This window comes from Flavobacterium branchiophilum FL-15, from assembly GCF_000253275.1.
GTDB lineage: Bacteria > Bacteroidota > Bacteroidia > Flavobacteriales > Flavobacteriaceae > Flavobacterium > Flavobacterium branchiophilum.
Window position 1 is genome coordinate 692,056 of record NC_016001.1, and the last position, 57,671, is coordinate 749,726.

Annotated in this window: 50 protein-coding genes and 1 pseudogene (1 of these 51 running past the window's edge); 10 read left to right on the top strand and 41 right to left on the bottom strand. The window is 33.4% G+C overall.

Annotated elements, in window-relative coordinates:
* Positions 1–95 precede the first annotated feature (95 nt).
* Positions 96–707 carry a hypothetical protein gene (locus tag FBFL15_RS02975; RefSeq protein ID WP_014083181.1) on the top strand — a complete coding sequence of 204 codons (612 nt, stop codon included), beginning with the start codon at positions 96–98 and terminating at the stop codon, positions 705–707.
* An 18-nt stretch (positions 708–725) separates the two neighbouring features.
* Here FBFL15_RS02975 and FBFL15_RS02980 read toward each other — a convergent pair whose 3' ends face one another.
* The 4 genes from FBFL15_RS02980 to FBFL15_RS02995 form a co-directional block, all read right to left on the bottom strand.
* Complete coding sequence (locus FBFL15_RS02980) at positions 726–1,223, bottom strand: nuclear transport factor 2 family protein (protein ID WP_014083182.1); 498 nt, start codon at positions 1,221–1,223, stop codon at positions 726–728.
* A 4-nt stretch (positions 1,224–1,227) separates the two neighbouring features.
* The gene (locus FBFL15_RS02985) at positions 1,228–2,217 is read right to left on the bottom strand and encodes a TlpA family protein disulfide reductase (RefSeq protein ID WP_014083183.1); all 990 of its coding nucleotides are present in this window, start codon (positions 2,215–2,217) and stop codon (positions 1,228–1,230) included.
* Between the two features lie 476 nt (positions 2,218–2,693).
* Entirely contained in the window at positions 2,694–4,274 is a 1,581-nt protein-coding gene (locus FBFL15_RS02990; RefSeq protein WP_014083184.1) for an NADP-dependent glyceraldehyde-3-phosphate dehydrogenase, read from the bottom strand.
* A gap of 36 nt (positions 4,275–4,310) precedes the next feature.
* Entirely contained in the window at positions 4,311–4,622 is a 312-nt protein-coding gene (locus FBFL15_RS02995; RefSeq protein ID WP_014083185.1) for a rhodanese-like domain-containing protein, read from the bottom strand.
* Positions 4,623–5,169: 547 nt separating this feature from the next.
* Here FBFL15_RS02995 and FBFL15_RS03000 point away from each other — a divergent pair.
* From FBFL15_RS03000 to FBFL15_RS03010, 3 genes are all read left to right on the top strand, one after another.
* Positions 5,170–5,619 carry a MarR family winged helix-turn-helix transcriptional regulator gene (locus tag FBFL15_RS03000; protein WP_014083186.1) on the top strand — a complete coding sequence of 150 codons (450 nt, stop codon included), beginning with the start codon at positions 5,170–5,172 and terminating at the stop codon, positions 5,617–5,619.
* A 276-nt stretch (positions 5,620–5,895) separates the two neighbouring features.
* Positions 5,896–6,528 carry an NAD(P)H-dependent oxidoreductase gene (locus FBFL15_RS03005; protein ID WP_014083187.1) on the top strand — a complete coding sequence of 211 codons (633 nt, stop codon included), beginning with the start codon at positions 5,896–5,898 and terminating at the stop codon, positions 6,526–6,528.
* A 34-nt stretch (positions 6,529–6,562) separates the two neighbouring features.
* A complete protein-coding gene (locus FBFL15_RS03010; protein WP_014083188.1) occupies positions 6,563–7,123 on the top strand; it encodes a YceI family protein in 561 nt (186 codons plus the stop codon).
* A 137-nt stretch (positions 7,124–7,260) separates the two neighbouring features.
* Here FBFL15_RS03010 and FBFL15_RS03015 read toward each other — a convergent pair whose 3' ends face one another.
* Positions 7,261–9,129, bottom strand: a complete 1,869-nt coding sequence (locus tag FBFL15_RS03015; RefSeq protein ID WP_014083189.1) for an alpha,alpha-trehalase — start codon at positions 9,127–9,129, stop codon at positions 7,261–7,263.
* The gene (locus FBFL15_RS03020; protein ID WP_262493573.1) at positions 9,107–10,381 is read right to left on the bottom strand and encodes an MFS transporter; all 1,275 of its coding nucleotides are present in this window, start codon (positions 10,379–10,381) and stop codon (positions 9,107–9,109) included. Before FBFL15_RS03020 ends, FBFL15_RS03015 begins: the two co-directional genes overlap by 23 nt.
* A gap of 839 nt (positions 10,382–11,220) precedes the next feature.
* Between FBFL15_RS03020 and FBFL15_RS03030 the strand changes: the two genes are divergently transcribed.
* The 4 genes and pseudogenes from FBFL15_RS03030 (at position 11,221) to FBFL15_RS03040 (ending at position 15,211) form a co-directional block, all read left to right on the top strand.
* Positions 11,221–12,198, top strand: coding sequence for a ribonucleotide-diphosphate reductase subunit beta (locus FBFL15_RS03030; protein WP_014083191.1), 978 nt, complete (start codon positions 11,221–11,223; stop codon positions 12,196–12,198).
* A 55-nt stretch (positions 12,199–12,253) separates the two neighbouring features.
* Positions 12,254–12,397: pseudogene (locus FBFL15_RS17200) on the top strand (ATP cone domain-containing protein); the annotation flags it as partial.
* On the top strand, positions 12,371–12,745 hold the full coding sequence (locus FBFL15_RS03035; protein ID WP_415711136.1) for a ribonucleotide-diphosphate reductase subunit beta: 375 nt from the start codon (positions 12,371–12,373) through the stop codon (positions 12,743–12,745). The pseudogene FBFL15_RS17200 and the gene FBFL15_RS03035, both read left to right, overlap by 27 nt.
* A gap of 75 nt (positions 12,746–12,820) precedes the next feature.
* Entirely contained in the window at positions 12,821–15,211 is a 2,391-nt protein-coding gene (locus FBFL15_RS03040; protein ID WP_014083193.1) for a ribonucleoside-diphosphate reductase subunit alpha, read from the top strand.
* Positions 15,212–15,478: 267 nt separating this feature from the next.
* Here the strand turns inward: FBFL15_RS03040 and FBFL15_RS03045 are convergent, their stop codons facing one another.
* The 16 genes from FBFL15_RS03045 to FBFL15_RS03120 all read right to left on the bottom strand — a co-directional run bounded on the left by FBFL15_RS03045 (position 15,479) and on the right by FBFL15_RS03120 (position 35,563).
* On the bottom strand, positions 15,479–17,587 hold the full coding sequence (locus tag FBFL15_RS03045; RefSeq protein WP_014083194.1) for a DUF7619 domain-containing protein: 2,109 nt from the start codon (positions 17,585–17,587) through the stop codon (positions 15,479–15,481).
* 55 nt (positions 17,588–17,642) lie between these two features.
* Positions 17,643–18,278, bottom strand: coding sequence for a hypothetical protein (locus FBFL15_RS03050; protein WP_014083195.1), 636 nt, complete (start codon positions 18,276–18,278; stop codon positions 17,643–17,645).
* A complete protein-coding gene (locus FBFL15_RS03055) occupies positions 18,265–18,894 on the bottom strand; it encodes a hypothetical protein (RefSeq protein WP_014083196.1) in 630 nt (209 codons plus the stop codon). The genes FBFL15_RS03050 and FBFL15_RS03055 overlap by 14 nt, the downstream gene beginning before the upstream one ends.
* A 3-nt stretch (positions 18,895–18,897) precedes the next feature.
* Complete coding sequence (locus FBFL15_RS03060; RefSeq protein ID WP_014083197.1) at positions 18,898–19,659, bottom strand: LytR/AlgR family response regulator transcription factor; 762 nt, start codon at positions 19,657–19,659, stop codon at positions 18,898–18,900.
* Between the two features lie 135 nt (positions 19,660–19,794).
* Positions 19,795–22,248, bottom strand: a complete 2,454-nt coding sequence (locus FBFL15_RS03065; protein WP_014083198.1) for an NHL repeat-containing protein — start codon at positions 22,246–22,248, stop codon at positions 19,795–19,797.
* A gap of 2 nt (positions 22,249–22,250) precedes the next feature.
* The gene (locus FBFL15_RS03070) at positions 22,251–23,753 is read right to left on the bottom strand and encodes a T9SS type A sorting domain-containing protein (protein WP_014083199.1); all 1,503 of its coding nucleotides are present in this window, start codon (positions 23,751–23,753) and stop codon (positions 22,251–22,253) included.
* Between the two features lie 73 nt (positions 23,754–23,826).
* The gene (locus FBFL15_RS03075) at positions 23,827–24,411 is read right to left on the bottom strand and encodes a hypothetical protein (RefSeq protein ID WP_014083200.1); all 585 of its coding nucleotides are present in this window, start codon (positions 24,409–24,411) and stop codon (positions 23,827–23,829) included.
* 74 nt (positions 24,412–24,485) lie between these two features.
* Positions 24,486–26,414 carry a tetratricopeptide repeat-containing sensor histidine kinase gene (locus FBFL15_RS03080; protein WP_014083201.1) on the bottom strand — a complete coding sequence of 643 codons (1,929 nt, stop codon included), beginning with the start codon at positions 26,412–26,414 and terminating at the stop codon, positions 24,486–24,488.
* Between the two features lie 600 nt (positions 26,415–27,014).
* Positions 27,015–27,242 (bottom strand): hypothetical protein, encoded by a 228-nt coding sequence (locus FBFL15_RS03085; RefSeq protein WP_014083202.1) that lies wholly within the window; start codon positions 27,240–27,242, stop codon positions 27,015–27,017.
* 311 nt (positions 27,243–27,553) lie between these two features.
* Positions 27,554–28,318: an ABC transporter ATP-binding protein gene (locus FBFL15_RS03090; RefSeq protein ID WP_014083203.1), complete on the bottom strand. Its 765-nt coding sequence runs from the start codon at positions 28,316–28,318 to the stop codon at positions 27,554–27,556.
* Positions 28,318–29,064: an MlaE family ABC transporter permease gene (locus tag FBFL15_RS03095; RefSeq protein ID WP_014083204.1), complete on the bottom strand. Its 747-nt coding sequence runs from the start codon at positions 29,062–29,064 to the stop codon at positions 28,318–28,320. The genes FBFL15_RS03090 and FBFL15_RS03095 overlap by 1 nt, the downstream gene beginning before the upstream one ends.
* 192 nt (positions 29,065–29,256) lie before the next feature.
* Positions 29,257–30,105 carry a glycosyltransferase family 2 protein gene (locus FBFL15_RS03100; protein ID WP_014083205.1) on the bottom strand — a complete coding sequence of 283 codons (849 nt, stop codon included), beginning with the start codon at positions 30,103–30,105 and terminating at the stop codon, positions 29,257–29,259.
* A 489-nt stretch (positions 30,106–30,594) separates the two neighbouring features.
* Positions 30,595–32,178, bottom strand: a complete 1,584-nt coding sequence (locus tag FBFL15_RS03105; protein ID WP_014083206.1) for an MDR family MFS transporter — start codon at positions 32,176–32,178, stop codon at positions 30,595–30,597.
* A gap of 360 nt (positions 32,179–32,538) precedes the next feature.
* Positions 32,539–33,618 carry an HlyD family secretion protein gene (locus FBFL15_RS03110; protein WP_014083207.1) on the bottom strand — a complete coding sequence of 360 codons (1,080 nt, stop codon included), beginning with the start codon at positions 33,616–33,618 and terminating at the stop codon, positions 32,539–32,541.
* A gap of 6 nt (positions 33,619–33,624) precedes the next feature.
* Positions 33,625–34,956: a TolC family protein gene (locus FBFL15_RS03115; RefSeq protein ID WP_014083208.1), complete on the bottom strand. Its 1,332-nt coding sequence runs from the start codon at positions 34,954–34,956 to the stop codon at positions 33,625–33,627.
* The gene (locus FBFL15_RS03120; RefSeq protein ID WP_014083209.1) at positions 34,943–35,563 is read right to left on the bottom strand and encodes a TetR/AcrR family transcriptional regulator; all 621 of its coding nucleotides are present in this window, start codon (positions 35,561–35,563) and stop codon (positions 34,943–34,945) included. The genes FBFL15_RS03115 and FBFL15_RS03120 overlap by 14 nt, the downstream gene beginning before the upstream one ends.
* Before the next feature lie 585 nt (positions 35,564–36,148).
* On the opposite strand from FBFL15_RS03120, the gene aspS reads away from it, so the two are divergent.
* Positions 36,149–37,903, top strand: a complete 1,755-nt coding sequence (gene aspS / locus FBFL15_RS03125) for an aspartate--tRNA ligase (protein WP_014083210.1) — start codon at positions 36,149–36,151, stop codon at positions 37,901–37,903.
* A 403-nt stretch (positions 37,904–38,306) separates the two neighbouring features.
* Here the strand turns inward: aspS and FBFL15_RS03130 are convergent, their stop codons facing one another.
* The 19 genes from FBFL15_RS03130 to FBFL15_RS03220 form a co-directional block, all read right to left on the bottom strand.
* On the bottom strand, positions 38,307–39,743 hold the full coding sequence (locus FBFL15_RS03130; RefSeq protein ID WP_014083211.1) for a complex I subunit 4 family protein: 1,437 nt from the start codon (positions 39,741–39,743) through the stop codon (positions 38,307–38,309).
* Positions 39,744–39,752: 9 nt separating this feature from the next.
* Complete coding sequence (gene nuoL, locus FBFL15_RS03135) at positions 39,753–41,633, bottom strand: NADH-quinone oxidoreductase subunit L (RefSeq protein ID WP_014083212.1); 1,881 nt, start codon at positions 41,631–41,633, stop codon at positions 39,753–39,755.
* 2 nt (positions 41,634–41,635) lie between these two features.
* Positions 41,636–41,956, bottom strand: coding sequence for an NADH-quinone oxidoreductase subunit NuoK (gene nuoK / locus FBFL15_RS03140; protein WP_014083213.1), 321 nt, complete (start codon positions 41,954–41,956; stop codon positions 41,636–41,638).
* Positions 41,956–42,468 (bottom strand): NADH-quinone oxidoreductase subunit J family protein, encoded by a 513-nt coding sequence (locus FBFL15_RS03145; protein WP_014083214.1) that lies wholly within the window; start codon positions 42,466–42,468, stop codon positions 41,956–41,958. The genes nuoK and FBFL15_RS03145 overlap by 1 nt, the downstream gene beginning before the upstream one ends.
* Positions 42,468–43,013, bottom strand: a complete 546-nt coding sequence (locus tag FBFL15_RS03150; protein WP_014083215.1) for a NuoI/complex I 23 kDa subunit family protein — start codon at positions 43,011–43,013, stop codon at positions 42,468–42,470. The genes FBFL15_RS03145 and FBFL15_RS03150 overlap by 1 nt, the downstream gene beginning before the upstream one ends.
* A gap of 53 nt (positions 43,014–43,066) precedes the next feature.
* Positions 43,067–44,119, bottom strand: coding sequence for an NADH-quinone oxidoreductase subunit NuoH (gene nuoH, locus FBFL15_RS03155; RefSeq protein ID WP_014083216.1), 1,053 nt, complete (start codon positions 44,117–44,119; stop codon positions 43,067–43,069).
* 3 nt (positions 44,120–44,122) lie between these two features.
* Positions 44,123–45,148: an NADH-quinone oxidoreductase subunit G gene (locus FBFL15_RS03160; RefSeq protein ID WP_014083217.1), complete on the bottom strand. Its 1,026-nt coding sequence runs from the start codon at positions 45,146–45,148 to the stop codon at positions 44,123–44,125.
* Between the two features lie 95 nt (positions 45,149–45,243).
* Complete coding sequence (gene nuoF / locus FBFL15_RS03165) at positions 45,244–46,611, bottom strand: NADH-quinone oxidoreductase subunit NuoF (protein WP_014083218.1); 1,368 nt, start codon at positions 46,609–46,611, stop codon at positions 45,244–45,246.
* Positions 46,612–46,613: 2 nt separating this feature from the next.
* Complete coding sequence (locus FBFL15_RS03170) at positions 46,614–47,249, bottom strand: DUF3226 domain-containing protein (RefSeq protein WP_014083219.1); 636 nt, start codon at positions 47,247–47,249, stop codon at positions 46,614–46,616.
* A gap of 2 nt (positions 47,250–47,251) precedes the next feature.
* Positions 47,252–48,373, bottom strand: a complete 1,122-nt coding sequence (locus FBFL15_RS03175; protein ID WP_014083220.1) for an AAA family ATPase — start codon at positions 48,371–48,373, stop codon at positions 47,252–47,254.
* Positions 48,374–48,377: 4 nt separating this feature from the next.
* Positions 48,378–48,908 (bottom strand): NADH-quinone oxidoreductase subunit NuoE family protein, encoded by a 531-nt coding sequence (locus FBFL15_RS03180; RefSeq protein ID WP_014083221.1) that lies wholly within the window; start codon positions 48,906–48,908, stop codon positions 48,378–48,380.
* A gap of 47 nt (positions 48,909–48,955) precedes the next feature.
* Complete coding sequence (locus FBFL15_RS03185) at positions 48,956–50,191, bottom strand: NADH-quinone oxidoreductase subunit D (RefSeq protein ID WP_014083222.1); 1,236 nt, start codon at positions 50,189–50,191, stop codon at positions 48,956–48,958.
* Positions 50,192–50,240: 49 nt separating this feature from the next.
* The gene (locus FBFL15_RS03190) at positions 50,241–50,762 is read right to left on the bottom strand and encodes an NADH-quinone oxidoreductase subunit C (RefSeq protein WP_014083223.1); all 522 of its coding nucleotides are present in this window, start codon (positions 50,760–50,762) and stop codon (positions 50,241–50,243) included.
* A gap of 5 nt (positions 50,763–50,767) precedes the next feature.
* Positions 50,768–51,316 carry an NADH-quinone oxidoreductase subunit B gene (locus FBFL15_RS03195; protein ID WP_014083224.1) on the bottom strand — a complete coding sequence of 183 codons (549 nt, stop codon included), beginning with the start codon at positions 51,314–51,316 and terminating at the stop codon, positions 50,768–50,770.
* 56 nt (positions 51,317–51,372) lie between these two features.
* The gene (locus FBFL15_RS03200) at positions 51,373–51,738 is read right to left on the bottom strand and encodes an NADH-quinone oxidoreductase subunit A (RefSeq protein WP_014083225.1); all 366 of its coding nucleotides are present in this window, start codon (positions 51,736–51,738) and stop codon (positions 51,373–51,375) included.
* Between the two features lie 217 nt (positions 51,739–51,955).
* On the bottom strand, positions 51,956–52,156 hold the full coding sequence (locus tag FBFL15_RS03205; protein ID WP_014083226.1) for a cold-shock protein: 201 nt from the start codon (positions 52,154–52,156) through the stop codon (positions 51,956–51,958).
* An 877-nt stretch (positions 52,157–53,033) separates the two neighbouring features.
* The gene (locus FBFL15_RS03210) at positions 53,034–55,085 is read right to left on the bottom strand and encodes a M16 family metallopeptidase (RefSeq protein ID WP_014083227.1); all 2,052 of its coding nucleotides are present in this window, start codon (positions 55,083–55,085) and stop codon (positions 53,034–53,036) included.
* A gap of 11 nt (positions 55,086–55,096) precedes the next feature.
* Positions 55,097–56,422, bottom strand: a complete 1,326-nt coding sequence (locus tag FBFL15_RS03215; RefSeq protein WP_014083228.1) for a M16 family metallopeptidase — start codon at positions 56,420–56,422, stop codon at positions 55,097–55,099.
* A gap of 112 nt (positions 56,423–56,534) precedes the next feature.
* Entirely contained in the window at positions 56,535–57,374 is an 840-nt protein-coding gene (locus FBFL15_RS03220) for a sterol desaturase family protein (RefSeq protein ID WP_014083229.1), read from the bottom strand.
* Between the two features lie 150 nt (positions 57,375–57,524).
* Between FBFL15_RS03220 and rplU the strand changes: the two genes are divergently transcribed.
* Positions 57,525–57,671 carry the 5' portion of a 50S ribosomal protein L21 gene (gene rplU / locus FBFL15_RS03225; RefSeq protein ID WP_014083230.1) on the top strand. It continues 465 nt past the right edge of the window, so the window shows 147 of its 612 coding nt (coding positions 1–147); the start codon lies at positions 57,525–57,527; its stop codon lies off the right edge, out of view.

Sequence of the window (57,671 nt, forward strand, 5' to 3'; positions counted from 1 at the left end):
GTTCAATGAATTTTGTTTGAAACAGATAGCCCGACCCAGAGTTTACGGAGGGGTACGTCCATATTGTAGGTCGTTTTATTAAAAAAAAAATATATATGAAAAAATTTATAATGTTATTTTCTTATTTTTTTCATCCTATTTTCATTCCAACATTTGGGACAATCTATTTTTTGTGGGGCAGCGATAGTGTGATTAGTATGTTGGATTTGGAGCAGTATTTGCTTTTGGTTCAAGTGGTTATCATCACGATATTGGTGCCCATTACGTTTTATTTTTTGTTAAAATCATTGGGCAAAGTGGATTCTTTTATGACGTGTAATGTTCATCAACGAAAGTGGCCAGTTTTTATGCAAATTATTTTGATTGTTTCTTTGTTGAAAAATGGTATATCTATTGATAAAACACCAGAATTGTTTTATTACTTTGCGGCGGGGCTGCTCAGTGCTTGTTTGGTTTTGATGTTGTTATTTTTTAATGTCAAGGCGAGTTTGCACCAAATTGGGGTAGTGGCCCTTTTGATTTTTGTAGGACAATTGAGTTGGCATTTTCAGACTAATAGATTGTTAATCATTGCTTTAAATGTGTTGGCTTGTGGTTTTGTAGCTTCGTCCAGATTGATTATGAAGGCACATACTCCAAAAGAGCTTTTGGTGGGGCTTATGGTTGGAGCTGTGCCTGGAGTTTTGTTGGGGTATTATTGGGTTTAAAAATTGGAGTTTTGCGGCTTAAGGTTTTGTAAGTGTGTGTATTAATTCGGATTCTAAAGCTGATTTTAACGCTACTACTTCGTTGGTTTTATCGTTTGGAATGGTCATCGAAAGTACATAGTGTTTGATTTTCCATTGTCCGTTTTCTAATAGTAGCACTCCAGAGCCTCTACAAATTTTCATTTGAGTGCTTAGTAATTCATCAAACCATGCCATTTTTTGGTTGTCGGAAAGGTAGATGTTTCGTTGTATGGCTTCAAAATGCCAGGCTTTTTTTCGGTCGAAATAGGGTTTTGAAAAATCTTTGAAAGCTTGTTTATTCCAATTTTCGGTAGCATCTGTTCCTATAAAAATAGCATCGTTTGTAAGTACATTAAAATAATCGTCAAAACGAGCTTCTGCAGCTGCTTTGTGCCATTGATTGAGGGTGTTGTTGATATTTTGTTGGGCTATGTCCTTTTGTTGGGCCCATAAATTGCTGGAGATTAGCCAAATGATTATTAGGAATCTGTTCATTTTTTTATTGCAATAAAAGGTTCAGTTTTTGAATTAAATTGTTGTCGGATGGGCGAGGAGCGTCTGCATCGATGATTTTTCCTGATGGATCAATCAAAATAAATCTTGGAATGGAATTAATTTGTAAGCTAGTTATAAAATCGGAATTCCAATTTTTATCTGCAAATAGTTGAATGCCGCCTAAGTTTTTGCTGGTAACAAATTTTTTCCATTTTTCAAAATCTTTTTCTTCATCAATTGAAATGCTTACAAAAGAAATGTTTTTTTGGTGAAATTCTTTTTCAACTTTGCTCAAAAAAGGAATTTCTGCTCGGCAAGGCCCACACCAAGTAGCCCACACATCGATATACACATATTGCCCTTTTAGGTCTTCGAGTTTGGTTTTTTTTCCATTGATATTGCGATAGTCAAAAGAAGGAGCGGGGCTGTTATTGAGTGCTTTTTTGGCAATTACTTGTTTGTAAAAGTCTGTAAAATATGCTTTGCTTTCTTCTAAACTTTTTTGTTTAATGTTTGTAAAAGTGGGGTCCAGTTGGGCTTGTTTTAACAACTCAATATCGCTTTTTATTTTATTATTGATGGCTTCTTGGAATTGATTTTCGTTTAAACTCAACAAACTTTTTAAATCGAATTTTTCGTCATTCAAGGCACTTTGGGCTAAAAAATTGTTTTCGTTGGCACCAATTCCTTCATAATGAATGCTTTCGTCAAATTGTTTGGCATCCATTTTAAGATGCAAATCATAGTTGTTTTTTAAAAACAGTTGGGTATATTCGACCCCATCATACAAATTATAAAATCCTTCTTTAACATCAAATGTGGCATCAAACACACCATTTTTGTTGAGGTTTATTTTTTGAATGGTTTTGTCATCTTCTAAAATAACAATGTAATCATGGTTTCTGTTGGTTATTGTTGCTTTAAAATGGAGTTTTTGTTGGGCAAATGCTGCAACATTCAAACAGGATAACAAGGCAATAGCTATTTTTTTCATCTTAATAAGTATTTGATTTGAAAGTGCAAATTAGCAAAAAAAGTTATACGAAAATGGGTTTTGATTCAATTTTAACATTTTGAAGTTTGCCAATACTTGTTTTATTCCCTTTATTTGAATTTCAAAATGAGATTATTTTGAATTTTTTTCTACCAATTGCAATTCGTTGTTGCAACATGTTTATACCTAATATATTTATAAAATAGTCCAAAGATGCGTAGTTATTTTTTAGAAAAAATTTTCAAAAAAAATCGTTGCATAGCTGGGCTACGGAATTATTTTTTTTGACTCATTTTAGCAAAAAAGAACCAATAGATTGGACTATTTTATATGTATATTTGGTATTATTTCATCGAATTATGAAAAACGGTCTTTTTTGTAGTATTGACTCGGGTTTTAGATGTCATTAAAAATAAAAACCTTTGCCCAAGTAGGTGACTTTGGCAAAGGTATATTTTTTTAGTATAAATATATTTTTATAAAATATAATCGGTATTGATAAAATTAGAATTTTTACTATTAAGCAGCTCTTGCAAAATGGCATTGTTGTACTCATTATCTTTAGAGGCAACAAAAGTTCGGATTGAGAAAGATCGTAAGGCATCAAAAATACTTAATGTACCTACTGCCGAATCTTTTCGCCCCGTAAATGGGTACAAATCAGGGCCTCGTTGGCACGAACTGTTAAGGTTTACTCTACAAACTTGGTTGACCAAAGCGTCGATAAGCGGTGCTATTGTAGCGATGTCTTGCCCGAATAAACTTACTTGTTGCCCGTAATTGGAGGCAGCCATATCGTTTAAGGGTTCTTGAATGCTCGAAAAAGTCATGATGGGCACAATGGGGCCAAATTGTTCTTCGTTGTAGAGTCGCATGTCTTTTGCAATTGGGAACATTACGGGAGGAAAAATAAAATTGTCATACAACGTTCCTCCCTTTGTATTGATGATTTGTGCCCCTTTGGCTTGTGCATCGGCTATTAATTCTTGTATGTAAGCTGGTTTTTCTTTTTCTGGAAGCGGTGTAAGCATCACCCCTTTTTCCCAAGGATTGCCAAAGGTGAGTTCGTCAACTTTTTGAGCAAATCGAGTATTGAAAGCCTCTGCAATAGATTCGTGTACGTACAATATTTTGAGGGCTGTACAGCGTTGTCCGTTGAAAGAAAGTGTTCCGGCAACACACTCTTGAATGGCCAAATCCAAATCGGCATCGGGCAAAATGATGGCTGGATTTTTGGCTTCGAGACCCAAAATGAGACGCAATCTGTTTTTGTTTGGATGCAAATCTTGTAATGCAATGGCCGATTTGCTGTTGCCAATAAGCGCTAACACATCTATTTTTCCTGTTTGCATAATTGGAGCTGCTACTTCACGACCTCGACCATAAATAACGTTGATAACCCCTTTTGGGAAGCTGTTTCGGAAGGCTTCTAATAAAGGGGATATAAGTAAAACACCGTGTTTGGCTGGTTTAAATACAACGGTATTACCCATAATAAGGGCAGGAATTAATAATGAAAAAGTTTCGTTGAGCGGATAATTATATGGGCCAAGACACAAAACAACGCCCAAAGGACCACGTCTTATCATGGCATTTACCCCCTGACTTTTAGTAAATCTAGCACTGTTGCGGTCGAGTTGTTTGTAGTGTTCTATGGTATCGATGATGTATTCTACGGTGCGATCAAATTCTTTTTCAGAATCGCCAAGTGTTTTGCCAATTTCCCACATCAATAGTTTGACTACTTCTGAACGGGTTGTTTTCATTTGTTGCACAAATTTTTCCATGGCTCTAATCCGATCTACTACTTTCATAGTAGGCCACAGTCCTTGTCCGTTTTGATAAGCATTTTCTGCCGATTCTAAAACTTCTAATGCTGTTTTTTCGTCCATGGCAGGAATACTGCCAAGATGGGTTGGTGCATAAACAGCTGTGCTAGAAATGGTCGAATAGACATCTGTATTTGGTCCGTTCCATTTTTTTAATGCACCATCAGACAAATAGGTGTCTTGGTGTAACAGCGTTTCGATTTGATATTCTTTTGGTATTAGATTCATTATGTTGTAGTTTAGTTTTTTAGTTTAGTTGTGCATTTACGGTACAATAATGTCGCCCTCCCAGTTCATGATGCCACCTTCAAGATTGAAAGTATTCTCAAAACCCAATTCGTTCATAATGCTACAGGCTTTGGCACTTCGAGCTCCAGATCGGCAATAGACATAGTAGTTTTTTGTTTTGTCTAATTCTTCTAATCGATACACAAAACCTTGCCCTTGATGAATGTCAATTTGGATAGCATCTGGAATGTAGCCATCTTGAAATTCATCATCTGTGCGTACATCTAGCACTACATAATTGCTGTCAGCCTCCAATTGTGCTGCCCATTCTTCTTGTGATAAATTCATAAATAATAATTTTTTATCAAAATTAACAAAATTAGTCGGTTATAAAAAATATAATTTTCTTACTATATCGTTTTAACAAAAAAATAACACAAAATTATTTTTTTTAAACAAAAATCAAACTACATTTGTACCTACAAATATTGTAATGACAAATGATGAAACGACAATATAAAAAAGTTGTTTTTTTGATGTTAGCAGGATTTTGCGTTAGGGATATAGTTGTGGAAATCTTTTAGAAGCCCTCCAGCCCCCAAAAGGGGAGTTGTATTGAACAAATATAGTTTCTGGAATGTGGTAATCAAAAAAGATTATTTCGCAATATTATATTTCTTTTGGAGTTCAATGAACGATGTTTGCAACGGATAGCTCGACCCTTGTGGAAACGCCCAAAAATGACTTCATCTAATTTGCTGTATTAATTAGTGTATAGTCGCATTAATAAACCATACGATGAGGTTACATTATTTTTAAGAAAAAGACTTATAGAAGTTTGCAAACCGATGCCACACGACGATTGGTGGATGCTAACCCATATAAAAATTAGGATATGAATATTGAAATGTTAATACAATCAAATACCTTGGATATTGCCAAAAAAACCACCCTCAATTTGATATTGACTAATGTTCAAATGGCCGAAAAATTCAATGAAATTTTGAAAGAATTTGATATTTCGGCAGAGCAGTTTAATGTTTTGAGGATATTGAGAGGACAAAAAGGTCAGCCCGCCAATATGTGTTTGATACAAGAACGAATGGTTGCCAAAACCAGTAACACCACACGATTGGTTGATAAGTTATTACTAAAAGGATTGGTAACTCGGGACATTTGCCCCGATAACCGCCGTAAAATGAACGTCATGATTACAAATAAAGGCCTCGAAATGTTGCTAGAACTCGATCCTAAAGTAATGGAACACGAGCAACAATTTGCCAATCAATTATCCTACGACGAGTTGATTGAACTCAACAGGTTAATGGAAAAACTAAGAGGTTGAACAGCTTGTTGTTGAGGTATTTTTGCATATTGGGATTTAAAAAGATTAAAAGATTAAAAGATTAAAAGATTGAAAGATTAAAAGATTGAAAGATTAAAAGATTAAAAGATTGAAAGATTTAAAAGATTGAAAGATTAAAAGATTAAAAGATTAAAAGATTAAAAGATTAAAAGATTAAAAGATTAAAAGATTAAAAGATTGAAAGATTAAAAGATTGAAAGATTAAAAGATTGAAAGATTTAAAAGATTTATAATTTAAAATTTAACTATACAAACATGAGTACATTTTTAGAAAATCAGAATTGGCGATATGCCACCAAAAAATTTGATGCCACCAAAAAAGTATCGGATCAAGATATTGAAACTTTGAAAGAAGCAATTCAAATAAGTACTTCGTCTTATGGTTTGCAACCTTATCAAGTTATTATTGTTGAAAATCCTGAATTGCGAGCCAAATTACAGCCTGCCGCTTGGGGGCAATCACAAATTGCAGAGGCTTCTCATCTATTTGTTTTTGCAAACAATACCATTGTTGATAACGATTATATTGACGCTTATTTGGAAAACGTTAGTCAAATACGTGGAATTCCTGTTACAGCACTTCAAGGGTATGCCGATTTGATGAAAGGAAATATTGGTAAACTTTCTGATGAAGAAAGACATAATTGGACTGCAAAACAAACTTACTTGGCTTTGGGCAATTTGTTGAATGCCGCTGCCGAATTGAAAATTGACGTTACTCCAATGGAAGGATTTGTTCCAGCACAATTCAACGATATTTTAGGCCTAGAGGCCCGTCATTTGAATGCTACATTAGTTGCCACAATTGGTTACAGACACGAAGAAGACGCTACGCAGCATTATAAAAAAGTAAGAAAATCAAAAGAAAATTTATTTATTACCCTTTAATAATCCATTATTTATATTTTAAAAATCAAACAACATGAAAAATTTAAAATCTATTGCATTGGCCATGATTATGGCTATCGGAACATTTACAGCTCAAGCTCAAAAGGTAAATGTTGCTAAAAGTACCATCAACTGGGTTGGAAAAAAAGTAACAGGACAACACTCGGGAACAATCAATTTTAAGGATGCTTCATTGACTTTCAAAAACAAAAAATTAACTGCGGGTAGTTTTGTGGTGGATATGAACTCATTGAATGCCACTGATGTAACAGGCGAATACCAAACAAAATTGAATGGACATTTGAAAAACGACGATTTTTTTGGAACAGATCAATTTCCAACTTCTACATTGGTGTTCAAAAAAATAGCTGCTAAAGCAAAAGGCGTTTATACCGTTACAGGTGATTTGACTATCAAAGGTGTTACAAACGCCATTACTTTTGATTTAGCCACTACTGCAAAAGGAGCCTCAACAACTTTGAAAATTGACAGAACAAAATTTGGTATTAAATATGGTTCAGGTAGCTTTTTTGACAGCTTGGGAGACAAAGCCATAGACAATGAATTTGAATTGAAAGTAAATTTACAATACTAAATAGACTAATATAAAGACTGATTTAAGGCTGTTTTTTTTACTCGAATGACTAAAAAAATACAATTTTAAACGGGCTGTTCATTAGCTTTATTATTAAAAAAAGGCTGTATCTATTGGATGTACAGCCTTTTTTTTGTTTAAAATAAATCGTCTGGATCTGTAAGTAGTGCTAATTTTGAGCGAAGTGTTTCACTCAATAAACGCAGCCCTAATTGGTAAGAACTGTTCATCCATCCAAAACCCTCTTCGGTAATATAACTAAATTCGGTGCCCACATTGCCATACTCTGCAAAAATTTTATGCGAACTTATTTCTAAATCATATTTTTCGGGTATTGTTCCGTTATAATCAACGGCATTTTGGGTAATGAGCCACAACCATCTATAAACCAACTCTTGAGCCACATCGGTATAACCATAATGCATCAGCCCTTGCCAAATCAACATTTGATGAGGTGCCCATCCATAAGGATAGTCCCATTGCCTTATGGGTGCATTGTCTGCAACTTGTGCCAGCATTTCTGGTGTGCTGCCTGCAATACCGCCTTTCATTTTGAATTTTGGCAAAACGTTTTCAACCAGTTTTTGTGCTTGTTCAGGACTACACAGTTGTGCCCAAAGCGGGTAAAAAGTTGTAGCAGCTTCAAAAAGATGCTGTTGTTTGTTTACAAAATCATAATCAAAATACATTCCTTTAGCTTCGTTCCAGCACAATTCGTTCATTTTTTGCTTGCGATTTTGAGCTTTTTCTGTCCAAAATGAGCTGCTGTATGTGGTTGATTCGTTGTATTGAAAATGGTTTTCAAAATGATGTGCTATCAAATACGCAATATCTGTTTCATATTTGTACAACAAACTGTTCAAAGCAACTGGGTTTAGGTTTGCACACACGCCAACGAGTCTATTGGTGGTATCGTGGCCACTTTCTCGCATACTTCTGTCGTGTATAAAATAGGCATCTAATGCAGCATCGGTAATGGTTCTGTCTAAATATTGCTGCTCAAATTCTCGCAAAGGCAAGTTGTATTTTTGAGCAAATTGTTCTAAAATATCGTCAAAATGACCTGGCTCCACCTCAAATGGCAAGCCAACACCCTCTGCCTTATACCTGTTCAATCCGTTAGCTGTCAGCCTTTTGTCTGTTTGCATCCATACCAAATGATATTCTGTTATTGCTGTTTGCAAATGTTTGAAAAGCCAATGGGTATCTACTTTTTCGGCATTTACTACATCCATCAACAACGAGGTATAAAATGGAGGCTGTGTGCGGGTTAAATAATAACTTCGATTGGCATTTAATATTTTACCATAATGATCAATTTGGTATTTGAAATGCTCGGCAGTACCTTTTGCCAAGGCTATTTTGCCATCAATTAATAAGCCAACGGCAATAAAATAACTGTCCCAACCATACATTTCGTTAAATCGACCTCCCGGTACTACAAAAGGAATGCCTGTAACCTTTTGATTGTCATCTACTTGAAGAGCCAAAGCTAACAAACCCGGTTTTTTATTTAGGCTTAATGAAAAATCGTCCGAGATAGCATCGGGTAGGGGCAACACCTGAAGACGGGGTATGGATTGTTCCAAATCCTTAAAATAGGCCATTGCAAATGGGTCTTTTTCTGGAACGTATAAATATTGAAAATCACTCTCTGTTTTTTCGTCTTCCAATATTTTTTCTAACCCAAAATGGTCGATGCTTCGGGTAAGTCCGTCCCAAAATAAGTTTTTGATTTTTCGAGAGATGCGGTCCACCGGATTTTCCTGAATATAGGCCAATGGTATTTCGCAAAACGTGTTGCCTGCTTTTTGTGCCAATGCCAATTCTTGCAACAAATTTGACAAATAATACGTGCCTTCGATGGCTATTTTGTGTCCTAATTCATTGGTTATTTCAAATTTTTTAGGCCCTCGATCGTCAATGGTAATTTTTTTATCGCCATCGGTGTCTTCCTGAGCCAAAAGTTGGTCTAAAGTTTGTTTAATGTGTAGTTTGAAAATCATTTTTTGAAGTAATTTTTTTAAGTAAAAATGCCATGAATAACAATAAAGTCATGGGTATCAAGGTAAAATAAAACGCCTGTTCTGGCCCTTGTTTTTCAAATAGCCATCCAATAATTCGAGACCCCAATGTACCTCCAATTGCCGAAAATACAACAATAAGTCCCGTCATGGCACTGTGCAAATTTTTGGGCAATGCACTCAAAATCACCGAGTTGAGCAACGGATATATGGGGCCAATAAACAATCCAACCAACGGAAAAGTAAATGCAATTAGTGGAATGTCTGCAAAACTATTAATAGTTGTTACTTGCAAATTGACCGTTTTGGGCAAAACAAATACCACTAGCAACATAGCCGCAACTACAGAAAAGGCCAAAACCCATATCCAATCGATTTTTTTAGTTGCCATACCAGCCAAAATACGACCAACTCCTAACGAAATAGCCAAAATACTAGCCATCATAATGCTGATGTTTTCTGGCAAGTGCAATACTTTTTTGTTAAATGTTGGTAGCCAACTCATAATTCCTTGCTCTATCATCACAAATAAAAAGGCACTAGCTAAAAAAATGATGGTTAATATTTGGATTAATAAACCAATCATGTCCATAAAATCTTTTGCAATAGGATGGGGTTGAATGTCTGGTTCTTCAAATGGAGTAAACAATAAAAATACAAATGAAATCAGCGTCATACCCGCCAAAACCCAATAAACCCGCAACCAAGCATCGGGATTGTTTGGGGTGTTAAAGGCAGGAAACAAAAAATAAGCCAACGCAATGCCAAACATAAAAACCCCCTCGATGCTGCTCATCATAGCATTATGTGATTTTTTGTCGTTGGTAACTGCACCAATAACCGAATATACAGACACTTTTATAAGTGCAAATGCCACGCCAACCATTGCAAATAATAATTTGGCACTACCAAAACTATTGCCAAAATACATCAACAAACAAGCCATTGTTACCAATGCCAAGCCCATCAACATGGCTTTTTTGTAGCCTATTCTTGGCAAAAACGAAGCCACCACAAACGATACAATAGCTATGGGCAAATCTTTGAAAGCCTCCAATATACTGGCTTCTTTTTCTGCAATATGAAAATTTTCTAACGATTTCAGTATAACGATTCCAACACTATTGAGCAAAATGGCAAATACAAAATAGTTGAGGTAGAGGGCAATTTTAATTCCGATGTTTTTCATATAAGTAAATTTTTTAAAATTAATATACGGTTGTTTTTTTGTCATATTTCGTTGTTTGAACCAATTGCTTTTGCCAATATATATAACAAGCGGTTAAAAATTAACGACAATATTATCAAATTGATTTTTTAGTTTAAAAAAAAATCAATTTTTAGGTAAACTTATGGTTTTTTTTTGAAAAACATAAAATAAAAAGCCAAAATCGATTGAAAAACACATTTACATCGATTGCGTTGATAAAATGCAAGCAAAACTTTACTTCAAAAAAACGGCAACATTCTAAATCAAACACCAAATGGGCAGTAACATTTTTTGGGCGTTCCCTCAAGGGTCGGGCTATCCGTTGCAAACAAGGTTCATTGAACTCCAAAAGAAATATCATATTGTGAAATAATCTTTTTTGATTACCACATTTAGAAACTATATTCGTGTAATACAACTCCTCCTTTGTGGGCTGGGGGGCTTCTAAAGGATTTCCACTACTATCCCTAACGCAAATTTCGGGGTATTACAATATTTTGACAGAAAAACAAACTTACCCAATATCAAAATAAAAAAGCAGCATTCTAGTAGCCATAAAAAACAAGTGCCAATCACGTAAAACACCATAAAAAAAGCGCCAAAACTTCAGCTCTCAAAAAGCAATCAAGCAACCTCAAAATCCCTTATTTTACGGGCTTTTAACAAAATGTTAAGTTTTTAAATAATTGATTATCAGCGGTTTGTATTTTACAACACTTCATTGTCAAAAAAAATGCCATTGTTAAAAACTTGTTCAAATTGTGAATAAGTTTATCTTTTTATACTCGTTTTAATTTATAACCTTTGTACTCTAAAAATAACCAAAGTACCATTTTATATAATACCTTAATAATCAAAAAACTATGTCGTTAGTAGAGCCAATTCTTCAAGAAAATAAAAATCGATTTGTCATTTTTCCAATAAAGCACCATGATATTTGGAATATGTATAAGTCCATGGAAGCAAGTTTTTGGACTGCCGAAGAAATAGATTTGTCGCAAGATTTGACAGACTGGAATTTTAAATTAAACAACGAAGAACGTTATTTTATCAAACATATTTTGGCCTTTTTTGCGGCTTCAGATGGAATTGTAAATGAAAATTTGGCCGAAAATTTTGTAAATGAAGTACAATATGCCGAAGCTAAGTTTTTTTATGGTTTTCAAATTATGATGGAAAATATCCATTCCGAAACCTATTCCCTTTTGATAGACACTTATGTTAAAGACGAAATAGAAAAAGATGAACTGTTTCATGCCTTGGATGTTTTTCCAGCAATAAAGAAAAAAGCCGATTGGGCTTTGAAATGGATAACCTCCGATTCGTTTGCCGAACGATTGATCGCTTTTGCAGCTGTAGAAGGCATCTTTTTTTCGGGAGCCTTTTGTGCTATATATTGGCTCAAAAAACGAGGATTGATGCCCGGCCTCACCTATTCTAACGAGTTGATTTCGAGAGATGAAGGAGTTCATTGTGATTTTGCGGTGCACTTGCACAATAACCATTTGGTAAACAAAGTATCTAAACAAAGAATTACAGAAATTATTACAAATGCACTTGATATAGAAAGAGAATTTATTACAGAATCATTACCTGTAAGTTTGATTGGGATGAATGCCGCTTTGATGACACAATATTTAGAATTTGTTGCCGATAGGCTGCTCGTAGAACTTGGTTGCGATAGGGTTTATCATACCACAAACCCATTTGATTTTATGGACATGATTTCGCTACAAGGAAAAACCAATTTTTTTGAAAAAAGAGTAGCCGAATACCAAAAAGCGGGTGTTATGAATACAGATGTAGAGGCCAATAAAATAAGCTTTGATGCTGATTTTTAATGCAATAGCAGTGCAGTTTAAAACAAATAAAATTAAAAAAAAACAATAAAATAATATGTTTGTAGTTAAAAGAAACGGCAAGAAAGAGCCTGTAATGTTTGATAAAATTACAGAAAGAGTAAAAAAATTATGCTATGGATTAAAGGATTTGTCATTTCCAGTATATGCGGTTATGCATGTAATTGAAAGCTATAATGATGAGAAAATTATTGTTTCGTCTCCTAAACGATTGACAGACTTTGTACCAATCCGACTGACAGACTTTATATCAATCCGACTGACAGACTTTGTAATTGTAGAAGTATTCTTTTTTTTGTTGGTTGTCTTTTTTACTGTATTTTGGCTAAAAAAACGAGGATTGATGCCAGGCCTCACTTATTCTAACGAGCTGATTTCGAGGGATGAAGGAGTTTATTGTGATTTTACGGTACAGTTGCAAGTTAGCTATTTGGTATTCAAATTATCTAAACAAAGAATTAAGCAGTGTATTGTATATATGTTTAAAATAATAAGCATTTTATTGCAAATTTATCACCTGTGTGTTTGATTGGAATGAATACCATTTAAGTACAATAGCAGTGCAGTTGAAACAAATAAAATTAAAAAAAAACAATAAAATAATATGTTTGTAGTTAAAAGAAACGGCAAGAAAGAGCCTGTAATGTTTGATAAAATTACAGAAAGAGTAAAAAAATTATGCTATGGATTAAACGATTTGGTCGATCCTGTAAAGGTGGCTATGCGTGTAATTGAAGGCTTGTATGATGGGGTTTCTACTACAGAATTGGACAATTTGGCTGCTGAAACTGCTGCCTCCATGACGATTGCTCACCCAGATTATGCCCAATTGGCAGCCCGAGTTGCGATTTCTAATTTGCATAAAAACACCAAAAAATCGTTTTCAGATACAATGACCGACATGTATCAATATGTCAATCCTCGAACCAATCAAGCGGCACCCTTACTTTCAGACGAAGTGTATCGGGTGATTATTGAAAATGCCGCTTTTTTAGATTCACATATTATTTATACCCGCGATTTTAATTATGATTATTTTGGATTTAAAACCCTCGAACGCTCTTATTTATTAAAAATAAATGGCAAAATTGTAGAAAGACCACAACACATGCTCATGCGAGTAGCCGTTGGAATTCACCTCAACGATTTGGATTCTGTAATAGAAACCTACGATTTGATGTCCAAAAAATATTTCACACACGCTACACCAACGTTGTTTAATGCAGGAACACCAAAACCACAAATGTCTTCATGTTTTTTATTGGCAATGCAAGACGACAGCATCGATGGCATATATGATACGTTAAAACAAACAGCCAAAATTTCGCAATCAGCAGGCGGCATCGGATTGTCTATCCACAATATTAGGGCTACGGGTTCTTATATCAGAGGTACAAATGGCACGTCAAACGGCATTGTTCCTATGCTAAGGGTGTTTAACGACACGGCTCGGTATGTGGATCAAGGAGGAGGCAAACGAAAAGGAAGTTTTGCTATTTATATCGAAACATGGCATGCAGATATTTTTGAATTTTTGGATTTGAAAAAAAATACAGGCAAGGAAGAGATGCGGGCAAGAGACTTATTTTTTGCCATGTGGACCTCAGATTTGTTTATGAAAAGAGTACAAGAAGATGCCCATTGGACCTTGATGTGTCCAAACGAGTGTCCAGGATTATATGAAGTATATGGGGAGCAGTTTGAAACCTTATACACCAGTTATGAAATCCAAGGAAAAGGCCGAAAAACCATCAAAGCCCGTGAACTTTGGGAGAAAATTTTGGAATCGCAAATAGAAACAGGCACCCCTTATATGCTATATAAAGATGCTGCTAACCAAAAATCCAATCAAAAAAATTTAGGTACCATTCGATCGTCAAATTTGTGTACCGAAATCATGGAGTACACCTCAAAAGACGAAATAGCGGTATGTAATTTGGCCTCATTATCGTTGCCAATGTTTGTAGAAAAAGGCAAGTTCAACCACAAGTTGCTTTATAAAGTAGCCAAAAGAGTAACACGCAACCTAAATAAAGTTATAGACAGGAATTATTATCCTGTAAAAGAAGGAGAAAACTCCAACATGCGACACAGGCCCATAGGGCTTGGTGTTCAGGGACTTGCAGATGCATTTATCATGCTTAGATTGCCATTTACTAGCGACGAAGCTAAAAAATTGAACCAAGAAATTTTTGAAACCCTTTATTTTGCAGCCGTTACAGCCTCTATGGAAATGGCCAAAGAAGACGGAGCTTATTCCACCTACGAAGGATCGCCTATTTCGCAAGGCTTGTTTCAATACAACCTTTGGGGATTACAAGATGCAGACCTTTCGGGTAGATGGGATTGGGCATCGCTCCGAAAAGAAGTGTTGCAATATGGCGTTCGAAACTCCCTTTTAGTAGCACCAATGCCAACGGCTTCTACGTCGCAAATTTTGGGCAACAACGAAGCATTTGAACCTTACACGTCCAACATTTATACCCGACGGGTGTTGTCGGGAGAGTTTATAGTAGTAAACAAACATTTGTTAAACGATTTGGTAAAACTAGGCATTTGGACAGACGATTTGAAACAAGAAATCATGCGACAAAACGGATCGGTACAAAACATAAATGCCATTCCAAAGGATTTGAAAGAGTTATACAAAACCGTTTGGGAAATGTCTATGAAAGATATCATAGACATGTCTAAACACAGAGGCTATTTTGTCGATCAGTCGCAATCCTTAAATCTGTTTATGCAAGATGCTAATTATGCCAAATTGACGTCGATGCACTTTTATGCGTGGCAATCGGGACTAAAAACAGGAATGTATTATTTAAGAACCAAATCGGCAGTAGATGCCATAAAATTTACGCTCAATAACGACAAAAAAGAAGCCCCCGCAACAGTAGATTTGCACACCACCCCAATCCACAAAGAGGACTACCGCCGCATGCTTGAATTAGCCAAAAATGCCGACCCTGAAGAGTGTGAAATGTGTGGGAGCTAGCAATTCATTCGTGTGTGTTGAGTTTTTTGTATAGATGACACATCAAATCCCAAAGAGGCCAATAACAATTTCAAAAATAAATAAAAATCAACCTTACACAAAAAAGTCGAGCTATTCGGCTTTTTTTTGTGTAAGGTTCAAGCTTTTTGTTAAATAATTATAGGAAATAATAAGTAGATCAGGATATTTTAAATTGGTGTTTGGTTTTACATCATATCAGAAGTTATTGAAAAAAAATTACAATAATAAGCTCAAATTTAAACAAATTTATTTATTTTTGATTATTTTCATTGCTTTACTTCCGTTTGCTGAATTGATTTTTAGAAAATAAATTCCATTGAATTGGTTTGTTATATCAAGAGTTGTTTCTAAGGAATCAGCTGTTTTTGCAATCAATAACCTGCCTCCCACATCGTATAATTCTATCGATTGAATCTTGTTTTTACAATGAATTGTGATTATTGAAGTAGCTGGATTTGGATAAATGGCGATACTTTCATCGATAATTGGTATCGAATTAGTTAATGATGTAAAAGTAGTGATTTCTGAATTGGTTTGTAATGGTGCGTTGTAATCAAAAAATATACTTACTTGCTTGTGTACAGTATCATCTATATGTAAATTATCATTTGGTTTAATTTTGAACAAAACAGTTCCATGTCCACCAACTGGTGGATTTCCAGATGTTGGTGCGAGATTTATTCCTTCAAAAATGAATTCAAGAGTGTTGCCTTTAAGTTTTGTGTATGAATTATGTGATGTATTGAGAATTTGTATTGAGTTGATGTCATATTGATTAGTGTTAATTATATCTTTTACAACCACATTTTCTGCTTGAATGTTTCCAAGATTTTCAAAATTGATAATATAATGCAGATAGTTGTCAATTAATGCTGGATCAATTGTTTCGCCTTCCAAACACTCCACACTATTGGGGTCGTATGCACCCACAACAGTTTGGTTATAGTCAAATACATTATCGGCGGTTGTTTCGTCGCCCGAAACAGGATTTATTGTTGCCGAAAAAGGTAGAATATCACCAATAGTTACAGCTGGGGTTTCTTCTGGCGAATTGACATTTAACGTAATGAGAATAGTTCTATTTTCAAAAGGTAGTAAGTTGGTATAATTCCAACTCAAATTTCCAGTTGTTTGATTGTCTGGTGTTGTTGAGGCTGTTACAAAATCCAAAATCGCATCGTTGTAAGTGAGATTAATAGCACCCGAAAGCGTTTGATTTCCTTTGTTTTTAAATACAATTTGGTAGGTGGCATCATAGCCTGGACGTGCAGGTATTATAGGCGCTATAACAATTTCAAGATCATTATGAACACCATTTGGGGTTATGCAAAAGTTTTGGGTTGTTATATTATTATTGTTGTTTGCAAAAGGAACAGTAGCCGTTGTTGGACTCAAAGTAAACCATGTTGGATTTTCCAAACTTGGAAGTAGGTTAAAACTACCTGTTTGGGTGTAAAAAGTATAATCCCCTGAGTTGTTGGAATAGGTTGCACCTTCATTTGTTCCGTCATTGATATTCATGCGAATATTAGGTTGTAGTACATCTAAGGCATCACAACCATTGGTATTGGCATCAAAAGTTATAGTGCCTTTGATGGTGTTGAAGTTTCCGCCGGGTGTGAAGGAGCAGTAGGAATTTGCAACACAATTGGTTAATCCAATGTTGGAAAGAAATAAATTTAAATTACCGATAGCTTCATCAAAACAAATAAAAGACAAATTAGGGTTATTGCTGATGTCAATATTTAGTAAATAGCCATCGTATGTGTTTTGTAAGTTTAAAATTTTTCCGTTCTTAAAATTTATTGAAGTTAAATTATTAGCACTACAAGATATTTGTTCTAAATTTTTACATTGACTTAGATCTAAATTCGTTAGAAAATTTGTATCACAAGAAAGGACTATCAATGAAGTGCTTAATGGTAATGTATTTAATTGATTATTAGCTATGTGTAATTCCTCTAAATTATTTGAATTCGATATGTTTAATGATGCTATTTGATTACTATCACAAATTAAAACACTCAAATTCAACAAGTTACTTACGTCTAACGAAGTTAATACATTGTCATTACATTCTATTCGATTTATATTTGTAAAACTATTTATTCCAACTAACGATGCAATAGAAGAAGCTGAAACATCCAAATAACTCACTTGAAGTGCTTCACTTTCTTGAATTTCGCCATCATCATTGGCATCAATTTTAAAATAATTGTTTGCTATATTTTTGGCAATAGTATTTGAAGAGTTAGCAGCCAATAACTTTGCTTTAAAATTTGCATCGGGGATATTTACAATTTGTGCATTTGAAATGCTTGTAAAAAGTAATAAAAGGAAGGCTATTTTTTTCATAGAGTATGTTTTTTTATGTTCTTATCCCGGACCATTTATAAACAAAGAAAATAATTTATTTTGAATTATATAATGCTACTACTTCAAGTATGTTTTTATAAGTAAAGCTTTTATCATCTATTTTTTTTGCAATTTCAGCATCATCAGAAAAATATCTTTTTGCGGAATATTTAAAAACTGCATTTTTATTCATAACTCCATTTTCAATATGAATAAGAGTTGCTGCTGCTTCATTTTCTCTTTTACAATAATATTCAGTAAAATAAACAGGCGTTCTAACTTGACCAATTTGTTCATAAACGCTTCCTTGAGAATAATATAAACTTACCTTTCCTTTAACTGCTAAGGCAAGTAGTTGTTTATTTTTTCTGATTTTAACACCATTTCTTTTAAAAAGGGGTAAATTAAAATATTCTAAATTACCAGCTGATGTTTCAATGGTTATTTTAGAAATTTCATTTTTTTTAATAGATTTTTTATTATTATCTATTTTATACTTTAGTTTACCTTCTGTACTATTAATAGGATAATCTACTTTTCCTTTTGTTGTACTTCCATTATTTAAAAATATTGTTGCTTGTTTAATTTCAAAATTAGTTGCTGTATTCATTTTAGGAGCACCACAAGAAATGAATAGCAAAGTTAGTAAAGATAAAAAGGTGGTGTTTGATATTTTATTAATTGTTTTCATTGTTATATTTAGTTACGTAATTAATTAAAAATTCTGAATTGTATGTTTGTGTATTTAATTCATTTTTAAAGCTTTCATCTGATAAAAAATAATTCAAAGCTTTTTCTTTTAATATATTTTCATTTGCTTGATTGTCAGCATAATAAACTAAAGTTACGTTTTTCTCATTCTCTCGTTTGCAAAAATATAGATCCGTTTTTTCTATATATTTGTCTTTTTTTCGATTTGTATAGACAAATCCATAATTATATCCTTTATATAAATTAATTTTACCTTTTGAAATTAGTTGTAAAAATTGTTCGTTTTTAGTTTTCATAGAAATTTCAGAACCATCAATTGTTGATTTTATAAAAGTGATATTAATTTTTGGAAAATTATAAGTAACTTCGTTTATTTCACTTGTTTTTATTTTTATTTTACCTTTCGTTACAGCGTTTATATATAAATAGTCTTCGTTAAAATGAATGGGGAAATTTACTTTGCCTTGTATCGTATTTCCGTTTTCATATTTTACAGCGACAGAGGTGATTTCTGACACGGAATATTTATAAATATTGGAATTACAGCTAAAAAAGCCAAGTGTAATCAATAATAAAAGTATTTTTTTTAAATTCATTTTCTATAAATTTTTAATCATTTCTTGCAAACGTTCTTTCTTGCTTTGAGCAATCGGAATGTGCGTATTATCTGCTATAATTACATAACCACCGTTGCTTTTTATATACGATTTCAGATAGGTTAAGTTTATTAAATGCGATTGATGAATCCGTTCAAATCCATGTTCGGTTAGCATTTCTTCATATTCTTTTAAGGTTCTAGAAATCAAAACGGGTTTGTGATTTTTAATAAAAAACTCGGTATAATTTCCTTTTGACTCGCATCGAATAATATCCGAAACTTCAAACAAATGAATGCCATCGCTGGTTGAAAGCGCAATTCGTTTGAAATTATCTACTTTTTTTCTAATGTTTTCTAACAATAAATCAATATGCTCAAACGAATTGGTTTTCTGTATGGCTTCCTTAATTTTTGTAATTGCGTTTTGCAACTCATCAGGATCAATGGGTTTCAAAATAAAATCCAAAGCACTAAACTTAAAGGCTTTGACAGCATATTGCTCATGAGCGGTAATAAAAACGATGTGTGCATTGGTTTTTCCTTTGTTTTTTGCTACTTGTTCCAAAATATCAAAACCGGTTCCGTCTGTCAAATGAATGTCTAAAAAAACCACTTGCGGTTGCGTTTTTTCTAAAAGTTGCACACCAGTTTTCACACTTTCGGCTTCTCCAATAATATGGATATCATTGGTGTAGCGTTCCAAAAGACCTTTTAGTCCTTCTCGTAAATGTTTGTCGTCGTCAATTAATACCGCTGTAATCATGTTTTATTCTTTAATAAAGTTTTAAAAATACTTTTTTTTATTCAAAGTAATGTATTCACCTTTAATCAATAATACAAAATGCTATAAATAATAAAAAAAACCGCAATCTTGCAAAACGCTTGTTAGCAGATGTTTTTATTGTATTCTTTTTATTGGAATTCCTACTCCAGAAAAAACAATTTTATCCAAACCATCAAAATACATATATTTTACTCCATAGATAACATTTTGATAATTTGCATCGGAATCGGTATAAAATCCATTAGTTGCAAAACTAGTGTCAACAACTCCAAGGTGATTTATTTTTATTATTTTTGCTTTACCTCCTCCAGGACTAGTACTGTGACCACCAATAAAATAATCAGATCCATTGGTTATCACTTTTGAAATAATTAATTCAGAAAGTATTGTATTTCCGTCAATAATTCCGTTAGTTCCAAAAGTTGCGTCTAAAGTTCCATCGTTATTAATTTGAATCATTCTTTTATCAGAATAGGCAAGAATTTTTTCATTATTTAACCTTATTAAGTTAAATTTTTCTGATGGTTGATTGAAAAAAGGGACTAGATTAACAATTCCATTTATGCCAAAATTTGAATCTATTATTCCGTTGGAATTAATTTTTGCAAGATTTATATATGGATTTGATGTGTTATAATTATAATTAAATGCAATTGTATAAATATTCCCAAGATTATCACTAATTATATCCTCTGAATTAATTAAATTTGGATATGACGATAAGGAATTGTTTACATTTAATAATACAGGAGAGTTAAAAATTTGGTCTTTTTCTCCATTATTTAGGTATTTTTCTAATCTTATTTGAGGATTTGAATTATTAACCCTGTAAGATGAAACTATATAATCATTTTCTGGAGTTACATAAATACCAAATGTATTCCATAAATTTTGCGTTCTTATTTCGCCCAATGTTCCAAAAGTGTTATCAACTTGACCGTCTGAATTAAATCTTGCTAAAAGAGTTCTTGTGCCATTGGTTTGCGAAATCCCAGTACAAATAATCTTCCCATCATTATCTATTTTAAATTCTTTTATATTGGCTATTTTTCCATTAATTCCAAAATTAGAATCTACAACAAAATTAGAATCTAATTTATAAAGATCGCCAGAACCATTATAATTAGTAGATCCATAATAGCCATCATTTGTTTTTTGAATTTTGGCAAAACTCATCTCAGTTAAATTATTATAACAACTTGCTGGCACTGTACTAGTAGGGGTATTTAAAAACGTAGATGTGCCATAAGAACAATTACTAAATTTCACAACAGTATAAAGTGGAGTGCTATTTCCTAAAATCATATCCGATGGTTTTATTGTCGAAGCTATTACTTCATGGCTATATCCAATATAACCTGGCGGATATTGAAAAGAAGAAGCATCAACATAAGTAGCATTCACAGTACTAACACCAATGTTTAACCAAGGAGTTTTTGTAATATTATCTTGAGCATAAGCATAGCCAGAAAGGTATATACGATTATTGACATAATCATAAGCCATGCAATTAACTTCTTCATTATTAGGCACTATAGTATTAGGATTACCATAGACATAAGTACTTGCACTAATAATAAAGGCACCCGTTAAAATACCATTTGTGTAAGCAGTTGCTAATGTTCCGTTTTGATTGTACTTAAAAAGCGAATAATTATATGAGAATAAACTATCAAGATAAATAGCCCCTCCTTTTGTATATGATTTACCTCCTATAAAAATATTACCATCATTTGCCAAAACCATCGCATTTCCAGTATTGTCGTGGTTATTAACATCTTTTATTACAATTCCATTTGTGCCAAAAGAGTTATCAATAGTACCATTTGTATTTAATCTTGTAATAAAAAAATCAATATCGTTGCCGTTAAAACAATTGCCCGCAACAACTATTTTACCATCTGTTTGAATTGCAAATGAAGTTGGTTTTGTATTTTGAGCAATTTGAAAAGTATGAAAGCCTTTTTGATTAAAGGTTCTATCTAAATATCCATCTGAATTATATCTTATTACTATTCCTTTTGTGCCACTATATCCTAAAATAACAATTTTATTATCCGATTGAAGTTTAATTGCAATTCCTTCTTCATCGACTTCTTTAGTATCAAATACAATTTTCCCATCGTAGTTAAAATTATTATCTAATGAAAAACCTTGACCTGTAGAGTTTGTAATATTACCATATTTTATTTTCGAAACATAAATCGCTTTATTGTTATCTTCTTTTTGAGTATATCCAGTAGAAAAAAGACCATTGTTGGTATCCATTATACCATCTTTTACAATTGTCTTTTTATTCCAAACTTTTAGGGAAACATCTTGATTAATTACTCGAATAACTGGCAAAACACCACCATTTACTAAATCATTTCCTAAATATGTACTGCTTCCAGTGCTATTAAAAATAACTTTAACGGTACCTCGAGGATGTCCTGTATCATTATAGTACATCAATTTTGAAGCTCTTTGAATTCCATTATCTCCAAAACTTGTGTCTAATATGCCTTGTTGTGCATATGATAGTTGATGTGCAAATAATAAAATGATAATATTGTATAATTTTTTCATAGTTATTTTTTTATGATTTTAAATGTTTTACTATCGTTGTCAGATTGAATTTTTAAAAAATAAATTCCTGCCGAGTATGTACTTAAATCATCAATAGATAAGATTTCATTATTGATACTGTTTTTATAAAATTTTGAGAAAATTTCTGAACCATTTGAATTGAAAATAGTAATATTGGTATTTTGTAATTCTATCTTTTTTAAATTAATATTTAATTTTTCAGTAAATGGATTTGGGTAAACAACGGGTCTATTTATGATAATTTCTGACTCATTAATCGAAAGAAATTGACTGTCAATTAAATATGAATTAATTTGATAGTCTGAAAGATTATAAGCAATATACATTTTATCATTGTGTATTCTAGAAAATGCTATGTTGTTACTAGAAGGGCTAACTGTTATTCCGCTAAAATTTGTATTAAAAGTTCCATTTGAATTAAATAAATAAGTAGAAATATTAGAACTATTGCGTTTTAAAGTGACAAAAAAATCTCCATTATTTAATAAAATTATATTTTGCATGTAATCATCTCCAAAACCATTATAAAATTGAAAATATCCATTGTTTGCAAATGTTGGATTTAAATTTCCATTCATATCAATTTTATAAATTCTAGAATCTCCAAAACCATTAATATCCATATAGCTTCCATCTACAAGCAATAAAATGGAATTATCACTAAGAACTTTTAAATCTTTTGCATAATTGTTTATATATGATGTATTTGAATTTCCTTGAGTAGTAATTCTCTTTAATCCAAAAACTGAATCAAATATACCATTAGCACTGAATTTAGCGAATACAACATTATTTGCTTGAAAATTAGGATTGGAAGAATTTCCAAAACAAATTAAAGAACCATCATTCAAAATTTCTCCACAAGTAAATTTTTCAAATGTATTATTGTCATCTAAAGTTGTTATCCCATTAGTTCCAAAAGTTAAATCATAAAAGCCATCACTATTAAGCTTTTCGATACTAAAATCATTTGTAGTTTTGCCTAAAATAATAATCTTTTGGTCTGGAGTCAATAGAATTTTACTGACTTCTTTAGATTCTAAAACTATTTTACCATTGAAACCAAAATCAGTGTCAATTTCTCCGTTTGGAAGTAGTCTCATTATTGCACCACGATAATTATTTGCAGTATTTCCTGCAACAAGAATTTTACCATCATTTTGTAAAATTGCAGAAGTTGGATTTGAATTTTGATAGGAGTCAAAGTTTAGAATAACTTTTCCTCTAATTCCAAATGAATTATCATAACTACCATCTTCATTATACTTTATTACAGCAAAACCATTGAGATTAGAATTTGTAGCTACATTACTATTTCCAAATAAAAGTAGTTTCCCATCAGGTAATGTCAATAAGTCCCCAAAAAAGTCGTAATCATTTGCATAGTCTGTTATTACAGAACCATTACTTCCAAATGTTGTATTTATTTGTTGTCCATAACATATTATTGGCAACAAAGTAAAGAGTAAAATAATTTTTCTCATAGTTTTTGTTTTTTGTTTAAGAATAAATACTCTTAAAAATTAATCTTTCAAAAGCGCAAAGATACCTTGTTTTTTAAATAGTTTGAATGAAAACATCGCTTGTAACATTAATTACAACAGGTACAGTGCCAATAACTTGAAAACTAGAATTGTATTTTCTGAAATTTCCGTTGTATTGAATGGTGTAATTTGTGGCACTGTTTTTTGTTACCGTAACAGTTCCAAGTGGGTTGTTTGCATTTACGGCAACAGAACTACCTCCTTGAAATACAGCACACATTGATGTCCAACCTAAACATAATTTCTGAGTGGTCACCAAGTCATCAAAAAAATCTGTATCATTATCGTCTAAGGTTTCTGCAATGCTGTAAGTGCCTTCAACTGGTAAACCGTCTTTATAATACAAATCAAACGAAACTGTCGCAACGTTTGTTCCGCTGATGCCATTTATTGTAATAGTAGAACGATCAAATATTTGTCCTTGTTGTGTATAAAAATTATTCAACTTTTGCTCTATTACTCCTTGACCAGGATTAACAGTATAAGACTGATTGTCAATAACAAATTCTGAAGATTCGGTGCTGTCATCTGATGAACATGAAGTAAATAGTACTAATGCAGCGCATAAAATTGTAAATGGTTTAAAAAAGTTTTTCATAATGTTTAAATTAAAGGATTTTTATTAAGTGTTTGAATGTTTAAAAAGTTATTTATTATTATTGGTTTAATCAATTACACATATTGTATGGGCAATTTCAAGGTTACTTTTGTTCCTGTTTGGCTGTTAGCTTTTAGGTCTTGTATTTCTATTTGTGCCGATTTTAATAGGGTGGCTTCCATTATTTCTAATCTTTTTTTGGTAATATCCAACGCCATGGATTTGTGTGCCGTTACCGAATTTTCTTTCCTTGTTTTAGACTCCAACAATCCAATGCCATCATCGGTTATGGTGCAAATTAATTTTCCGTCTTCTTGATCAAATTGAACGGCTATTTTTCCTTTTTCTTCTTTTGGTACAATGCCATGAAGAATTGCGTTTTCAACAAATGGCTGAATCAATAACGGCGGCAAACCTACATTAAATTCCACATTTTCAGTTGAATGTATCGAAAAATCAAACGCATTGTGAAAACGCAATTGCTCGAGTTCTAAATAATTTTGTAAACTTTCTATCTCTTTATCAATCGGAATCAATGCTTCTTTTGAATATTCCAATGTTAACCGCATAAGCTTAGAAAATTTTGACAAATATTTTAATGCAGAATCTGTACCATTTTGTACAATAAAACTCGAAATGGAACTCAAACAATTAAAAACAAAATGCGGATTCATTTGCAAATGTAAAGCTTTCTGCTCATACTCAGCAACTTCTTTTTGCAGTGTTAACCGTTTCTTTATCTGCATTCGGGTGTATAGCACAAAGAGTAATCCCGACAATAGCAACATACCAAGTATCAAAAAAACTATTAATTGCGTTTGATTTTTTTGCTTTTCTGCCAAAATAGCTTCTTTCTTTTTATACTCAAAATTCATTTCGGCAATGGCAAATTTCTTAGCACTTTCTTGATTATTGATGCTATCCCGCGCTACAATATATTTTTTGTAATGCTCCAATGAAGCTTTAGAATCTCCAAGAATACCATACAACTCACTAACCAATTGCTCCGAATGAAATGTTTGGTCCAAAACCCCAATTTCGGTGGCATAATCCAATGATTTTTGAGCAAAAACCATCGCTTGACTGTATTTTTTTTCGTTGGCAAGCAATTGTCCAATGTTGTACAAAGCCAATGATGCTCCAAATTTATTTTGTATTTCTTCACACAATTGCAAAGCTTTTTCATAGTATATTTTGCCCTCTATTCTATTATTCTCTTTCACATAATAATCGCCATAATAGTTATAAAGCAATGCCAAACCTCTTTTGTTATCGGTTTTTTTAAACAACTCATTGGCTTTGTTATAATAGTGGAAGGCTTCCTTATTTTTGTCTTGTTCAAAATAAATGGCACCAATGTTTGTAACCGTTACCGCAGCATTTTGTTCGCCAATTTCTTGCTGAATTTCAAAGGCTTTTTGAAGAAAAGTAATTGCTTTTGGATAATTCAACATCGATTTATAAACCACGCCAATATTATTATATGCCTTAGAAATACTAGGTTTATCATTTATTTCTTGGTATATTTTTAAAGCAATTTCATAGCTTTCTAAAGCTAAATAGTAGTTGTTTTGTTCCGTATAAATGATACCCATACTAGCCGATGATCGGGCCAAACCATTTTTGAAGTTCTTATTGTTTTCATCTTTAGACAATAACTTCTCAAAAATCACTTTTGATTTTAAAAAATAACTACTGGCTTTTCTATAATCGCCAAAAATTAAATGAGAAATTCCCGTATTAATATACGATTGGCCTAAACCCTGTGAATAACCAACTTTTTGTGCTAAAAATTGTGCTTTTTGTGCATAAATTTGCGTAGAATCGGGTGTAATTGTTTTATAATAATCCGCAATTTTATTATATAAATTTACTTTTAAAGTATCCGTTTTTGCTACTCGCATCAATTTTTTCAAACTGTCTATTTCAGTGGTTTGTGCTTGAATACAATGGCATAAAATTACTATTAGAAAGTAAAAACCTATTTTTAACCTATTTTTCAATATTTCTCATTTATTTCGTTACAAATGTAATAAACGGTTGTTCAATTTTACAAAGGAATTATCACATGGCTATTTTGAGTTACCAAAACCTTGTTTTGAATTATTATTAATATACAATTAGGATTTGTTATGCAACAAAAATATAAATTAATAGATATTTGCATAAATATTAAAACAAATTAAAACAAATTAAAACAAATTAAAACAAATTAAAACAAATTAAAACAAATTAAAACAAATTAAAACTTTTTTATTTAAAAAACGATAATAGAATCCAAGGTTTTTATTAATATCAATTAAATTATAAAATAGAAATCTTTTAAACAATTTGTCATTCAAATACATTCAATACTTTATATAATAAGAATCAGTGTTTTATTTTACTGGTTATTAAATAGAATAAGCTATTTTATACGTATATTTACTATGAGGCATTACTTTTTCTTTTATTGAAAAATAATGTAATAAATTTCAGAATCATCGTCAAAGGTAAATACTCCCATACTTATGTCCAAGTTATTAATTGCACCTAAATAGATGTTTCCAATTAGCTCCTCTTTATTTTTTTGTTATGCGGAAAGTAATTTCACTTTATAAAAATTATTTTCTAAAATCCTTATTTGTAGGGTTTTTTAGGAACTGTTTTCCATCTTTATCAAAATCCCATATATTAGAAACTTCTCTCATAAGGCACAAATTTGTATGTCCTTTATTAATTTGAACTTTAACTTTTCTTCTAAACTTACGGTTAGCTTTTCGTTTATTATCTTTTTCTGTTTCAGAACAAGTATTTCCAAACAGAGGTGTTTTTTTTCTTGATCGGCTCATTTTTAATTTTAATTATAAAAATATTTTATTTCAAAAATAATTAAAATAATAAATCAATTTCAATTTATTTGTCAATAGTAAGTTAAATTATTTAGAAAAAACCAAATTATATAAATGTTATAAATCAACAAATGAATTAAATAGAACAAACTTTAAAATCGATTTGAAAATCAATTCATTGTCTTTTTGTATCATCAATTCAAAAATTTAACGCTAAACAAAAAAGTCGAGCAATTCGGCTTTTTTTTGTATTTTTATACCTCCATTAGTGTTGAAACATTTTAATATAAAAAAAACATATAAGGGGCAAATTACAATCCCTTTCTAACAGCTTCTCTTACTTTTTTGAACAAATTAGACGAATACACAAACGCTACTATGGCTTCGTTGTCTGTTTTAAAAATGGCTTCTTTGTTGCCTTGCCAAGCTTTTAATCCATTTTTTAGAAACAAAATATTTTCGCCTATTTCCATCACCGAGTTCATGTCGTGGGTGTTGATAACCGTTGTGATGTCGTATTCTTCTGTAATTTCTTTAATTAAATTATCTATCAAAATAGAGGTGTTTGGGTCTAGTCCAGAATTGGGCTCGTCGCAAAACAAATATTTAGGGTTGTTTACGATGGCTCGGGCAATGGCCACCCTCTTTTGCATGCCGCCCGAAATTTCAGAAGGTAATTTTTTGTGGGCATTGATTAAATTGACTCTTTTCAATACAAAATCGACCCTGTCTTGGATTTCCGATTGCGAATTTGATGTAAACATTTTTAAGGGAAAGCCTACGTTTTCTTCTACTGTCATGCTGTCAAACAAGGCACTTCCCTGAAAAACCATGCCTATTTCGGTTCTTAACGCTCTTCGTTCGGCATCGTCTAATTCGGAATAAATCCTTCCATCAAAAGCAATTGTTCCTACTTCTGGAGTGTGTATGCCCAGCAAACTTTTAAGCAAAACGGTTTTTCCTGAACCACTTTGCCCAATGATTAAATTGGTTTTGCCTGTTTCAAACACGGTTGAAACACCTTTTAGAATTTTATATTCGCCAAAGGATTTTTCTACATTTTTTACTTCTATCATTAGGTCAATAACAATTGTGTTAAAATATAATTCATCAAAATAATGGTAACCGATGTCCAAACAAACGATACGGTACTGGCTTTACCAACCTCGAGGGCACCACCTTTCATGTAATAGCCATGAAATGAGGGTATTGTAGCTAATAGTAAGGCAAAGATGATTGTTTTGATAAAAGCATAAGCTACATGAAATGGAATGAACTCTTTTTGAAGTCCTTCGATAAAATCGGCACTACTACCAAAACCGCCATAAACGCTGGCAATAAAACCACCTGCAATGCCCAAAAACATGGCTATTCCAATGACAAATGGATAAAGTAACAAGGCTGTTAGTTTTGGAAAAACCAAATAATTCAAAGAGTTTACTCCCATAACTTCCAAGGCATCTATTTGTTCGGTAACTCGCATTGTACCAATGCTTGAGGTAATAAATGATCCCATTTTTCCGGCCATAATGATGGATATAAATGTTGGGGCAAATTCCAATATTATGGATTGTCTTGTGGCAAAACCGATGAGGTATTTGGGGATCAAAGGATTGGTTAGGTTCAAAGCGGTTTGTATGGCAACCACACCGCCAACAAAAAACGATATAAAGGCTACAATTCCTAACGATCCGATGATTAAATCGTCTATTTCTTTGAAAATCAAGGATTTCATAACCGACCATTTGGTGGGTTTTCTAAAAATTTCCGCAATCATCAAAAAGTATTTTCCTAATTGCGATAAATATCTGAATAAAAACATGAATTTTGTTTATGAATTTAGAATACAAAAATACAAAAATAACTGCCGCAAACGGACTTATTAAAAAAAACTTATAGATATATGTAAAAATGGTTTATTAAACACCTTCATTTGTCATCAAAAAGAGTATCCAAAAAGGATTAGAACTTCAAATATACAAAAGCTTTGAGGTCAATTTGGTATTTTGATGGGCTAAAACAGTTTGGCTTTTATTTTTTTCCAACGGTAATTTCTAATGAATTGGGCTTGTTCTGGAGTAACCAATAATGGTATGTGGGCCCACTTGGCCTTCCAAAATCCTCGCATGTAATCTAAAAAAAGGAAGGGTTTTTGTTTCATAAAAGCTAATTTTGCAGAGGCAATTGCCGTGATCCAAAAGCCATAACCTAGTGTATAAAAAGCTTCTCCTTGTTTGAATCGAGCTGTTTGATTGTAGTTGGCTCCTGTGGGTTTGAGGTGTTTTACCTTCAAATGGGCATCGGTAACGACTTTCCAGTTGTTGTATTTTGCGAGCAATTCATCAACAGTATCCCAACCCATAGCGGGTTTTAGGCCTCCAATGGCTTCAAAACACGCTTTTCGGTAGGCTTTAAAGGCTCCTCTGATGTGGTCTTTGTCGGTAAGATTTTCTAAAATCCATTGATTGTTTTTCTCGATATATGCAAAGCCCCCTACCATGCCCACGAATTTATCTTGTTGAAAATGAGTAATTAAGCTTTCAAAATAATGTGGAGGTAAGATTAAATCGGCATCTAGTTTTACTATAAAATCATACGTATTGTCTAGTGTAGCCAATCCTTTTTCAAAAGCCCTTATGACTTTGCTGCCTGGCAAATGTATGGCTTGTGATTGTGTGGTTGTAAGCGAAATGAAAGGATGTTTTTTTGCATATTCCAAAACGATGTTTGCCGTTTGGTCGGTTGAATGGTCGTTTACTACTACTACTTTTGTAGGTAAAATAGTTTGTTGAACAATCGACTCTAGTGTTTGACCTATAAAGCGTGCTTCGTTGTGAGCAGGAATAACGATATAATATTTCATGTCGTTTGGGGTATTATAAATGCGTTGTTTGGTTTTGATACAAAATGGAAACAAAAGTACATGATTTATTTTGAAAAAACTAGCAGAAGGCAGTTTAGGATAAATATTGTAAGGCCATTTTGTGTGTTTGGAGCAGCAGTTTTTTTTTAGGCTAAAGCTCTTGTTAGTTCAAATATATTACTATTGATTGAAAGCGTCATTTGAAAACTTTTTTTAGTTTTTTTATTTGTTATTTTAGGCTTATAGCTTGATATTGAAGTAGTTGTAGTACAGGGCTTGATTGTTGCACAGAAGCCTCTAGCCCAGATTGTAGCGAAAAGCCCGGAGCCCCAAAAGGGATTTTTTTGTTGCTACAAAAGAGCGACCAGCGGAAGCTCCTTTTGTGGCAAACAAAAAACCCTTTTTGGGGCGAGGACTTGTAGCGAAAAGCTGGATTAAGCTCCTGGTTCTAAATTTGATTTATTATAGGGTAGTTGTTGGTTTATGAAATTAGTGCATGGCATCGGCTGGATTGACTTTGGATTTTCCTGTTTTTAGTATCAGTACAACTGGTATACACAACAAAAAAAGTACCCCCAAGTACATAAAAATATCCATATAGGACAACACACTGGCTTGTTTGTAAACCTTAAATTCTAAAATTTGGTATGCTTTTGCAAGGGAAACATTGGTTGGAAACCCCTTTGCTTGAAACCCTTTTTGTAGCATTGCAATTTGGTTTTGAACCAAATAATTGGTTTTGTCTAAGTGGGCAATTAAATCGACACGATGCTGCTGGTTGAAACGGGAGATGAAAGTAGTAATGATGGCTATGCCAAAGGAGCCACCAAGTTGTCGCATCATGCCTGTAAAGGCGGCACCATCGCCAATGTTTTTGCCTTTTAGGGTTGAAAGTGAGAGGGTGGTTATGGGTACAAAAAGCAGTCCGAGACCAACACCCCGCATGATGAGCGGCCAAAAAATATGTTCGACACCCGTGTTTGGTGTTAGGGCACCACGCATGTAGAAACTGAACCCAAAAAAGATTAAAAATCCTACGGCTACCATATATTTTTGGTTGTAGCCTTTTTGAATCATTTTGCCTACAAAAGGCATCATGAGCCCAGTGGTTATAGAACTTGGGATGAGCAGCAAGCCAGCATCTGTTGCAGACCATCCCAATATAGATTGTGTGTAGATAGGAATGATAAAAGTAGAACCATATAAGCCAAATCCGAGTATAAAACACATGATGGTTCCCATTCGTAAATTAGTGTCTTTGAGTACTTTTAGGTTTACGATGGGGTATTGATAAGTGAGTTCACGTTTGATGAATAATATAAGTCCTAATACCGATAGTATGGTTAGGGCAACAATAGTTTTGTTGTTGAACCAGTCGTCTTGCTGCCCGTGTTCTAAAACAAATTGGAGCGATCCAATAAAAGAAGCCAGGTAGAGAATACCCATCCAATCGACTTGGGAAGCATGGAGTTTTTCGCCATATTTGGGACTTTTTACAAAGCCAATAGTTAAAAAAGTGGCTAAAACGCCGATGGGAATGTTGATATAAAAAATGTAAGGCCACGAAAAATGATCTACAATATAGCCACCTAAAGGAGGCCCTAATGTTGGCCCAATAATTACACCCATTCCATAAATGGCTTGAGCCATACCTCTTTTGGCAACGGGATAACTTTCGGTTATGATGGTTTGAGCAGTTACCAACAATGCCCCTCCGCCCAAACCTTGTATGAAACGAAAAGCAACTAGCTCCCAAATATTAGTAGCATTGCCACACAAAAAGGATGCTACTGTAAATATAACAATTGAGGTTGCAAAATAATTACGTCGTCCAAATTGTTGTGCCAACCAACTGGTCATGGGTATAACAATGACGTTTGCAATGGCGTAGGCCGTAATAACCCAAGCCACGTCTGTAAGTGTTGCGCCCAAACTACCACGCATGTTGTTTAAAGCCACGTTTACTATGGTAGTGTCCACAATTTCGAGCAAGGCACAAAGCACCGCCGTGATGGTAATAATTACCCTCCTAAAACCATATTCTACTAAACTATCTGGATTGTGTTGTATCATTTTTTATGTTTTTTTGTTTGGCTCAATTCTAAATAAAACAGCAAATAAAACAGCGCTTCATTTGGGCGTTACCACAAGGGTAGGGCTATCTGTTGCAAACAACTTTTATTGAACACCAAAAGAAATGTAATATTGTGAATAATCTTTTTTTGATAAACACATTCGGCAACTATTTTCGTGCAATATAACACACCTCTTTTGTGGGCTGTGGGCTTCTAAAAGGATTTCCACTTCTATCATTAACGTAAACAGCGGCATAAAAACAGCATTTAGCCCCTTGTTTTAGAACCCAGCCTTAAATTTTTGTATCCATTTAGACTATTTGCTACTTAGGATCTCTAACCTCATGCTTCTCACTTCCTACTTCAAATGCACATTAATCTCAGCATTCATTCCTGATCTTAGGAGGCGAATTTTTTCAGGGTCGTTTGTGTTTTTAAAAGTGATTTTTACGGGTAAACGTTGGATTGTTTTAACAAAATTGCCTGTGGCATTATCAGGAGGCAAAATAGAAAACTGAGAACCCGTAGCCGGAGAAAAAGATGCTACCTCGCCCTCAAAAATAACATCTTCAAAAGCATCCACTTTGATACTTACTTTTTGTCCTACTCTCATTTTATTGATTTGTGTTTCCTTAAAATTGGCCGTTACCCAAATGTCGTTGTTGTTGATAATGTAACACAAAGCTTGTCCCATTTGTATCAACTGTCCCGGCTGAAGATCAATTTTGGACAATTGTCCATTGATAGAGGCTGTTACAACGGTGTAACTCAATTGGAGCTTTGCGGTAGCTAACACCGCTTTGGCTTTTGCAATATTAGCCAATGCTACTTGCGTTTGTTTGTTGGAAACCAAACTTTTTGAGGCAATAACATTTTTTTGAGATGCGGCCGCTTTTTCCTGGCTCATTACGATTTTCAATTGGCTTTCGGCCTCTAGTTTGGCTGCCTGTGCTTGTTCAAATTGTTGTTTAGTTATCGAATGATTCTTATACAAATTTTGGTATCTTTCAAAATCATTGGAAGCTCTTGTCAGTCGGATTTTGGCCGTTTCAATCGTGCCATTAGCACTCATTACATTGGCATCAGACACGGCCACACTTGCCATAGCCCCTGCAACATCTGCTTTTGAAACTTCAAAACTACTTTCGGCTGCTGCCAAATTGGCTTCGGCTTCAGCTATTTTTACTACAAAATCCTTGTCGTCTATTGTAAATAACGTATCGCCTTTTTTTACAAAATCGTTGTCATGAACATAAATTTTGGTTACATATCCAGATACTCTTGGAATAATAGGATTCATTTTTTGTTGCACTTGTGCATCGTCTGTGGCTTCATTAGCTTGTGCATGTAGGTATTTCATAACACCATATATGGTTCCCGCAAGTAATAAAACCGCTAAAATCAATATCATTTTTTTGTTTGAAGGTTTCTTTTCCATTTTGGATTAATTTTTTGTAAGGTTAAAAGAAGATAGTAATGCCCCCGAAGCTTCTTGCATTTCATAATATTTAAGCATGATGTTGGCCTTGGCATAAGCCTGATTGATTTGTGCATTCAATTGTTCTACATCTGCGTCCAATAGTTCGGTGGTAGTTGCCAGTCCGTTGTCGTATTTGTCTTTTACAATGCGGTAATTTTCTGATGCAACTTGTATGGCAGATGCGTAAACCGTGTGTTGTTTTTGTGCCAATATAAAATTTTCATAAGCTTCATGAACTTGAACCTTTATTTTTTCAATTAAAATATTTTTAGATTCTATCGTTTCTTGGGCTTTGCTAAAAGCTATTTTTACATCTTTGTTATTTTTATAAATATTACTCAAATTATACGAAAAACCTACTCCAAACGTCATGGCATTGCTAACAGTTGCCACATTTTGAAGCCGCAAAGCCGTATAACCCCCAACAAGGGCTATGTTAGGAAAATAGTTGCTTTTGGTTATTTTGATTAGATTTTGATTGGCTTTTTCAAAATATTGAAAAGCTTTTAAATCTTTTCGGTTAGACAACGCTACGTCATCATGTTCTATAATTTGCAACGAGGTTTGGTGGTCAAATTGGTGTACGTCTATCCCAATTTGAAAATCTTGCGGCAATTGCAACATCGAAACCAATTGATAGTTGATTACAGCCACATTTTTGTGGGCTTCCTCCAACGACAAAGCTATTTTATTGGACTGAAGTTGCACTTTTAGCAAATCATTTCGAGCAACTAGACCATTTTTTTCTAAATCTTTAAAATCCGAAACCCTTTGGTTGGCACTTTTCAAATTGTCTGTAATCAGTTCAACCGCTTTTTGAGCTCTAAACAATGCCGCATAATAAGCCACAACGTGCATAGCAATGTCTTCTTTGGTTTGTGCTGTCTTCAGTTTTTCGGCTTCCCATAAATTTTGCGAAAGTCCTATACTATTCTGTATTTTGAATCCAGAAAACAATGGCAAATTAAAATTAGCCTGACCCAATAGCAGTTCGTTTACCACAGGACTTCCAGCAACATTGCCGCTAGAATTTGGTAATAATTTTAGGGCAACATCGGCATCCGTTAATCTCAAATATTGCCCCGAAAGTAACACCTCTGGATACTGTTTGTTTTGGCTTGAGGCATATTCCAAAGCTTTGGTTTTCGCTTTTGTTTCGGACAATTGGGCTTCAAAACTTTTGCTTATTGCCAACTGTACCGCTTCGCTCAAATCGAGCTTGGTACGCTCTTGTGCATAAACTTCGCTCAAACTCAAAAGAATAAATAAAATAAATCCTACTTTATTGATTTTCATATAAAATTAATGATTTGATGGTTTGTTGAATGTGTTGGGTTAAATCATGATGGATGTAATGTTCATATTGAGCCTCGTTTTCTAAATGCAATAACGACTCAAAAAAAGGCTTATTCATCTGAAAATGAAAATAAGTACCTAATATTGTGGGAGTTATCAAGGCAATAGTAATGTTTTTTTTAAAAAGTTTTAATTCCTGTCCCTCTTTAATAATTTTTTCCAAAATCCGTAGGTTATTCATCTTTACTTCCTGAAATGCTGCAATATCCATCACTCTTTTTTTGTTCGAAACTTCAAAATGCAGTATTTTATAAATACAATTGTTGCGATGGATTCTCGAAATATACAACGCAATAAGCTTTTCTATTTTCAATAAAGGTGAATGATTTTCTTTAAATAAATTCTCAATTTCTAGCTTAATATCATTGGTTCTATAAATAATAATACCCTCCAAAAGTTTTTCCTTTGATCCAAAATAATACGAAATCATGGCTATGTTAATCTGGGCTTCCTTGGCAATATCCCTAATAGACGTACCGTCAAAACCATTATCTGCAAACAGTTTTTCTGCAATTTGTAGAATCAAAATTTGTTTTTCATGAAACATAAACCCATATTTTTTTTACATTGCAAAATTAAACAAATGTTTAAATTAAACGTTTGTTTAATTTATTTTAACATTTTTTTAACCCAAATTATGCAAGAGACTTCGTTATGAAATCTATACAATACAACTACGAAGCACATCACGGAATTCGGCTAAAAAACAAAAATTTGTGAAGAAAAAAAATTAAGTACTCACGGACTTTTTAAAATTTTAGAAGATATTAAAATTTTAACATTTTAAAAATAACTAAGTGCTTAATTTTTTTGTAGAACAACTACTCTGTGTTACCATTTGGGCGTGCCCTTCCGTAAAACTTCGGGTCGGGCTATCTGTTGCAAACAACGTTCATTGAACTCCAAATGAAAAATAATATTGTAAAATAATCTTTTTTGCCCCTAAAAGAGGGGTAAAAAAGGATTTCCACTACTATCCCTCATGCAAAATATCCCAATGTCAAAAGGGCTTTCCCGAAAATAAATCACAATCTTCCAAAAAAAGAGTCACTTCAAATTCCATTTTAAACCCCAAAACTTTTTGCGATAATTCCAATTAAGTTACTATTTTTGCATTCTAATATTTTACAAAATGTACAGAAGTCATCACTGTGGCGAATTAAATGCCACACATATCAATACAGAAGTAACACTCGCAGGTTGGGTACAAAATTCAAACGACAAAGGGTTTATCAATTGGGTCAATCTACGAGACAGATATGGCATTACCCAATTGCTTTTCGACAAAAGTCGTTCCAACGAAGCCGTTTTTGAAATGGCCAAAACACTCGGACGAGAGTATGTTGTTCAAGTAAAAGGTACCGTTATCGAACGAGAATCCAAAAACAAAAACTTGCCAACAGGCGATATCGAAATATTAGTATCCGAACTTCAAATTTTGAATGCCTCCCTAACGCCCCCTTTTACTATCGAAGACAAAACCGATGGTGGCGAAGACATCCGAATGAAATACCGTTACCTCGACATCCGTCGAAATCCCGTAAAAAACAGCCTGCTTTTCCGTCACAAAGTAGCAATGGAAGTACGAAAATACCTTTCCGATTTGGATTTTTGCGAAGTCGAAACCCCATATTTAATCAAATCAACTCCCGAAGGAGCTCGTGATTTTGTGGTGCCTTCCAGAATGAACGAGGGACAATTTTATGCCTTGCCACAATCGCCACAAACCTTCAAACAACTCTTGATGGTAGGCGGCATGGACAAGTATTTTCAAATTGTAAAATGCTTTCGTGACGAAGATTTACGTGCCGACAGGCAGCCCGAGTTTACTCAAATCGATTGCGAAATGGCTTTTGTTGAACAAGAAGATATTTTGAATGTTTTTGAAGGGCTAACCCGTCATTTATTAAAAGAAATCAAAGGCGTTGAGGTGGATAAATTCCCAAGAATTACCTACGAATATGCCATGAAAACCTATGGAAACGACAAGCCAGACATCCGTTTTGATATGCAATTCTGCCCCCTAACCCCCGAAGGGGGAACCTTTGAACCCAAAGGTTTTCCTGTTTTTGATGATGCTGAAATTGTTTTGGCGATAAATGTGGCGGGTTGTGCAGATTATACCCGTAAACAACTCGATGAATTAACAGAATGGGTAAAACGTCCTCAAATTGGAGCAAAAGGATTGGTTTATGCACGATATAATACAGATGGAACCCTAAAATCATCTGTGGATAAATTTTTTGATGAAACCGTTTTACAATCTTGGGCTACAAAATGTAAGGCAAAACCTGGTGATTTGATGCTTATTTTATCTGGAGAAACCGACAAAACCAGAACACAACTTTCGGCTTTACGAATGGAATTAGCCACCCGTTTAGGATTGAGAAAACCAGACGAATTTGCTCCTTTATGGGTAGTCGATTTTCCATTATTGGAATTTGACGATGAAAGCGGTCGCTACCACGCCATGCACCACCCTTTTACCTCGCCAAAACCAGAAGACATTAGCTTATTAGAAACCAATCCAGGAAAAGTACGTGCCAATGCGTATGATATGGTCTTGAACGGCAACGAAATTGGAGGGGGGTCTATCCGTATTCACGACAAAGCCACTCAAGAATTGATGTTCAAATACTTAGGATTCACACCCGAAGAAGCCAAAGCACAATTTGGATTCCTGATGGATGCCTTCCAATTTGGAGCACCCCCACACGGCGGATTGGCCTTTGGATTAGACAGATTGGTAGCCATTTTGGGCGGACAAGAAACCATACGAGATTTTATTGCCTTCCCAAAAAACAACTCAGGACGAGATGTCATGATAGATGCTCCCGCCACCATTGACGTCAAACAACTCGAAGAATTACACATACAGTTGCGATAAATTTTATAAATTAAACTTTAGTATTTTGAAAACCTTTGTCTTTTTTTTATATATAAAATATTTGGCAAAGGTTTTTTTAAAGCATTGTTTTTGTTCATTACACCTATTTTTTACATAAATAAAGAAGGCTAATGCTAAATTTATACCAAATACTTGAATGAAATAGTCCAAAGATGCGACCCGAGTGATTGCAAACAGACAAATCAAGTTGTTTTTTTTAAATTCAAAAAAAAAGTTTGCATAGCCTGTACACTAGATTCAACTGATTCTGTCCTAAGGTTGTGTACTGAAAAAATTTGTAATTAATTTATACTCAAATAACAACTTTATAATGTATTATTACAAAAAAAACCGTTAGCTTTATATTAGACTAACGGTTTTTTTTTATTACGATTTAATAAAATTATCTGTTGATGACATTTAAAATATTTTCTAAACTTGGAGTTATCAAATCTGTAATAGGTTTTGAATACAGCCCAAAAAAGAATAATACAGCTACAATGATAACCAATACTAATGTTTCTAGCCAACATACTTCTTGAAATACATGAGCATTTGTAGGGCCTAACATTACATTCTGAAACATTTTCAACATATAATAGGCACCTAAAATAATGGTTAAACCACCAAAAATAGCATAGCCAATATTGACTTGAAAAAGGGCATACAAAACAGTAAATTCACCAACAAAGTTAAAAGTTGAAGGAAGTGCTACTGAAGCCAAAACTAAAATCAAGAATAGAGAGGTGAACTTTGGTGCATGTACTCTAACGCCTCCCATGTCTGAAATAAGTCTGGTATTGTAACGTCTGTAAATAATTTCGGCAACAAAAAATAATCCAACTACAACAAAACCATGAGCAATCATTTGAAGGACAGCACCTTTCAAACCATCTAAAGTTAAAGAATAAGCACCTGCCGCTATCAAGCCAACGTGTGCCAAAGAAGAATAGGCTAGTAATTTTTTTAAATCTTTTTGTCTAAGTGCTACTATTGAACCATAAATTGTTCCTGTAATTCCTAAAATTAGCATCAATGTTACATGAAACTTTGCTGCATAAGGCACTATGGGCAATTGCCAACGAATGACACTGTACAATCCCATTTTGAGCATGATTCCAGAGAGTAACATAGTTCCCACTGTTGGTGCTTTTTGATACACATTGGCCTGCCAAGTATGAAATGGAATAATTGGTATTTTAATGGCATAAGCCAAGAAAAAGGCAACAAAAATCCAAGCTTGTTCCTGTCCTGAAATATTGAGTTTGTACAAATCGTCTAGCATTAAACTACCTGCTTTTTGATATAAATATACAAATGCAATTAACATAAATAACGAACCAGCTAAAGTAAAAATAAAGAATTTTACTACTGCTTTTTTTCGCTCTTCAGCATCGCCATTGCCCCAAAGTAAGGCTATAAAATAGATTGGTATCAAAGATAACTCCCAAAATACATAATACAAAAGTCCGTCTTGTGCTAAAAATGTACCTACCATTGCAAAAGCCATAAACAAGATCAAACTATAAAGAGACTTGGCATTTTCAAATTGATTTCCAAAACCTGATAATATAATGATTGGAGTTAATGATGTTGTTAGTAAAACCATTGCTAATGAGAAACCATCTGCTTTTAAGGCAAACGAAATATTGGGCTGAGCAATCCATTGTTGTATAAAATCAATATTTTGACCCGCAACAAATTGGTCTAGCAACATCAATGTGGCTACAAATGAAGTAACTCCAAAAAACAAAGCTATTTTGGAAGCCAGCTTATTTCCAGCAAAAAAAGTTGCCAATGCACCTACTAAAAGTATAATTAATATAATTGTGCTATTCATGATAATAAATTATTGAGCTAAAAATAAATATGAAACAATAATGCAGAAACCTAGTACAAATGCAAATAAATAAAATCCAATGCTACCGTTGTGTAATTTTCTTCCTTGAGTACCTACTTGTTGTATTACTTTTCCGAATCCAAAAACAAAAGCTGCCAAGGCTGTTTCTATATGGTCTCTAAAAAATGTAGAAAGTACATTGATTGTTTTTACAAAAACAGCATTGTATAACTCATCTACATAATATTTATTGTAAACCGTTTTTGCAAATCCTTTTATTTGATTGTCTTCTAATGGAACAAACTGTTGTTTGATATATTTTGAATAGGCCCAACCAATACCCACTATTGCTCCTAGTAGTGCCACTCCCATCAAAATATATTCTTGATTTCCAAGAGCATGTTCATGAAGTTGTACTGCTAATATGGGTTCCATAAAATGATTCAACCAATTGCTTCCTGGCAAATTGATGGCTCCACCCACTGTTGCTAATCCTGCTAAAACAACCAACGGAATGGTTATCAAACTGGGACTTTCGTGTAAATGGTGTTTTTGTTCCTCAGTACCTCTAAATTCTTGAAAGAAAGTTAGATACATCAATCTGAACATATAAAATGCGGTCATTATTGAAGCTACAGATCCAATAATGTATAATACTTTATTGTGTTCAAAGGCTATCATTAATATTTCGTCTTTGGACCAAAAACCTGCAAATGGAAAAATTCCAGCAATGGCTAAAGTTGCAATCATCATTGTAATAAAAGTGATAGGCATGGCTTTTCTTAAGCCACCCATTTTTCGCATATCTTGCTCGCCATGAAGGGCATGAATGACTGAACCTGAACCTAAAAACAAACAAGCTTTGAAAAAAGCGTGCGTGATAACATGGAAAACAGCTACATTATAAGCTCCAAGTCCTAATGCCACAAACATAAGCCCCAATTGAGAAACAGTAGAATATGCTAAAACTTTTTTAATATCATTTTGCAACAATCCTATGGAGGCAGCAACCAAGGCGGTAATCGCTCCTACAATTGCCATTACATTTTGAACATCAGGTGTTATTTCAAACAAAAAGTTCATTCTTGTTACCATAAAAATACCTGCTGTAACCATGGTGGCAGCATGAATTAAAGCCGAAACAGGCGTTGGGCCTGCCATTGCGTCTGGCAACCAAGTATAAAGGGGTAATTGAGCAGATTTTCCAGTTGCCCCAATAAATAAACACAATGAAGCAACAGATAATAAACTGATATTCAGATTTGTACCCCCCATGATGGCACTTTTCAAAGCTACAAAATCCAAAGTATTAAAAGTATAACCTAAAATAAAAATACCTATCAACAATCCTAAATCGCCAATTCTGTTCATGATAAATGCTTTTTTGGCAGCATCGTTATAGTCTTGATTTTGATGCCAAAAACCTATTAATAAATAAGAACACAATCCTACACCTTCCCAACCTATAAACATGACTAATAAATTACTACCAAGTACGAGTGTAATCATAAAGAAAACAAACAAATTTAAGTAAGCAAAAAATTTGTAGCTATTTTCGTCGTCGTGCATATAACTAATGGAATATAAATGAATTAATGTGCCAATTCCAGTTACAAAAAGCAACCATAAAATAGACAATTGGTCTAATAAAAATCCAAAGTTAATATTAAATTTACTGATTTGAATCCAATCAAAAAGTGGTATGACCGAAGCTTGTTTTGTAGTCAATATATTTCCAAAAAAATAACAACTAATTACAAAAGACAACAACACCGTTGCGGTTCCAATTGAACCAGCTATTGATTTTCCTATTTTTTTTCCAAAGAAAATATTAATTAAAAACCCAACAAAAGGAGCTAATAATAAGACTAATGCTAAATTGATATTCATAATTATCCTTTTAAGTTTTTTAAATTTGATACATCTATAGAACCTAAATTTCTAAAAATAGAAACTAAAATGGCCAATCCTACAGCTACTTCGGCAGCGGCAACAGCCATTGAGAAAAACACAAAAACTTGTCCCTGTGCATCTTGATGGAAAGTTGAAAATGCTACAAACAATAAATTGACTGCATTGAGCATAATTTCGATAGACATAAATACAATAATGGCATTTCGTCTGTATAACACCCCAAAAATACCAATGCAAAAAAGTATGGCACACAAGAAAATGTAATTTTCTAAACCAACTTGACTAATAACATTATCCATTATTTTTCTAATTTTTCTTTTTTAGACAATAAAACTGTTCCAATCATGGCAACCAATAATAAAATTGAAGCATATTCAAATGGAACCATATATTCATTTAACAAAACTTTACCCAGCACTTTAATTGATTGATAATCAAGCTCTGAAGGGTCATCATAACCAATAGAAGATTTTGAATGAATAAAAATAGCAATCAAAATTAAACAAGTAAGTCCAAAGAAAATCACGGCACCAAGTCGTGTTACACGTGGTTTATGCACTTCGTCTTCCTTATTTAAATTCATTAACATGATGGTAAACAAAAACAATATCATTATAGCTCCCGAATAAACTATAATATGTACAATTGCTAGAAATTGAGCATTGAGCAAAAGATAATGTCCTGCCACTGAAAAAAAACAAATTACCAAATATATGGCACTATGTATAGGGTTTTTGCTAAAAATTGACAAAAATGCTGTCGATAATGTAATAGCAGCTAATATACAGAATATGATAAGAACAATAGACATTAGTTAGCGTTTTTAAGATTAGTATTTTGAATTGCCATTTCGAGCGGCATTACCAATTGATCTTTTCCAAAAATAAAATCTTCACGATGGTAATTAGCTGGCACTAATTCTTTTGATAATGTCAAATAGATGGCATCTTTTGGGCAAGCCTCTTCGCACAATCCACAAAAAATGCATCTCAACATATTAATTTCATATATTTCAGCATATTTCTCTTCTCTGTACAAATGCTTTTCATCTGGTTTACGTTCGGCTGCTTTCATGGTAATAGCTTCTGCAGGACAAGATAATGCACACAAACCACAAGCCGTGCAATTTTCTCTACCTTGTTCATCTCGCTTGAGCATGTGTCTGCCTCTATATACAGGACTCATTTCTCGAACTTGCTCTGGATAATGAATGGTAACTTTGCGTTTGAACAAGTGTTTTAAGGTAATCATCAATCCTTTGACAATTGCTACCAAATACAGTCGCTCTACAAAAGTCATTTCCTTTTTGGAAACTTGCTTTTTTCTGCCCGATAATGATATAGTTTCTATACTCATTTTCTTATATATTGATTTACTATTTAAAAGTAATTGTTTGTTATTTAATTTATTTAAAATCCTAAATAGGCCATAATGTCATTTCTCAAAATAAAAATCCCTGTGATAACAATATTAACAATTGAAAGTGGAATAAGTATTTTCCAACCCAAATTCATCAATTGATCATATCTAAATCTTGGAATAGTCCATCGAACCCACATATAGAAAAAGATAAAAGCTGCAATTTTGATAAATAACACAAGGATACCTAAAGCATTTGCAAGATTTATACCTAATTTTTCAACGGCCAATGCCATTCCAGGATAGTTATATCCACCAAAAAATAATACTGCAATAATAGTTGATGAAATAAACATATTAGCATATTCTGCAAAAAGATAAAATCCCATTTTCATCGAGGAATATTCCGTATGGTACCCACCAATTAACTCGCTTTCACATTCTGCCAAATCAAATGGTGTACGATTGGTTTCGGCAAAAGCACAAATCAAAAAGATTAAAAAAGAGACAGGCTGGTAAATTACATTCCAATGCCACCCTGATTGTTGAGCAGATATTTCTCTCAAACTTAACGTCCCCGTCATCATCAGTAAGGCAATCATTGACAATCCCATGGCAACTTCATACGATACCATTTGAGATGCGGCACGAACAGCACCCATCAACGAAAATTTATTATTAGATGCCCAACCACCAATCATGATGCCATATACACCCACAGACACTACACCAAAAATATAAAGCAAGGCTACATCAATATCTGTTGCTTGCAATATTATGTCTCTGCCAAACAAATGTAATTTGTCGCCCCACGGAATTACAGCACTTGTCATTAGGGCTGTACTCATGGCAATGGCTGGTCCAACGATAAACAAAAACCTGTTTGGAGTATCTGGAAAAAACTCTTCTTTTGAAAACAATTTTAGTCCGTCTGCCAAAGGTTGTAATAATCCCCACTTACCAGCTCTATTAGGGCCCACTCTGTCCTGAAGCCACGCTGCCACCTTACGCTCGGCCCAAGTAGAATACATGGCGGCAAGCATAGTAATGGCAAAAACAGCTACTATAATAATGCTTTTTTCTATAATAATTGTACTATCCATGGTTTATAAATTGCTTTTATTGTCATTTGATGGAATGGCCGACATACTGATTTTTTTACGATCGACATCTCTTCCTAAAAGTATATTTTTTTCTGTATCAATCGTAACTTTTTCTAACGGGCGTGTATAATTGTTTTGATTGATAACAGAATTTTTTTCAAATCGTCTTGGTCCTTCAATTGTCCAATCACTTACTTCTTTTTTCTCAAATCTACAAGTATTACAGATAAATTCTTCTACTTCATGATAAACATCTTTTCGACCTGTTACTCTTTGAATTTCGTTGCCAAACATCCAAACAGTAGTTTTGCCACAGCATTTGTCGCAATCACGGTGGGCATTGAACGGTTTGTTAAACCAAACTCTTGATTTGAACCTAAAGGTTTTATCTGTCAAAGCACCAACAGGACATACATCAATCATATTTCCAGAAAACTCGTTGTCTATGGCACTAGAAATACAAGTCGAAATTTGGGCATGATCGCCTCTATCCATTACACCATGTACCCTACCATCTGTAAGTTGATCTGCCACCATCACACAACGGTAGCACAAGATACATCTGTTTTTGTGCAATTGAATAAATGGTCCAATATCTTCTGGCTCAAAAGTTCTTTTTTCTTCAATAAAACGGGTTTCTGATTTTCCGTGATTGAAACTCAAGTTTTGCAAATCGCACTCTCCCGCTTGGTCGCAAACAGGACAATCCAAAGGATGGTTGATGAGCAAAAATTCCGACACCGATTTTCGGGCTTCCTGCACTCTAGCCGACGATTTACTGTTTACTTCCATGCCATCCATTACACCTGTAACGCAAGAGGCAACTAACTTTGGCATTGGTCTTGGATCGGCTTCACTACCTTTAGAAACCTCTACCAGACAGCAACGGCACTTGCCACCACTGCCTTTGAGTTTTGAATAATAGCACATTGCAGGTGGCACTACATCGCCACCAATCATTCTTGCAGCTTGCAAGATGGTTGTCCCTGGTTCTACGTCTATCGACTGTCCGTCTATTGTTACTTTCATAATTCAGCCTCCTAACCCCCAAAGGGGAATTTATGGGAAAATTTAATTATTAATAATTTTAAAAGCACACCAATTCCCCGTTTGGGGTTAGGGGCTTATACTGTTTGTTTTGCTACTAAATGTTTCACTTTTTCAAATGGCTCATTAACAAAATGATCTCTATTTTTTACCTTTTCAGGAAAACGAATATGGTATTCAAATTCGTCTCTAAAATGTCTGATGGCTGCCGCTACTGGCCACGAAGCCGCATCGCCTAGTGGACAAATAGTGTTTCCTTCTATTTTACTTTGAATACTCAAAAGCAAATCAATATCTTCTTCTCGGCCGTGTCCGTTTTCTATTCGGTGCAATACTTTTTCTAGCCAGCCTGTACCTTCTCGGCAAGGCGAACATTGTCCGCAAGATTCGTGATGGTAAAATCGTGAGAAATTCCAAGTGTTTCTAACCACGCAAGCGGTGTCGTCATATACAATAAACCCGCCAGAACCCAACATGGATCCTGTTGCAAACCCACCATCGGACAAACTCTCGTAGGTCATCAATCGGTCTTCGCCTGCTGCTGTTTTGAAAATTAAATGAGCTGGCAAAATAGGTACCGAGCTGCCTCCTGGCACAAAAGCTTTTAATGGTCTGTCAGAATACATTCCACCAAGATACTCGTCGGAATTCATAAATTCATCTACCGAAAGCCCCAATTCTATTTCATATACGCCAGGATTTTTAATGTGTCCAGAAGCCGAAATCAACTTGGTTCCAGTAGAACGACCAATTCCAATTGTAGCATAATCTGCCCCCGAATTGTTTATAATCCAAGGCACTGTTGCAATAGTTTCTACATTGTTTACCACGGTTGGGTTAGACCAAAGCCCAGAAATTGCTGGAAAAGGTGGTTTAATACGAGGATTGCCTCGTTTGCCTTCTAACGATTCGATTAAAGCTGTTTCTTCTCCACAAATATAAGCTCCTGCCCCACAATGCACATGAAGTTCTAAATCAAAGCCTGTTCCTAAAATATTTTTACCTAACCATCCTGCAGCTTTTGCTTCGGCAATGGCTCTTTCTAATATTTTGAAAACCCACATATACTCACCCCGAATATAAATATAAGAACGATTGGCTCCCAAGGCATAACTTGAGGTGATCATTCCTTCTATTAATAAGTGAGGAATATGTTCCATCAAAAAACGGTCTTTGAAAGTTCCTGGTTCAGACTCGTCAGCATTACATACTAAATGTCTTGGTTTTCCTGATTTTTTATCAATAAAACTCCATTTCATACCAGCAGGAAAACCTGCACCACCACGACCACGTAGCCCCGAAGTTTTTACTTCTTCAACTACTTCGTCTGGAGTTAATGTTTTTAAGGCTTTTTCCACAGAAGCATACCCCCCATTTTGGCGATATACTTCGTAGGTTTTGATACCTGGAACATTAATTTTGTCTAATAATATTTTTCTTGACATATTTATTTTAAATGTTTGTCTAAAAATTCTTTTATTTTTGAAATATAAGGGTTTTCTAAATTTTTAATATCCCATAAATTTTCATTCAGAAAATCCCTGTTTGCATCTTTACATTTATCTTTTTCTTGGTTAGTTACCTCATGTAAACATTCTAAGTAACTATAAATTTTTGATTTTTTTGCTGGTATTGTAAGTGAATAATCTTTTGACAAACAATCTTCAAATCCTTCCCAACAATCAAATATTTTTTTATTTTTAAAATTAATAATATTTTCTAACAAATCTTCTACAGTTCCATTATCTTGATGGTTTGGCAAAACAAAAACATCATATTTCTCCCAATTCCATTCTGACATTAAATCATTTACAAAGTTAATAGTTTCTTCAAAACCTGCTTTCTCTGTAACTTTTTCATTATCAGCATCTAAAAAAATCAATGAAGTAAATTCTGAAAAAGACTCTGTGATTTTTTCTTTCTGAATTTTTAATTTATTCCATGATCCTAAATTTTCAATAAATTTGTTGTTTTTAAGATCTTTATCAGAAATATCAATTTGATAATGAGCTTTTAAAAAATCCCTCAAAAACCGTTGGTCTGAAACACCTTCACAAAAGATACGAATAGCAATATCACTCATTTTTATCTTTCCTCCGTGTTTGATTCAACCATATATTCAATGTATTCTTCTTTATAGCAAATTGCTTTAATACTTTTGTCTTTATTTTCTTGTAAACGAATTAATCGAATGTTCTTTTCTCCCACATCATTTGACGCTTCAATATACGCTTCAATACACTCTTGCGAATGTGTTGTTGCAAATAACTGAATATCAAGCTCTTTGCAAACATTAAAAATATTTACCCAAAAATCTTTCATTTTAGAATAATGGATACCTATTTCAATTTCGTCTATTAAAATTCTTTTTCCTTTTAAAGACAAAGCTTTTAATGCTATATAAAATATTCTTTTAAATCCATCTCCAAGAAAATTCAATGGGACAAATTCGTCTTTATCTTCAAAACTGATTAGAAAAACTGATTTTAAATCTTCAAATTTTTCTCTCAATTCAACATCTACAATTTTTGTATTTACAACTTTTAAAATATCAATTAAGATTTGTTTTTCTCTTTTGGTTTTTAAATTTTCATAAATACTTCTCGATTCTATTTCTAATGGTGTGTCGTTGAAAGAGATTAATGGAAAATTTATAAAGCCTTCATTGTAATCGTAAATCCATAACGGATTATTAGCTTTTTTTATTTTTTTGTTATAGATATCAATAAATTGATTTATATTTTCTTTAATGTTAATTTCAAAACCATATTTGCTTATAACAGAATCTTTTTTATCTTTAGTTAAATTATAAATTGCTAAAGATATTGGGTTAGAAATTGATATGTGAATTTCGTTTTCTTTATTTCTATCTTTAATATAAAAAAATGATTCTTTTTGTTTTTCTTTTATTATATTTTTTTTAAAATAATTTTCTTTCGGATAAATAGTTTCAGTTGTAGAAACATTACCCACTTTTTTTGTAATTTCCTCAATTTGAAATACTAAACCTCTTTTCTTTAAAGATAACCAAAAATTATCTAACAATTGTTGTGGGTCTTCATCCACCAACAATGCCTCCAACAAACATGTTTTTCCTACATTATTATCGCCAACAATCAAATTGAATTGTCCAATATCGTTTACCTCAAGAGCATCAAATTTCTTGAAGTTTTCAACTTTGAAGTATGTCAAATGATTGTTTTCCATTTTTTTATTTATCGTGTAAAGTGATTTTTCCTTCTTTACAATCGGTAATTAATTGATCTATTTTTTCTTTTGTTAAATGTTCTTTATAATAATCGCCCAATTGCATCATGGGTGCATAGCCACAAGCTCCCAAACACTCTACGCCCACAACGCTAAAATAGCCATCTGCGGTAGTTTCGCCTAATTTGACTCCTAATTTTTCGCAAGTATAGTCCATCAAATCTTCCACTCCGCGCTGACAACATGGCGAAGTTTGACAAAATTCAAACATATATTTCCCAACAGGTTTGGTGTTGAACATGGTATAAAAAGTAACTACTTCATATACTTCTACAGGTTGTATTTTAAGTATCTCGGCCACTTTGTCTTGCAATTCAAAGCTCAACCAATTGTCGTGTGCATCTTGAACTTCGTGCAAAACGGGTATCAAAGCCGATTTTGATTTGTCATCGGGATAGTGGCTCAACAATTCGTTGATGCGATTCATCAGCGCATCGGTTATATTTATTTCTTGTTTGTAATGTGTTCTTTCCATTTTTTTTAATGCAAAATTAAAAATTTGTAGTGTCTCAAACCGATGTGTTATGCGTCTAATTCGCCCGCAATGACGTTCAAACTAGATAGTATCACAATGGCATCAGACAGCATTGCCCCTTTAATCATTTCGGGATATGCTTGGTAATATATAAAACAAGGCCGTCTAAAATGCAATCTATAAGGTGTTCTACTACCGTCTGTTACTAAATAAAAACCAATTTCGCCATTGCCACCTTCTACAGGATGGTAAATTTCGGCAACTGGTACTGGCACTTCTCCCATCACTATTTTGAAATGGTAAATCAAACCCTCCATCGTATTATAAACGTCTTCCTTTGGAGGCAAATAATAGTCGGGCACATTGGCATGATAAGGGCCTTCTGGCAATTTTGCCAAGGCTTGTTTGATAATGCTAATGCTTTCCCAAACTTCGGCATTACGAACACAAAAACGATCGTAAGTATCGCCAGATTTTCCAACAGGCACGCTAAATTCAAAATCTTCATAAGACGAATAAGGTTGGGCTACACGAACATCGTAATCTACACCTGCAGCACGTAAATTGGGTCCAGTAAAACCGTAAGCCATGGCTTTTTCGGCAGAAATAGCACCAACATTTACCGTTCTATCTATAAAAATTCTATTTCTTTCAAACAAGTTTTCAAATTCTTTCCAAGCAATTGGAAAATCTTTTAGGAATACTTCCAATTTTTGAAAAGCAGCCTCAGACCAATCTCTTTCAAATCCGCCAATTCTCCCCATGTTGGTTGTTAATCGGGCGCCACAAATCTCTTCATAAATTTCATATATTTTTTCTCTAAATTGAAAAACATACAAAAAACCTGTATAGGCACCAGTATCGACCCCAAGAATAGAATTGCAAATCAAATGATCGGCAATTCGTGCCAATTCCATAACAATAACCCTCAAATATTGGGCTCGTTTGGGTACTTCGATATCTAATAATTTTTCGAGTGTCATCCACCACCCCAAATTGTTGATTGGAGAGGAACAATAATTCATCCTATCTGTAAGAGGGGTAATTTGATAAAACGGACGGTTTTCGGCTATTTTTTCAAAAGCTCTATGGATGTAACCAATTGTTGGTTCGGCCTCCAAAATACGTTCACCGTCCATCAACAAAATATTTTGAAATATACCATGTGTGGCGGGATGTGTTGGCCCCAGATTGAGAATAGAAAGTTCGCTTCCATCTTCGTTCAATCGTTCTTTTATAATTTTAGCATATCGATGCTCTGGTGGTAATAATAGTTCTGACATTTTAATTTTTATAAAAATTAAAAAAAAGGATAATTGATTGCATAATCAATTAACCATTTATTGTTGTTCGTCCAAAAAATCTATCGTCTTTATCGGTTCGTCCGCTGTCTTCCATTGGGAATTCTTTTCGCATTGGAAACGATATCATTTCATCCATATTTAAAATTCTTTTCAATTGTGGATGTCCTATAAATTGTATGCCAAAAAAATCATACGTTTCTCTTTCCATCCAGTTGGATGACAAGAAAATTTTTGAAATCGTTTTGATTTGCGGATTTTCGCCATTCAAATATACTTTTATTTTTATACGAGTATTTTCGTACCAGTTATGTAAATGATACACAACCGCAAATTGACGGTTGGTTTCGTTGTCTGGGTAATGTATGCCACACAAATCAGTTAAAAAATGAAAACGCAAGGTCTCGTCATTTTTTAGAAATAATATTACAGCTGTATTGACATCGTTTGACATCTCGAAAGAAAAAATATCTTTTTCTTGTTTAAAATCATACACTTTTGTATCAAAAGCAGCAGTTAATTTTTCTTGAATAGTTACAGTATCTAATGCCATCTTTGTTATTTGATATTATAAGAAGCCAATAATTCTTGGTACTCTGGCGAACTTCTGCGTCTAACGGATTCATTTTTTACAATTTCTTGCAATTTCATGACACCTTCTACAATTTGCTCTGGTCTTGGCGGACAACCTGGAACATATACATCTACTGGAATGACTTTATCTATGCCTTGTAGCACCGAGTATGTATCAAAAATACCGCCAGAAGAGGCACAAGCCCCAACGGCAATAACCCAGCGAGGTTCGGACATTTGTTCGTAAACTTGGCGTAATATGGGAGCCATTTTTTTAGAAATGGTACCCATAACCATCAGCATATCTGCCTGACGTGGCGAAAAACTCACCCTTTCAGATCCAAAACGGGCCAAATCATAATGCGAGGCCATTGTGGCCATAAACTCGATACCGCAACAAGAGGTTGCAAAAGGCAAAGGCCATAAAGAGTTGGCACGAGCCAAGCCAACTACGTCATTTAACTTGGTAGCAAAAAATCCTTCGCCTACAACACCTTCTGGAGGTGCTACCATATTTATTTTTGAATCGCTCATTTGTTTTTAAGACTTTAAATTTTAAAAAAAAACTAAATCATTTTCAGCCAAGGGATTTATTCCCAAATCAAGGCTTTCTTTTTGATGATATAAAAAAATCCTACTAGCAACAAGGCCATAAAAATAATCATTTTTAGCATTCCTTCTAATCCTAATTCTTTAAAATTGATGGCCCAAGGATATAAAAATATTACCTCTACATCAAATAAAACAAACAAAATGGCAACCAAAAAATATTTGACCGAAAAAGGAATACGGGCATTACCCACAGATTCTATTCCACACTCAAAGTTTTTATCTTTAGTTTGTGAAGATCGTTTAGGTCCTAATTTGCCCGAAATGATGATTGTTCCAACAACAAAACCTACTGCTAAAACAAATTGCATTAAAATTGGTAAATAGTCTAATTGATTTGATGTCATGATAGTATAAATTGATTTGAAAATTAGTGCAAATATAAGTTTGAATTATTAAAAAACAATTAATTATGTTAATTTGATTTGGCTATTATTCTTAAAAAACAGTAATTTTTATTCATTCTAAATAAATATTGCATTTTTTAAACAAAAAAAACGTTCCGAAATTAATCGAAACGTTTTCATTTCATTCTGGTAACAAAAAAACTATAATTTTTTATATTTAGTCTTCAAGCACTGCTACTTGAGCAGCAACTTTACCTTTTCTTCCTTCTTCTTCAACATAACTCACTTTGTCGCCTTCACGAAGCTCTTCAGAGTTAATACCTGATGCGTGAACAAAAATGTCTTTTCCTGTTTCTGCATCTGTAATGAATCCGTAACCTTTTGATTCATTGAAAAATTTTACTGTACCTGTACGCATTGTAATTGTAATAATAATTTATAATGTTGCAAATGTAATCTTTAATGCAATACAAAATACAATATAGCCCATTTATTTTAGAAAATATTTGATTTTCAATACATTTATGATTTATTGTTTATAATGGCTCCATTCCATGAAGTGTTTGACAACGGTCGGGTAACATTTAATTGTAAAAATAAAATACATTTTTTTTGTGTTTTTAAAGCATTTTTTTAATAACATACTACATTTACATTCCAAATAATATGAGCTAAACAGCAGCATACAAAGCCTTATTTTAGTCTTATAAAGTTATATAAAATTCTGTCTTTATAATATTTTTGCAATATATTGTTTTATATTAAATATAATTTTTTCTATTTTCAAAATTACTTATTGAAAATGTAGTTACTATATTCATTTAAAATCAATTTAAGTATAAAATACAATGAGATAAAAAACACAAAAAAAGCATTATTTTTTTTATCATTCATAGCAATATTGTCGGGGTTAAACAAGTTGTTATAAAGTATAATTCCATCCCAATAAACATGAACTAGTCATTTTATTTGAAAAAAACCAACCCCTATCAATAAAAAATACACTTCACCTATTGGCGTAAAAAATATTAATCTCACTTTATACGTAATGTTATACCAAATATACATATAATATAGTCCAAACTATTGGTTCTTTTTTACTAAAATGAGTCAAAAAAAATAGTTCTGTAGCCCAGCTATGCAACGATTTTTTTAATTTTTATTAAAAATAACTACGCATCTTTGGACTATTTTATAAATATATTTGGTATTACAGAAAGTTCTGTACCGATTTTTTACAAAAAAAAGCTGTTCAATATTATGAACAGCCTTTATTCTAGTGATATTATTTTAGATTATTCAAAATCTTTGTCTGAAACACCCTCGTTTATTTTGATTTCAGATACTTTGAAATCAATTTCAAACCCTTGATTCAAAATAACTTCATGTGGAAATTTAACGTTTCCAATAGTTTTATAATCTTTATATTCTTTTGTTATTGTTAATTTTTTGTCCCCTTGTTGAACATCTGTTGCTTCTAAAATTTTCAAACCAGATTTTACATCATAATACAAAGTGGTTTTGCCGTTTTTGATGGCATAAGCATCATTACCATTGATTGTTTCGATACCATCAAGTATTAAATCTGTTTTTTTCAAAAGTAATAATTCTTCAAAAGTAGTTGCACTAGCTTGTTTGTCGGCAAGTTCGGCACCAGTCAAGTCTTTTCTTTGTCCTTGTTGTACAGAATACCCCATTTTGTTGGTAACAACACTTTTACTCATACTCCCCATTCCTTGTATGGACATTTCTGAAAATGAATTTCCTTTAACGTCTTTTTTGCTAACTAAAGTGATAGGAGCAGGAGCTTGTGGTATAGTAGCCGTAGAGGTTGTGTAGATGGTTTTTATTGCCGAAACTGCTTTTGCCCCACCAATGGCATTGATGTAACTATCTAATACACTGCTTGTTGTAACGCCAGCTGGTGTGGCTTTTTTCATTACAGGTTTCTCTGTTGGATTGCCATATTTATCAAAAAAGAACATTGGCATTTTCAATTTTTCAAGTGCTGGCACAACTTCTGTTCCTTTTCCTACGATAATTATTCGTAAGTTGTCTGCCATAAAATAAGTATTGGCTACACGTAATACATCATCGGCTGTAACGGCATTGATACTTTTAATGTAATTTTGATAAAAATCTTCAGACAGTCCTTGTGTTTTTATACGAAGTGCGTAAGAAGCTACTGTTTGTGGTTTTTCAACTTGCATTACAAATTTTCCAATATAGCCAGCTTTTACATTGGCAAGCACCTCTTCTGAAACTTTTTCAGTACGAATTTTTTTGAATTCTTTTAAAATTTCTACAACGGTACTGTCTGTTACAGCATTACGAACTTGTGTTGATGCTTCAAATTTAGTAATGTTTTTATCTCCTCTAATACTCGATCTTGCTCCATAAGTCCAAGCATGTGCTTCACGAAGATTCATGTTTAAGTAGCTATTAAAATCACCACCCAATATTTGATTGGCAACAATGGTTGCAAAATAATCTGGGTCGCTCATTTTTAGGTTTACTAAATTTACGGCACTCACTTCAGATTGAACAGCATTAGGCATATCTACAAAATTAATTTGAGTATATTGCACGTTCTTTGGGTCGGAGTAGCTTAATGCAGGCGCAGTAGCTTTGGTCCAAGTAGCAAATAATTTTTCTACTACTTTTTGTGTTTCTTTAGTTTTTACATCCCCAACAATAACGAGATAAGCATTTGCAGGAACAAAATAACTTTGATAATTAAGTTTAACATCGTTTAAAGTAATATTAGTTAATGATTTTTCAGTAATATATTCACCTCCAGGATGGTTTTTGCCAAAAGGTAAAGCATCGCCCACACGTTGTGCTACTGCCGACACACTTTTTTCTTGAGATTTTAGACCTTCAATAAATTTTGATTTTTGTTTGTCAAATTCTTCTTGGGAAAAATTTGGGTTCAAAACGGCTTCTGTTAGCAATTCTAAAACCCTCCCACTGTATTTAGATAAAGAACTTGCCGATGCCCCATTGGATCTAAAATTGATATTGGCACCCATAAAATCAATTTCTTCATTGAAAGCGTCTTTGCTGGTTTTAACAGAGCCGTTGCCTAATAAAATTCCAGTTAAATCAGACACCCCTTTTTTGTCGCCTTCGGCATAAGGAGCGTTGTCTAATGTTAAATTAAAAGAAACTCTTGGTAATTTATGATTTTCTACAACAAGTACTTTTAAACCATTTTGTAATTCAAAAGTTACGGGTTTGCCAATTTTTATTGATGGCGGAGTACCTGGCTTTGGTTGTGGTATCATTTGAGCTTGTAAATTGTATGTTAAAAACAAGCTAGATAAAACGATTAGTATTTTTTTCATGATTTCTAATGTTAGTTTTTAGCTTTGTCTTTTGTTGGTAAATAATCTAATATCAAACGTTGGTTGTTGTTTAAATATTTTTTGGCAACCTCACGAATTTCTTCTCTAGTAATCGATTTGTATATACTTAACTCTGTATTAATCAAATTTACATCCTTGAAAAGCATGTAATAGGTAGCCAAATTATCTGCAATTCCTTCTATAGAAGCATTGGCGTTTACATAATCATTTTCATATTTGTTTTGAAGTTTTTGCAAATCTTTTTCAGAAATTAATTCTGTTTGTAATTTTACAATCTCTTCATCTACTTCTTTCAAAATATCTTCAGAGGTTTTTGGAGCTTGTGGCAAGCCATACAAAATATAGGTACCATAATCTTCTTGACTGTAATTGAAGGCACCAATTTGAAGGGCTGTTTTATTATTGTCCACAATTTTTTTATACAAGCGTGAACTTTTTCCATCACTCAAAATGGTCGAAATCATGTCTAAAACCCTAGCATCACGTGTTTTCATCGAAGGGGTTCTGTAGGCCGCTACTATCATTGGTATTTGAATATTAGCATCCTCAAAACTGGCTTTGATGGTTTGTGTAATTGGTTCTTCAATATAAGTTTTGCGCTCGATTGGCGTTCCTTTAGGAATTTTACTAAAATATTTTTGAATCCATTCTTTAGCTTGTTCTGATTTAAAATCGCCAGCTACTATCAATACGGCATTATTTGGAATATAAAATTTCTTATTAAATGCTTGAAATTCTTCTAATGTTGCAGCGTCTAAATGCTCCATTGCACCAATGGTTGTCCAACGATAGGGGTGGTTTTTGAAAACATTTTTCTTTACCTGTGGTATCAATTGTCCATAAGGACTGTTATCATACCGCAATCTTTTCTCTTCTTTAACCACTTCGTTTTGAGTATCTACACCAATTTTATTAATTACTGGGTGCAGCATTCTTTCGGATTCCATCCAAAGTCCCAATTCTAAATTGTTTGAAGGAAAAACTTCGTAATAATAAGTACGGTCTTCTGTAGTATTGGCGTTGTTTACACCACCATTTGCAGTTACAATTTTAAACCATTCGCCACGCTTGATATTTTCTGTACCTTCAAATAATAAGTGTTCAAAAAAATGTGCAAAACCTGTTCGATCTGGTTGTTCGTCTTTTGCCCCAACATGATACATAACCGAGGTAATTACGGTAGGAGCAGAGGGGTCGTTGTGTAGGATAACGTGTAGGCCATTGTCCAAATTGTACTCTTCAAAAGCTACTTTTTGGGCTGTTGCTACACTGCCTAACATTAGGGTTGCGCTAAGAGCCATTAGGGTGTTTTTCATATAAATTAATAATGTTTGTAGATATATTTTAATTTGTCATAAAATTACTCAATATGTTACAATTTAAACCTATTTTTTTTGTTAAAATTTTTATAATTTTTTTCACCTCTAGTTATGGCTTCCATCCAGGGTTGTAAAATAGGTATTTGAGCCTTGTTTTCCACGAAATATTGGGCTGAATGATGTCTTTGTAAATGGCTATCCATTCATGAAAAACAATATTGATGGGGCCTTTGTCATCTATTTTATAGGTTAATCCAAAACGAATTGGTTCATAATTTTCGTCTTCGGCCTGAAAAGTTCCAAAAATTTTATCCCAAATGATTAGGGTCATACCCATGTTTTTGTCGATGTATTTTTCGTTTGAGGCATGATGCACCCGATGGTGCGATGGGGTAACCATAAAATACTCTAAAAACCCCATTTTTTTTATTTTTTGAGTATGAATCAAAGTACCCCAAATTTGATTTGCCGAATAGGCAAACATAATATGCAAAGGACTAAAACCTAATAAAGCCATGGGGATAAAAAAGAGGTATCGATACATGGGTTGAAAAACCGACGAACGAAACCCAGTGGACACATTAAAGTACTCTGAATTGTGGTGCGTAGCATGTATGGCCCAAAAAAATCTTGATTTATGATCCACATAATGTTGAATGTAATACATAAAATCTTGTAAAATAAAACAAGCCACCCAATACATTCCATTTTGTTCCAAATGAAATAATTGATGTGAAAAGAAAAACCCTAAAACCATGAAAGAAAAAGATTTAAAAATCAAATCCAAAATGATATTTAATATACCAAAATAGACATTTGTAGCCGTATCTTTGAAAGTATATAAACGGGCATTTGACTTGTGGCTGATGAACATTTCAAATAAAATAACACCAACAAAAAATGGGATGCTAACGGCATAAAGCGTTTCTTGATTAAGAAATGATGACATGATTATGATTTTTTTTGGACTGCAAAATTACAATAAGCTAAATTAGATTGAAAATTATTTAAGTAAAAAATAACAATTAAAAAATTGTTACTTTCAAAAAAATAAGTATCTTTGCAAACTTAAAATTTTATTAAACTAAACATCATTGTTATGTACGCAATCGTAGAGATAGCAGGGCAACAATTTAAAGTAAGCAAAGACTTAAAGGTTTATGTGCATCGTTTGGCTAACGAAGAAGGTTCAAAAGTTACTTTTGACAAAGTTCTTTTATTAGACAACAATGGCGAAATCACTTTA

What these genes read in the sequence shown, in the direction of transcription:
- FBFL15_RS02975 (WP_014083181.1), top strand. Translation starts at nt 96, where the DNA reads ATGAAAAAATTTATAATGTTATTTTCTTATTTTTTTCATCCTATTTTC.
- FBFL15_RS02980 (WP_014083182.1), bottom strand. Translation starts at nt 1,223, where the DNA reads ATGAACAGATTCCTAATAATCATTTGGCTAATCTCCAGCAATTTATGG.
- FBFL15_RS02985 (WP_014083183.1), bottom strand. Translation starts at nt 2,217, where the DNA reads ATGAAAAAAATAGCTATTGCCTTGTTATCCTGTTTGAATGTTGCAGCA.
- FBFL15_RS02990 (WP_014083184.1), bottom strand. Translation starts at nt 4,274, where the DNA reads ATGAATCTAATACCAAAAGAATATCAAATCGAAACGCTGTTACACCAA.
- FBFL15_RS02995 (WP_014083185.1), bottom strand. Translation starts at nt 4,622, where the DNA reads ATGAATTTATCACAAGAAGAATGGGCAGCACAATTGGAGGCTGACAGC.
- FBFL15_RS03000 (WP_014083186.1), top strand. Translation starts at nt 5,170, where the DNA reads ATGAATATTGAAATGTTAATACAATCAAATACCTTGGATATTGCCAAA.
- FBFL15_RS03005 (WP_014083187.1), top strand. Translation starts at nt 5,896, where the DNA reads ATGAGTACATTTTTAGAAAATCAGAATTGGCGATATGCCACCAAAAAA.
- FBFL15_RS03010 (WP_014083188.1), top strand. Translation starts at nt 6,563, where the DNA reads ATGAAAAATTTAAAATCTATTGCATTGGCCATGATTATGGCTATCGGA.
- FBFL15_RS03015 (WP_014083189.1), bottom strand. Translation starts at nt 9,129, where the DNA reads ATGATTTTCAAACTACACATTAAACAAACTTTAGACCAACTTTTGGCT.
- FBFL15_RS03020 (WP_262493573.1), bottom strand. Translation starts at nt 10,381, where the DNA reads ATGACAAAAAAACAACCGTATATTAATTTTAAAAAATTTACTTATATG.
- FBFL15_RS03030 (WP_014083191.1), top strand. Translation starts at nt 11,221, where the DNA reads ATGTCGTTAGTAGAGCCAATTCTTCAAGAAAATAAAAATCGATTTGTC.
- FBFL15_RS03035 (WP_415711136.1), top strand. Translation starts at nt 12,371, where the DNA reads ATGCATGTAATTGAAAGCTATAATGATGAGAAAATTATTGTTTCGTCT.
- FBFL15_RS03040 (WP_014083193.1), top strand. Translation starts at nt 12,821, where the DNA reads ATGTTTGTAGTTAAAAGAAACGGCAAGAAAGAGCCTGTAATGTTTGAT.
- FBFL15_RS03045 (WP_014083194.1), bottom strand. Translation starts at nt 17,587, where the DNA reads ATGAAAAAAATAGCCTTCCTTTTATTACTTTTTACAAGCATTTCAAAT.
- FBFL15_RS03050 (WP_014083195.1), bottom strand. Translation starts at nt 18,278, where the DNA reads ATGAAAACAATTAATAAAATATCAAACACCACCTTTTTATCTTTACTA.
- FBFL15_RS03055 (WP_014083196.1), bottom strand. Translation starts at nt 18,894, where the DNA reads ATGAATTTAAAAAAAATACTTTTATTATTGATTACACTTGGCTTTTTT.
- FBFL15_RS03060 (WP_014083197.1), bottom strand. Translation starts at nt 19,659, where the DNA reads ATGATTACAGCGGTATTAATTGACGACGACAAACATTTACGAGAAGGA.
- FBFL15_RS03065 (WP_014083198.1), bottom strand. Translation starts at nt 22,248, where the DNA reads ATGAAAAAATTATACAATATTATCATTTTATTATTTGCACATCAACTA.
- FBFL15_RS03070 (WP_014083199.1), bottom strand. Translation starts at nt 23,753, where the DNA reads ATGAGAAAAATTATTTTACTCTTTACTTTGTTGCCAATAATATGTTAT.
- FBFL15_RS03075 (WP_014083200.1), bottom strand. Translation starts at nt 24,411, where the DNA reads ATGAAAAACTTTTTTAAACCATTTACAATTTTATGCGCTGCATTAGTA.
- FBFL15_RS03085 (WP_014083202.1), bottom strand. Translation starts at nt 27,242, where the DNA reads ATGAGCCGATCAAGAAAAAAAACACCTCTGTTTGGAAATACTTGTTCT.
- FBFL15_RS03090 (WP_014083203.1), bottom strand. Translation starts at nt 28,318, where the DNA reads ATGATAGAAGTAAAAAATGTAGAAAAATCCTTTGGCGAATATAAAATT.
- FBFL15_RS03095 (WP_014083204.1), bottom strand. Translation starts at nt 29,064, where the DNA reads ATGTTTTTATTCAGATATTTATCGCAATTAGGAAAATACTTTTTGATG.
- FBFL15_RS03100 (WP_014083205.1), bottom strand. Translation starts at nt 30,105, where the DNA reads ATGAAATATTATATCGTTATTCCTGCTCACAACGAAGCACGCTTTATA.
- FBFL15_RS03105 (WP_014083206.1), bottom strand. Translation starts at nt 32,178, where the DNA reads ATGATACAACACAATCCAGATAGTTTAGTAGAATATGGTTTTAGGAGG.
- FBFL15_RS03110 (WP_014083207.1), bottom strand. Translation starts at nt 33,618, where the DNA reads ATGGAAAAGAAACCTTCAAACAAAAAAATGATATTGATTTTAGCGGTT.
- FBFL15_RS03115 (WP_014083208.1), bottom strand. Translation starts at nt 34,956, where the DNA reads ATGAAAATCAATAAAGTAGGATTTATTTTATTTATTCTTTTGAGTTTG.
- FBFL15_RS03120 (WP_014083209.1), bottom strand. Translation starts at nt 35,563, where the DNA reads ATGTTTCATGAAAAACAAATTTTGATTCTACAAATTGCAGAAAAACTG.
- aspS (WP_014083210.1), top strand. Translation starts at nt 36,149, where the DNA reads ATGTACAGAAGTCATCACTGTGGCGAATTAAATGCCACACATATCAAT.
- FBFL15_RS03130 (WP_014083211.1), bottom strand. Translation starts at nt 39,743, where the DNA reads ATGAATAGCACAATTATATTAATTATACTTTTAGTAGGTGCATTGGCA.
- nuoL (WP_014083212.1), bottom strand. Translation starts at nt 41,633, where the DNA reads ATGAATATCAATTTAGCATTAGTCTTATTATTAGCTCCTTTTGTTGGG.
- nuoK (WP_014083213.1), bottom strand. Translation starts at nt 41,956, where the DNA reads ATGGATAATGTTATTAGTCAAGTTGGTTTAGAAAATTACATTTTCTTG.
- FBFL15_RS03145 (WP_014083214.1), bottom strand. Translation starts at nt 42,468, where the DNA reads ATGTCTATTGTTCTTATCATATTCTGTATATTAGCTGCTATTACATTA.
- FBFL15_RS03150 (WP_014083215.1), bottom strand. Translation starts at nt 43,013, where the DNA reads ATGAGTATAGAAACTATATCATTATCGGGCAGAAAAAAGCAAGTTTCC.
- nuoH (WP_014083216.1), bottom strand. Translation starts at nt 44,119, where the DNA reads ATGGATAGTACAATTATTATAGAAAAAAGCATTATTATAGTAGCTGTT.
- FBFL15_RS03160 (WP_014083217.1), bottom strand. Translation starts at nt 45,148, where the DNA reads ATGAAAGTAACAATAGACGGACAGTCGATAGACGTAGAACCAGGGACA.
- nuoF (WP_014083218.1), bottom strand. Translation starts at nt 46,611, where the DNA reads ATGTCAAGAAAAATATTATTAGACAAAATTAATGTTCCAGGTATCAAA.
- FBFL15_RS03170 (WP_014083219.1), bottom strand. Translation starts at nt 47,249, where the DNA reads ATGAGTGATATTGCTATTCGTATCTTTTGTGAAGGTGTTTCAGACCAA.
- FBFL15_RS03175 (WP_014083220.1), bottom strand. Translation starts at nt 48,373, where the DNA reads ATGGAAAACAATCATTTGACATACTTCAAAGTTGAAAACTTCAAGAAA.
- FBFL15_RS03180 (WP_014083221.1), bottom strand. Translation starts at nt 48,908, where the DNA reads ATGGAAAGAACACATTACAAACAAGAAATAAATATAACCGATGCGCTG.
- FBFL15_RS03185 (WP_014083222.1), bottom strand. Translation starts at nt 50,191, where the DNA reads ATGTCAGAACTATTATTACCACCAGAGCATCGATATGCTAAAATTATA.
- FBFL15_RS03190 (WP_014083223.1), bottom strand. Translation starts at nt 50,762, where the DNA reads ATGGCATTAGATACTGTAACTATTCAAGAAAAATTAACTGCTGCTTTT.
- FBFL15_RS03195 (WP_014083224.1), bottom strand. Translation starts at nt 51,316, where the DNA reads ATGAGCGATTCAAAAATAAATATGGTAGCACCTCCAGAAGGTGTTGTA.
- FBFL15_RS03200 (WP_014083225.1), bottom strand. Translation starts at nt 51,738, where the DNA reads ATGACATCAAATCAATTAGACTATTTACCAATTTTAATGCAATTTGTT.
- FBFL15_RS03205 (WP_014083226.1), bottom strand. Translation starts at nt 52,156, where the DNA reads ATGCGTACAGGTACAGTAAAATTTTTCAATGAATCAAAAGGTTACGGA.
- FBFL15_RS03210 (WP_014083227.1), bottom strand. Translation starts at nt 55,085, where the DNA reads ATGAAAAAAATACTAATCGTTTTATCTAGCTTGTTTTTAACATACAAT.
- FBFL15_RS03215 (WP_014083228.1), bottom strand. Translation starts at nt 56,422, where the DNA reads ATGAAAAACACCCTAATGGCTCTTAGCGCAACCCTAATGTTAGGCAGT.
- FBFL15_RS03220 (WP_014083229.1), bottom strand. Translation starts at nt 57,374, where the DNA reads ATGTCATCATTTCTTAATCAAGAAACGCTTTATGCCGTTAGCATCCCA.